A 45,961-nucleotide genomic window follows, 5' to 3' on the forward strand; every position below is an offset into this window, starting at 1 on the left:
ATGGTGATTTGAGTCCTTATAGGTTTCTTTTCCTTGCTTTAAGATTTTATCGACAAAATCCAAATAACATTGATTGATAGTTAACATAAAAAAACTCCGTTTCTAAATTAGTTAAAAATATGTTTTGTAAAGTATTTAATATTATCAATTTTAATAGAAATTTGGTTTTGTTAGTTACCTCACCTATATTTAGCCATTTTAATTTATTGTTTTCAAGACCGCTTTTTAAAATATTGATGTTAGCTATTAGTATTTTGATTATTTTTGAGTAACATTTCATTTAATTATACTTCTATTTGATTATTCGATAGGTAATTTCGAAGTCAGATGTGGGATGGGATTTTCATTGCAAATTGCTCCCACACGGTAAAATTGTTGTGAGTGTGTAAAATTGTCGTCACATTGTAAAATTGTTGTGAGCGTGTAAAATTGCTTTGGAATGATAATTATTATTTTAATTCTTATTTTAGAAATTTTCAGATAAGTATTTATAATTTAAGTCAAATATTACATTAACATTGGTGATTTGATGATTTTCAGGACATTTGAAGAATATGATAAAGAGTTGAAAGAAATTGAATCTACATTGGATTCAATGGAGAAACGATTGGATGAAGAACCATATAGTTCAATTAGGAAAGGAAATTATCGTGGTTTTCAAGAGTTATACAAAATATTTCGTCAAGATAGGGATGATTTTCTTGAAATGTTGCATGAAAATGTGGTTTTACACCTTTGCAAAGGGGAGGTAAAGTGCCATAATATTTCTTTATTAGTTTTTAGGTGTTTATTTGATAATTTTATTGATTTGATAATTTTCATTTCTGATTTTGTTAAAAAGGAATTGGAGTATGTTGGTGAATATCATGATTTGATGTTGAAAGATTTTTGCAAAGAATCTATTCAAATTGTCTTTTCTATGGATACTGATATAAGTGAGTTAATGGAAGTTTATCTTAATCATGAGGTTTTCAGCAGACTGCTTGACTTGATTGACTGTGATGTTGAAGATTTGGAAAAACAAAAAGAGGTTATAGGAACAGACAGCATGTCTGCCTATAAAAAATTCTTAAAAATCATCATTGATAATGAATTGGATTTCACTCTTGAAAACAAATCCCGCAAAGTTGGATTGACATGCAAAGAAGCAAGAAAAATATATGATAAACTTTAGATGTAGTTCATCAGTAAATCAAACAGCTCTTTTGCCTTGTCAGTTGAATCCTGTTCGGTAATGTCTTCAGGTATTTCGTATACGAATGTAGGATAACCCGCTTGTGCAATAGGTTTGGATACCAATACTGCTGAAGTTGACTTGTAGGTTTCCCCTCCTGTTACAGGATAGTAATTGAAATCACTTGTTTCATTTATCTTTTCGGCTATTTCAACTGATGCGTTGTCCATCTCAGGTGTTGCAAGGTAGAATCCCTGGCCGTACTCCGGAATGTGGGAGTGGCTTATGATTACGCAATTCGCATCTGATTTTGTAACGTCGGGATTTACATAGTCATGAACAAGGCCTTCACCATGTGCCCTTCCGTTTTCATAATCCTGAGGGTCTTTTGTCACGTTGACCTGATAATGTATTATTTTCGCATCGCTGTGTGCATCCGCCCATTCCTTTGCAGCCTTGATTTCAGGATCAATTGATAAAGGCTCCCTTGGATGGATTCCAGTAATTAAAGCTATTGTCTTGTTTGCGCTTGGATTTCCATAAATGAACTTTTCAACGGTTCCATTTTCAGTATCTCCCAATACTGTGGACTGTGCTGTTTGCTTTGTTACATTATTTCCCATGAAATATAGTCCTGCAAGAATCAGCAAACAGACAACTATTAGAATAATTTTAGTTTTCTTTTGCAAATTTTTCACCTTGGATTGATATTTATAGAAGTTAATTTTTATACTTTTTCCACAGTTCAGTTTGAAGAACGCTCTTTTCGCTTATCTCTTCCAGCTTCAAAAACAGTTTCCATGGCATTGACAGTGTAAGGTACTCGCTAGGTATGAAGTGCTTCATCTTGTACTTGCCTGCAAAGTCAACAGGACCCAGTATAGGTTTTGGGTCATCGCTTTCTGCCTGTTGGAATGTGAAGTTTCCGATGGCTTGACACGCTGAAGCCTGCGGTGTCAAAACATATGAATCCCTTGTTCTGAAGCTTGAGTTTATCTGAATCAGTGCTGTCAGCTCAACTGCATTGACGGTGAAGATTACTGATTCGGGAGTCTCTTCCTCTTCAAGGTTCTCCATTCCTTTGAAAACAACATAATCCTCGCTGTCATATATCGGACGGCTTTTGATGTTTTCCTTTGCGGTTTTAAAATCCGTAAATATTCTCTCACCTTCCTTGAACATTTTACGGGTATTTTTTTTGAAATATTCCAGTTTCTTTTCGTATTCTTCCCTGTCCGGTGCCGATTCGACTCCGCATGAGAGAAACGTTGCTTGGAAATCCAATGCTTCCTCATCTTTGAATCCTGTTCCCCAGCCGAAACCTGAAGATATTCCTCCGCAGGTGATGTTTTCACGTCCAAAGCAGGTCGTTTCTCTTTTGGCGATTGTCCGTGCAACAAATGCCATCACACAGCCTCCCTTACCGGGTTTAGGGCTTACCGCATCGTCAGGTTTTGTGTCGGTTTTTATTAGTGCTATTGGCGGAAATCTGAAATTCATTTCCTTTGTAATATTGCTGTTCATGTTATCAACCTCAATACTTATTCTTTTCTATTTTTTTTGGTAATGTAATTTTCTGATTTGTATTAAATGTTGAAGCAAATAATCTTAAAGAATATATATTGGGATTCCACTAAAACTGGTTTTTGACCTACAGCCAATTTGGTGATATTGTCTTTTAGGATGGCGATGCATTAAAATGGTTTTTGGAATGAAATTATTTAAATACGTTTTAGAAAATTTTGAAAAATGTAATGTTTGGTTGCCAAAAGATGGCCAATGGATTTGTTTTATTTTAGTTATTCTTTTAATTGAACAATTTTTAGAATATGCATTTGTATCACTGTTTATTTTTTACATATCTTTTTCTATATGAAAATCATTGAAATATTTTTAAAAAAACTGAAACATTTAAATACTACTTTGGATAATCTAAGATAAGAATTTAAAATGAGGTGATAAAAATGCGTAAGATTACTATAGCACTATTGGCACTAATCCTTGTGGGCATGCTGATTCCTGCAGGATTTTCAACTGATTCAAATGTTGTAATAACTTATGGAGAAACTACCTATCAAAATTCAGAATACAAATCAATTGTGGACAGCTTCTTTCAAAGCCAGTCCAACATCAACGTAGGAAATGCAGAATCCAAAATAATCACTGCAAGTCAGGTTAACGAAATATCCGGTGGAATAACAGGCAAAACCTACAACTCAAATCAGATATTGTCCTCCGCCCTTGTGGACCTGAACGACAATGATAATCTTCAGGTGAGCGTTGACAAATCAAAGATCACAACAATAACAGGCAACATGTACATTTCAGCCCTCAAATCCGCTGGAATCACTGCAGGCCATGTTTATGTAACCAGTCCGGTATCTGCTACAGGTGAATCAGCCCTTGCAGGTATAATGAACTCATATGAGGAAGCGACAAATGTTGAAATTCCGGAAAGTGTCAAAGAGGCCGCAACAGATGAGATTCAAACCCAAGCGGAAGTAATTGACAATTCAGGTGTAAATGCAGATGACCTCTCAAAACTCGTGGATGATGTAAAGCAGGAGGTTTCAAAGGACAACGTAACCGACCATGCGACAATCGTCAACATCATCAACAACTATGTCGAGAACAACAACATCAACATAACAAACGTTGATATAGAAAACCTTGCTAACACAATCGAGCAAGTCCAAAACGTGCAAGGGGACGTTAACAACTACCAAAGTCAAGTAAGTGACTTTATGGGCAATGCCACCGGCAGCGGATTTTCCCTGGATGGTCTGTTTGACTGGATTAGATCCTTTGTAAACGGGATTTAATCCCAAATTTCTTTTTTTCAAAAAAAGAGTTCAATAAAATTAAAATAAGTGGAGTAATTATACTCCACTTGATGTTGTTATTGTTATGTTCTCGGAATATAATGGAACATCGTCATTTGCTGAATCAACAACATAAAGTTTCGCTTTTGCTGGCGGATTTGTTTCCCAATACCAACTAGAAATCTTATATGTGTTTCCACTTTGTGGATTTGAGCCATACCATCCAATACTAGAGTCAATTATTTTATCTTCACTGTCATAATAGTCTACTTTAACTGATAAATAGTCAAAATTAGAATCCACATGAATGTCTCCAGTTAAATAACCAGTATAATAACCATATCCATTATCAGTAATGTTTTGGGAAAGATTTCCAACAACAACTGAATTTTCAGCATTCATTTGGTATAATGCTCCACCAGCTATTAATGCCACGAATACTAATACAAATGTTAAAATAGGAATTGCCCATAACTTTTTGTTGTTATTGCGCATTCCCTTAAGGTATAGAACCAATATTCCTGCTATGATGAATAATGCCGCTGAAATTTCACCAAATCTGCCGATGAACATGAAAACTATAATTCCGGTTACAATAAATTCTGCTGCTGCAATTAATGGTTCGTTCATCTTTTCCATTATGAATATTCCAATTAAACCACCTAGAACTCCGATAGCCATTGCAATCAGGATGTTGTTCCAACCCATCAGCATTGGTGTTCCAAGACCTTCGCCAACGGCTGCAACAATACCTATGATGGCTAAAATTAAAGGTAATTTGCTTATAAACTCGTTTTTATTATTTTTAGCTTCAGTTGGTTTACTTTCAGATGTTTTAACTACATTTGATTCTTGTGTAGGGTCAGTGTTAAGATTAAATCCGCATGAATCACAGAATTCAGCATCATCATCAAGTTCCTGACCGCATTTTCTACAATATTGTACCATATTTTTTCCTCCTATGATTGTCATAATTGATGTGTATAATTTATTTATTTTCTGATATAAAATTATTAGTATTCTGATATATAAAATAATTTTAATTTCCTCTATTCAAAGGTCATGGAATCATGTCCAGATTGACACGACAATGCAGTATGCCATGGTAAACCCGAACAATGTGAAAATAGCTCATAGGAAGTTCATAGGTTGACATTAACATTTGCAATTTCCGAAATCGGACTTGAATCTACTGTTGGATATATATCCTACTTAAATTTTCGTCTCAAAAACTTGAAACGCAGTCGTTAATGTTAATGTTGATGAATATTTCAATAACTTATGATTCTAACCATCAATTTAAATGAAGCTATTGTGAGTTTGAGGATAGTTAATGAGGATACTCCAGTGGAAGTTTAACATTAACATTCGCAATTTTCAAAATCAGACTTGAATAGTGTATACAATACTTAAATTATGAACTTAAAACTATAAAATGTGGTCGTTAATGTCTAATGATTAATATTTTGACCTCTTTCACAGTAATAGTTAATTTAATTGGGTGAAATTGTGATTTTAGGGATAACTGTCTTTCAAAGGATTGAAATTCACAATCATTGCTTTGAGGCTGTAAAATTGCTTTCACTTTGAAAAATTGTTTTGAGCTTGTAAAATTGTTTTTTAAGCGTTAACTGATTTTTCAAGTTTTGCTGTTAAAATTCAAGGCATTACAATCATATTTATATATTATGAACTACATAATATTGTTGTACTCAGTTTTTATACGAATTTTAGTAATCTCAATGAGGTGTTGTTATGATTTATAAAGGTTGTAACGGTACTGTAATGCTTTCATCTGAAAGTGAGGTTGTCAAGAATAATCCTGCATATAAAAAGCTTGAAAATTTTCTTATTCCTTTGAGCGCTAAATATGGTTTGGGTGAAATTCTTTTCAGGGAAAAAAATCCTAGAAATAACAATTCAACTGATGCATTCTACATTCGGTCACCTAAGGAATGGTCTCTAGCCAAGGAATTCCAGGTTGGGGATTTAATTGTGGAAGAATCTCAGGCTTTCATTGAAAAGGAAGACATTGAATCTGAGATTGGTCTATGCTGTGTTATTGTTAGTAGCAGATATTGAGGTATTTTCCATGACTCATGCATTTGTTCATGAACATTTGCAAGCATTTGCCAAGTATCTTTACCGACAAGATTTTTCGGATGAAAACTATGACTTACAATGCATATACCGGTCCATTGTGAATAGATCTTATCTTTCAACTTATCTTCACACTCGTGAATGGATTATTGATAATGGTCCATACAGTGATGTTAAAGACTATGCCAATAGGGATATTGGATATCATGCGGCTATTCTTGAAGCTTTAAAATTCTTTAAAAGATATGATGTTCGCAAAAGATACTCTGATTTCATTGATTTAAGAGTAGATGCTGATTATGATATTGTAGGTATTGTCACTCGTGATGATGCTTTACGAGCAATCGAACTCGCCGATGAAATTTGCAGTGCTTTGCAGTAAACTATTTTTTTTAATCTCTAAAAAATTCCATTATCAAATCAATTTTTCCTTCAAAAGTCACTGATTTTTACCATCTAGTATATATACTAATGAATAACATAAATTAATTCATTAATAGATTAAATTTAATTAACGAAAGGTTTGATAATATGGTTAGATTTTCACAGACTCTTGATGATAAGCGGGAAAGGATTGGAGGAAAACCTATAGAACAGCTCAAGGATAATCATCATTATTATTCCCATGAGGAAAGGCAGCCCCATGTAGTCCATATGCCGGCTGATGACAGGTTATACTCCCAGGCTCCAAAACCGGTTTATCAGGGTGCACCTGCATATCAAAAGCAGGAGAACATCTACAGGCAGGCTCCAACCGAAGAGCTTGAAGAGATTATCTATGAAAGGCCTGTAATCGAGAGGGAATCCATAAAACCTGATATGTCAAAACCTGAATTGAATTTTCCGGCTGATCAAAACATCCAGTTTGGTGTCGAATACTCTCCAAACTCAAAGCCTCCTGTCATTGGAAAGAACCATACCATAAGGTCAAATTCAATCATCTACAACGATGTGGTAATTGGTGACAATTTCAGGACAGGACACAATGTGGTCATCCGTGAAAACACCAATATCGGTGATGACGTTCTGATTGGAACAAATACTGTCATTGAAGGTGATGTGATTATTGGAAACGATGTCAGCATCCAGTCCAACGTGTACATTCCAACCAATTCAGTAATTGAAGACAACGTGTTCATCGGACCTTGCGCTTGTTTTACAAATGATAAATATCCTGTAAGAATCAACTATGAACTTCAGGGACCTAAGGTAAGGCGTGGTGCTTCCATAGGTGGTAACACAACATTCTTATCCAACGTTGAAATCGGGGAAGGTTCAATCGTTGCCGCTGGAGCAATCGTGATACATTCAGTTCCGCCGTTCTATCTGGCCATCGGAACACCTGCACGTATCAAGCCTCTTCCTGACCATCTGAAGGTTCCAAACAGATTCTAATGTTTTAAAGGAGATTATGTTATGGCAATTTACAAATGCAAAATCTGCGGATACACTTTAGACGAGGACAACTATGAAGAAGGCCTCAACATTCCTGAGGGAACAAAATTTGAGGATTTGCCAACTTCATTCAAATGTCCGAAATGCCGCATGGCAAAGGCTATGTTTGAAAAAATTTAAATAATTTTATATATTACAAATTAGCATAATAATATTAAAAACTATACAATTTATAGGAGATTGTTAACTATGGCAAAATTTAAATGTAAACTTTGTGGATACACAACCGAAGAATTTGATGAATTACCTGAAGACTACAAATGTCCAATGTGCGGCGCTACCGCTGACATGTTCGAAAAAGTCGAATAGGTGTTCTTCATGGCATACGTATGCAAAGTATGTGGTTTTGTTTTAGAAGAAGACGAATTACCTGAAGACTACACCTGCCCTGTGTGCGGTGTACCTGCAGCAAACTTTGAAGAACAGTAAGGTTCTTCACTTTTTTTATTTTTTTTCCAAAAATTGCTTATTTTTAAAGACGGCTTTCATTTTGCCCGAGTACTTTTCAAATATTTTCACGATGTCTCTGCTGTCTCTGGATACGACATCATAGCTTACCTTATCTGAATAGACCTTATCAATGACATCCAAATTATTGTTTCTAACTTCACTGTCAGCCGTCTTGATGTCTGAATATTCGAATGTTATTGTGAAAACCTCATACTCCTCGATTTCAAGGATTTCCGCATTTCCGACGGCATCCATCACTGATTTTGAATATGCTCTCACAAGCCCTCCAGCACCTAATTTGATTCCTCCGAAGTATCTGGTGACGATTGCAGTCACGTTGTGGAGCTCGTTTTTTCTTAAAACGTTTATCATCGGCTTGCCTGCGGTTCCGCCAGGTTCGCCATCATCGTCAAATCCTTCCCCATCGCTTACGATATATGCAGTGCAGTTATGGGTGGCATCTGAATACTGCCTGTTGATTTCCTGAATTATCTTTTTGGACTCTGCCTTTGTCCTTGTCGGGAACAGGGAACATATGAACTGTGACTTTTTCACATTGATTTCGCTTTGGATAGGTTCTTTGATTGTTTTCATTCTTATCAATATCTTTATATATCTAATCAAATATATTATTGTTAGTAAATTTTTAGAAGGTGTTTATATTGTCAAGTCGATCTGCTACAGTATTGGTGATATTCATAGTTGCATGCGTTGCTTTCTGTTTTGCGACTGTTTTTGCATCAATGACTGGTCCGATTTCAATTTTGCCTAATGAAAGTAGTGGTGGAGTTTTGGATAATCTTTCAGCCATTACTGATTCAGATGATAATTATAATACTTACGGTTATGATGATTCCAATGATCAATCATCATACAATTACGATGATTCAAGTGATGATAAACAAGTGGAGACCACTACGGAGGATTCACCATCAGAGTCTCAGAAAAATCAAGAGGATTCTAATGTGGAAAAAACTACAGAACCATCCCAAAGTTCCTCTTCAGGGTCTTGGAGTTCTTCTAATGTGGAAACTACTTCAGTTCCGAGTGATAAATAAATCACTTCCTTTTTTTATTTTTAAAAATCCATCAATTTTTCAATATCCAATATAACAGTATTTATGGATAAGTTGAACAGCCTTTCACCGTATTCCTCATCAATGTAAACTCCGTTTTCTTCAACGTCCCTTGCGCCTTCGTCAATGTTAGGGTCATCCTTTCTTGCCTGTGCAAATCCATGAAGTCCGACCTCTTCGTATTCATGGACATTTGCCTGATTTTCTACTTCATCCTCGTTGACGATGCCCAACACCTTTGCCATTGAAAGCTCTCCGCTTCCGCCATGCGGGCCTTCAGAGGAGATTACCTTGTTGTTGAAGACTATTGCCATATCTGTCTTGTCTTCAATGTCCCATAGTTCTGTAACAAGAGGTATGTTTCCGCCGTGTGCGTTTACAATGACGACTCTATCAACATTCAAGTATTTTTTAGCGGAATTTAGGGTGTTTATGACGTTTTCCTTAAGCTCTTCAAGGGAAACATGCACTCCATGGTCGATTGTGTCCAGCTCATATGCTGGAAATATTATTCCCAAAAACTTGGCTCCGGTCATGAGTGATGCCTGAAATGCGATATGTGCTGCTATTTTGGCATCGGTGTCGATTGGAAGTGCAGGGCCATGGTTTTCAAGGTGTGAGCCCAGCGCTATCACTCCGACGTTGTGTACTTGGGGATTTTTTATGTTTCCTGCTCTAAGACGTAGCTCTGCCATTTTATCGCCTCACAGTTCAAAGTTCCAGATGTCGTCTCCGACATAGTGTTTTGTTGCAACGGCCTTTCCTGATTCGTTTGCAACCATTTCCTCACCGCTGATTAGGCTCACTCCGATTGCCAGTGGTTTTCCGTGTGTTTCATCGATGATGAGCACGATGTCTCCTGCTTCAACGCCTTTGGATGCGGCCACAATTCCCGGGCTCATGATGTCTGCACCGTTGCTTACGAATCTGATGGCTCCCATGTCGACGGTCACTGTCTTTGCGTCAATCTCGTTTGCAAGCGCTGCCTTGAGTGTCGGGAAAGGTTTTCCGTCAATCATTATGATGTATGGTTCGCCATCCACAAGAATGAATGAATTTGGTTCTGCTTCAAGTATCTCGACATTTTTCTTACCCTGAAGCAAGTCCTCATATTCGCCCAATTGGGATTTTATCTCTTTAATTTTCTTTTTTTTCAGGAAATTTCTTTTTTTAACTTTTATTGCCATGTTTACCCCATATTACATTAATGAATAATATTTTGTATTCAAAAGTTATAAACCTATTTGTTGCGATTCCTTAAGAACACGTCGTCATAGTCAATCTCGCAGCCCATCTCAGCATTCCTCAATGGCTTGTCCGCCCATGCATGCCTTGTTATTGTATATGCATTGGCATCGCTTAGCTTTTTGATGCATGAATTGATTACGCTGAGCTCTTCTGGGCTGAACTTTGATGTGGGGATGACTGTTGGATAGTACCTGTGGAGGATCCTGTTGTAGTATGGTTCCTTTCTCAAAAACAGCTGGTTTTTTTCCATCAGGCGTTGGGTGACTTTCCTGAAATGCTTAGGCTTCACTCCCCTTTTGGATTTTATGTAGGTTTCCTTTGTGAGAAACTCGCCGTAAAGCTCGTAGTATCCGAAATCAATGAAGTACATCACAGTGCACAGGACTGTCTTTCCAAGGTTGGGCTTGTTGCCGCATCTAAAGAGTATGTACATGATGAGGTTGACGTATTTTTCTTCATTGATTTTCATTGATATCACGGTGACGGTTGGGTGGTTGTAGTTATGTTGACGTTATCATTTAAGTCAAGCGGGAGAGAGCATCTGCAAAGTATTTTAAATGGTGGTGTACTAATTAATTAGTAACGGGTTTATTTTTCCCCTATTTTGGCCTAAAATAAGTAACATTTATATAGTAGGTTAGTTATATTTAATAGTATTAGTTTTAATTAGGTTTTGTCTTATCTTAACTTGATTATATTATGTCTTTGAGTATGATTTTACTCAATTCAGATTTAAAAACTAAAATTTATGATAATATAAGGTGATATAATGAGCGGACAAAATGTTCAAAGACCACTAGACGCATTAGGAAAATCTGTGGATTCTCCAGTTTTAATAAAACTCAAAGGAGAACGTGAATTTAGAGGCGTACTTAAGAGCTTTGATTTACACATGAACCTGGTTCTTAATGATGCGGAAGAGTTACAAGACGGAGAAGTAACTAGAAGACTCGGTGTTGTACTCATCAGAGGGGACAATATAGTTTATATTTCACCATAATTATTATTCTAAAGTATCTTTCGTGAAAGCTTAAGGAGGTGTATCAATGTCAAAGGGAACTCCATCAATGGGTAAGAAGAATAAAAAGACCCATATCAGATGCAGGAGATGTGGTAGAAACACTTACCACGTACGTAAAAAAGTCTGTGCTTCTTGCGGATTCGGTAAATCCAAAAAACTAAGAAGATACAGCTGGCAAAACAAAAAACCAACCACCAGACAAAGACTGGTATAAGTTGGCAAAACTTTGAAGATTATTAAATTAATCTTCTCTCAAATCTATTTTTCAAGTAACTTTCTAGTCACTACATACTTTATTAACTACTTTTTTTAGATAATACTATTAGGTGTTATAAATGGTTGACTTAAATGATATTGCAAGAGAGAATGACGTCAATTTGGAAAAATGTGTCGTTTTCGTAAGGGGAAAGGATGACATTCTGGCGGTTGACATTTCCAATGCACGAATCAGGCAGAGAAGCGATGATACAATGGGCTTCACATTTTCAATCGCCCCAAAACAGGCACTGGCGCTGGAGGAATACTTCTCCAGATTCACAACCGGTGAGAAATTCTACTTCGACATTTCACAGACCGGCTACAGGCCAGTCTATTACAGGGGACTCTCACCTATGACAAAGGAGGTCAGCAAAGAGTATGAACCTAAGTTCAACATCACTCTGTTTGCCCAGAAGGCAATCGTTGAGCCGGACGATTCCTACTTTGCACCGACATGCTCCTGCTGTGAATTCTGCCACATAGAATAATGGATAATATGAATTTCACAAACAAGATTACAATAACCAAAAAGTCAGGCGAGAGCCTGGAACTTGACCAGAGAAGGGTAAAAATAAGGGAAAACGAGAACGGCCTGATGGCATTGAGCTATGTCGCTCCGGTATTTGAGGCGATGGATCTGGAAATCTTTTTCGAGGATTTGCTCACATCAGAAAAGATAATGGTGGACATCAGCGGAACAGGCGGTTTCAAGGTAAGCTTCAGGGGAATAGTTGAAGGGAAAAACAAGAATTTCCCTCAAAACCTTGACCACAAGATAATCCTGCTTCAGGAGCCTACCTGTCTTGATCCGCGTGAAAACATTCAACTGACAGGTTTTTCAAAGTTTAAAATCAGAGGCAAAATCTCTGATTAAAACTCATCCTCAACGGCATCCCACAAATCGACTGCCCAGCCCTGCCCAGCATCGATTACCATATCGAGCAGTCGTACCTTGCCGTCTCTGAATCTGAACAGCCTGTAGTCCTGCTGAGGCTTTTTTGAGGTTCCTTCCTTGTTGCAGTCAAGATAGATTCCTTCGCTGTATTCGGCTTCGAAGTTTCCGGCCTGAACGAAGTCTCCAACAAGAGAGTATCCGTTTCTCACGCTTTTGTCCAGTTCTTCTACAGTCTTAAGCCATCCGCCTTGCGCCCTGAACTTTATGTCAGGGTCTATTTTTGTAATTTCTTCTTGCCAATTTATTATCATGAGCACCAAACTCCTTTTTTAATAGTAGTTTGACTGTGCCCATATATAAGCAAAGAGATAGAGCATTTGAAAAGTATTATTTTTTTATAACAATAGTTATATTTATTAATAATAAAATATTATATATAATCAGATTTCATAATTAATATCATATCAATTGATTATGGGCTTTAGTATGGATATTCTTAAAAAATTTGGCATTGAAACTGATGATGAAAGCATATATCTCATGGCATTTACGCATGGTTCCTATGGTGCAAAATACGATTTGGACTATAATTACGAGAGACTGGAATTTCTAGGAGATTCCGTATTGAGCGTAATAGTATCGGAATATTTATACAATAAATACCCTGAATTTGAAGAAGGTAAATTAACAAAAATAAGAGCCAATTACGTTTGCCAGAACGCGTTGATATTCTACTCCCACGAATTGGGCCTAATTGAGAACTTGAGATTTTCTGAAGATGAAGGGCATCTGACTGAAAGCGAAGTGCTCTCAATTACCGCAGACATATTCGAATCATTTTTAGGAGCGGTATTCATTGACCAGGGAATGGATTTCGCCAAGAAGTTCGTCTCAGACAACATCTTCAAGTTCATTGATGAGGAAAGAGTGTTCTTCAGGGATTATAAATCAGCAATCAAGGAATACGGAGATGCCAATGAAGTGGAAATCGAATATAAGATACTGCAGGAATTGGGAGTCCCTCATGATAAGCTGTTTGTTATTTCAATTTGGATTGACGGCAAAGAGATGGGTGTTGGAAAAGGTAAGAACAAGAAAGAAGCTGAACAGGCTGCCGCTAAGATTGCTAGCGATAGATTGAAGTTGGTGTTTTAAATGTATGAAGAATCTGTAGGTATTGTTGAGACAAAATATTTTGATATTGAAGAGCCTGTCGAATTGGACAGCGGCCAGAGTCTGGATAACGTCACTGTTGCTTATGAAACTTATGGCGAGCTTAACAAGGAAAAGTCCAATGCCATTCTAATCTGCCATGCATTGACAGGCGATGCTCATGCCGCCGGCTGGCACGAAGGAGACAAGAAACCTGGATGGTGGGAAATAGTAATAGGTCCCGGAAAGGCAATTGACAGCGAAAAGTACTTCATCATATGTTCAAACGTATTGGGAGGATGCAAAGGAACCACAGGTCCTGCTTCAATCAATCCAAAAACCGGAAAGCAGTACGGTCTTGAATTTCCAGTAATCACAATCAGGGACATGGTTAAAGTCCAGAAGAAACTTGTTGATTCATTCGGAATAAATCAGCTTGCAGCCATCATCGGAGGATCAATGGGCGGAATGCAGGTTCTCCAGTGGATGATAACCTATCCGAAAATGATGAAAAAGGCAATCTCAATTGCAACATCCGCAATGTCCTATCCTCAGCAGATTGCATTCAATGCAGTAGGCCGTCAGGCAATCTTTTCAGATCCCAACTGGAACAACGGAAACTACTATGAAACAGGCAAAAAGCCTGAAAACGGATTGTCATTGGCCCGTATGATAGCCCACATTACCTATCTGAGTGATGAATCCATGGACATAAAATTCGGACGTGGACTTCAGGACAAGGATGAAATAAGCTACGACTTTACAATCGATTTCCAGGTTGAAAGCTACTTGAGACACCAGGGAAAGACATTCGTAAAGCGTTTTGACGCTAACAGTTACTTATACATCACAAAGGCGGTTGACCTGTTCGACCTTACTGTAAACAACTCCTTAAGTGACGGATTCAAGGATGTCGAAGCAAAAGTTGAAATAATTGCAGTTGATTCAGATTGGCTGTATCCGACAGAACAGAACAAGGAGATTTTAACAGCGCTCAACGCCAATGATGTTGAAGTGACATATTCAGAAATCAAGTCCAATTATGGTCATGACGCATTTCTGCTTGAAAAGGGACAGTTAAACTTCATCTTTTCAAAATTCCTCTCAGACAACATCGTTGAAGACATAATGATGGAAGAAATTGCAACAATCAAGGATGATGCTGACGTTAAGGATGCTGCAAAACTGATGTTGGACAAGCATGTGACTCATATTCCTGTTGTAACCGATGATTATAAACTCATTGGTATTGTCACAAGCTGGGATTTGTCCAAATCAATTGCAACCAACTCAAATCACCTGAAGGACATCATGACAACAACAGTCAAGTACTGTCATGCTCATGAAAGCATTGAGGACATTGCAAGGAAAATGCGTGACTTTGACATTTCCTGTCTTCCTGTCGTTGACGAGGACATGAAAGTGCTTGGTCTTATCACAACTGACCAAATCAGTAATTTGCTCAGCTAAATTACTTTTCTTTTTTTTTTATTATAATTTTTTTGGAGTCGTTACTATTTCTAGAAAAGCAAAGTTCATTGATGGTGCTAAAAAGGGTATTCCAATCACATTCGGCTATGTTCCTATGGGAATTGGCTATGCGGCAATAGCCCTAAAGGCAGGATTCACTCCTATTCAGACAATATCAATGTCTTTTCTGGTATATGCCGGCGCTGGACAGATCATTGCTGCATCGATGGCTCTTTCAGGTGCAACAGCAATAGCAATCATATTGACAAACTTCGTCGTCAATCTGAGATATTTCGTGATGTCAACCTGCGTCTTAAACCAGGTCGAGGAATCAAACACTCCATTGAACATCATGGCAGCGCATGTCACTGTTGACGAATCCTTTGCAATGTTCTCGCTTTCAGATGACTCTTCAATATGGATATATCTTGGAATAGCAATAACCGCATGGCTGAGCTGGTGTCTGGGGGCGGCAATTGGTGTTGTTCTGCTTGACATTCTTCCGGTAATCGTTACAAACAGTTTCAACATTTCCCTGTATGCTCTCTTTGTTGCCATTTTGGTTCCGTCCGTTAAGGAATCAAAGCAGATTGCACTTTTGGTTTTGATAACTGCCGTTTTAAATATCGTGCTGTCCCAAGTATTGGGAAACTGGGCTCTGATTGCATCGACCCTTATAGGAGCGGTAATAGGAATGAACATAGTCGATGATGAATATCTTCTTTCAGGTGATGCCTGATGGATTACATTAGCTTGGCAATTCTAGGATGTGCAGTCGTGACATTCATCCCAAGGCTGATTCCTGCACTGTTCATCGACAGGCTTAATTTCTCACCCAAATTTGAGAAGTTCCTTAATCTGATTCCGTACACTGCCCTTGCGGCCCTGATATGTCCTGGAGTTTTGACAGTTGACAGTCAGCTGTGGTATATCGGTTTAATAGGTGCGGTTGTTGCGGCAGGACTTGCATGGAAGAAAGCCCCATTGGGTGCCATTGTAATAATAACTGTAGTGGTATTGATTACAGTCTATTCTATTGTTCCTTTCTTTTAATTTTTTATTTTATAATATTTTTAATCAATATTGCATTTCTAACTTTATATTTCTTTTAAATTCTTTTTTTAGTCGTTTTTAAAGATCAGAATATTATAAAATTAGTTTTTTAGTCCCAAGCAGATATTTTTAGAGGAAAATGGGTTGCATATTATGGGTTCGTTAAACTTGATTTTTCTGCTTGGAACTGTTGATGCAACATCAAATGTGTTAATGTAATGTTACATATGTTAAAGATGTATTCCCTAATATATAAATGTTTCGTTTTTTATTTTTTCATTAAATATTAATTTATATTCTATTATTTTCTAATAAAAGATTAATTTAACATTAAAAATATTATATTTTTATTTTACATTATTTTAAATAATATTAAAATAATATTAAATCTTTTTTATTGAATTAACTGATTATAATTAATTTTATTCTAAACCGTTAAGTTTATATATTATGTCATATAACATTAACATAAGTAATTAGATTTTAACATAATTACTTGCAGTACTTAAATACTTTTTGCAAAAATGAATTAATTTGTGGGAAAACTATGAGAACCATGATTAAATATTTAAGACAGGAGCTCAAAATGAGCCAAAAGGAACTGGGGGATAAAGTTGGCGTTACCAGGCAAACGATAAACGCGTTGGAAAACGGCCGGTACAATCCATCTTTATTTTTAGCTTATGAGATAACCCAGGTCTTTAATAAAATGTTATTCAAAGGAGATCGAGAACAATATTTCGTCATGGAAGATATTTTCATTTTCGATGATGATTACTATTAGGAGTTGAAAAAATGATATTAGATATTTATAAGGACGCACTAGAATATTCAGCAAAGGACTGGAAAACACTAGTGATTTTAGGAGTAATTTGTTTATTTAGTTTCTTGTTGCTTCCGGTATTCTTGCTCACCGGATACAATTACAGGGTCATCAACACAGCGGTTCACGGTGTAATCAACGGAAGAGACCCAATGCCTGGCTTTGACGATATAATCAGAATGTTCGTTGACGGTGTCAAAGTAGTAATAGTTCAGATAGCTTATATGCTTGTGCCTTTCATCGTATTCATAATCTTTGCAGTCATTGCAGGACAGCTTTCAGGAATCGCTTCATCAGCATTGATGATTATCGGATGCATAATCACATTCGCCCTTATCGTTGTCGCATGCCTTATGGACCAAATGGGAATTTGTCATATGGCATACAATGACGGTGCATTCACAAAGGCATTCGCAATAAGCGAAATAAAAGAGGTAATTGATGAAATCGGATGGTTCAACTGCATTGCAACCTATCTTGGATTGATCATAATAACAATAGTCATAGCAACTGTTGTCACTGCAATCATCTACGGAATATTCACAGTATTCGGAATTTCAGGTGCCATATTGGGAGCTGATCCAAGTGGAATATTCGTTTTAGGAGTGTTAATCAATTCACTGGTTACAATGTTTATTGTCGGACCGTACCTGAGCATATTCAATGCAAGATCCATCGGATTATTGTACACAATGCAAATCTAAGGTGATTGAATATGGCAAGCATAACCGATTGTGTCGTTGAAGGATTGAAATATCCTTTCAATGACATCAAGAAACTTTTAGGATGCGGAGTTCTCTTTGCTCTTATAAGCGCAATATCCGTATTCATGAGCATGAAGTCATTTGAGATTTTCAGAACCACTGTGCATCTGGTTGAAAATAGTACTCAAAGCTTATCACAAATGCCTTTTTCACAGCTGCCGACAGGTGACATTTACCTGGTGGTCGCTTTAGGAATAATCAGCTTTATAATATCTCTGTTCATATTGGGATACCAATATGACATCGTGAAGTTTTCAATCGAGAAGAAAGCGGAGCTTCCTGGATTCAGCGACATATTGGGGATGTTTGTAAAAGGAATCAAATACTTCCTTGTGGTTGTAGCTTACAATATAATTCCCTCCATCGTATTAATCTGTGGAGTAGTATTGGTGGGTGATTCATCAGCATTGCTCATCATATCCATGATTGCAGCCGTACTATTCATAATCGCATATTTCCTGTTGGTTATGGCATTGAACAACATGGTTGCACACGACAGTCTTAAAAAGGCATTTGACTTCAATGAGATAATCGCAAACATTTCCAATCTCGGATGGGGAAAATACATTGGAATTATCATCTTCACAATAATCGTATACATGATTATCATGGTTGCAGTAAGCTTCATATTGAGTCTCATAACCGGAGTATTCATTGCAACAATCTCAAATCAGGCTTTGGCAGTATCATTTTTCGTTGCAATAATAGAAGGACTGTTCGTGGACTCTTACGGAGCAATATTCTACAACAGGGTTTGCGGATCAATATACATGGAATCAATCAAATAATTCTGGTGATAACGTGAAAGTGGATTCAAAAGTGTTAGGTGTTCTCTTGGCATTGCTTGCAGTTTGTGCGACAATTGCAGCGACAGGTGCAGCAGATTTGGGAAGCAATTTCAAGGATGATGACTTTTCAGTGAAAATTCCAAAAGGGGATAATTTCATTGAAATCGTGAAGGTTTCCACTGATGACATTGATATGACAATCTATGAAAATTCAGACCATGATGCAACTGATGTCAATTCCATAATCTGCTTTAAGGATTTAACCGCAGATAAAAAGGAAATGAAAGGATTCATTAATGATTTGGAGAAAAGCGCAAACAAGGTTGAAGAAACCGACAAGTATGTAGTGTTGAAGAATACTAAGCAGTCCGATGACTTTGACATTTCAAAAGGTTTTGACAGCATCTTTAACTTTTTTGGCAGTGCATTTTCGCCAGAAGGTTTGAACGTTTCTTCTGAAGGCAATTCAATTTCTCTTTCAAGTGAAGGTCTGAAGATTTCTGATGCTGGCGGTGAAAACGTGTCCATTACCTCTGAAGGCATATCAGTTTCCGGCGAATCATCTTCACAAGCATCATCAGGCAATGCAAGCGTAAACATTTCAAGTGATGTCAATTCAAACATCATGGATTGTGATTATTCACTTTATTTGAAAAATCAGGACAATGGTAATGTCATTGTCATATCTGGAAATGATTTGGAACTATTGAAATCAATGGCTGAATCAGTCAAGTTTAAAGAGAATTAAATCTTAATTCTCATTCATTTTTTTTAATTTTTATAGGGGAGTTTTTATCATGGCAGACTACGTCATCGAAACAAACAATTTGTCAAAAATATATTCTAAAAACAAGGTTGTAAATTCAGTAAACATGCATGTCGAAAGGGGTAAGATCTATGGTCTTTTAGGCAAGAACGGAGCCGGAAAGACCACTACCATGTGCATGCTCTTAAATTTAACTTATCCAAGCAGCGGAGACATTTATCTTTTCGGTAAAAATCCCAAAGTAGATTCCGGTGAAAGTTACTCAAAGATAGGTTCAATCATCGAAACTCCAGGATTTTACGAGAATCTCACAGCTTATGAAAATTTAAAAATCATTGCAAAGATAAGAGGGGATTATGACCCGTATCACATCAATTCAGTTCTAAAGATGGTCAATTTGGAAGATGCAAAATCCAAAAAATACAGGGATTTCTCACTGGGTATGAAGCAGCGTCTGGGAATAGCCGCTGCAATAATGCACAGTCCCGAACTTCTGATACTTGATGAGCCGATAAACGGCCTTGACCCCTTCGGAATCAAGGAAATCCGGGCACTGCTTAAGAGGCTCGCCCATGAATTCGGAATCACAATCCTGATTTCATCACATATCCTAAGCGAAATAGAAAACATCGCTGATGTAATAGGATTCATGGATAACGGCGTTCTGATTGAAGAAATCTCAAAGGATGATTTGTACAGCAGGTTGAACAAGTTTGTTGAGTTTGAAGTGGCCAATGTGGATTTGGCAGTTAACATTTTCAGGGAACTGGAACTTAAGGAAAATGAGGATTTCACAGTTTCCGGAAATACGATTTGCCTATATACTCATCTGGAATTAAGGGACAAATTCAATGAGCTGTTTGTTAAGGCAGGTATCGACGTGAGAAAGCTAAACCTCTGTGAAGAGAATCTTGAGGAATTCTTCACAAGATTCGTATCCAATAATTAGGTGATAAAATGTTGACTTTTATTGAAATTGAATTTTTAAAACTTAAAAGATCAAAAATATTTCTGTTAAGCCTGATGGGGGCTATTCTTCCACCTCTTTTGATGTTCATTGCAGTAACATCATTTGATGAGGGACAGACATTCGAGGCACTGTTCAGCAACGTGAACATGTATATGTCTGCCATGTTTGCGGTTCTCATCTTTGCAATAATCATATCATACTTGTTTGGACGTGAATACAACGAACATACATTAAAGACAATGCTGACAATTCCAATATCAAGAGGAAAATTTCTAATGAGCAAATACGTCATGTTTCTTGTTTGGATTTTAATGTTGACAGTGGTTACAAGTGTATCAACACTCATATTCGGTTTTGCAGCAGGTCTTGAAGGATTTAGCGTGAATCTGTTCATTGACAGCTTTGCCCAACTTCTCTATGCAAATGTCCTGCTGTTTTTAACATTCTCTCCGTTTGTATTTCTCTCATTATTCATCACAAACATGGTTCCTGCAATGGTTGGGGGAGCTGCATTGAGCCTGGTGAATTTAATGGTTTATGGTCAGAACTGGGCGCCGTTCGTGCCTTGGGTATGTCCTTATCTGATTGCATCAGGTGAAATAGCGCAATACGCTACAAGCATCAGTGTCAGTTATGGTGTTATTTTGGCCACTTTTGTCATTGGACTGGCCGTTTCATATATTTACTTTACAAAAAAAGATGTGGCGTTATAGGTTTTAAGCACTGGACGGGGTTAGACATCCAGTGCTTCATGTTTTGTACTTATGTTTAGATTTGCCATGCCAGTTGTAGCGGTGGCATGAACAACTCGAGGCTGAAAATGAAAAACTTTGATAATCTATACCAACTTATTCATAGGGTGGAAATCGACAGGTTCGGTTCCCATAGGTTTTACAGCTTCACAAATGAACATGTCAGTTTGTGCTACTGCAGGGAATGCGATTTTAGCGTTTTCAATAGGTCCAAATAAAACGAAATCTCCACCACACATTACCTGAACGATATTTGCACCAATATCACAAACGGTAAATGCGGTTTTGTTTCCTGCTTTTTTATAATCCCTTAGCCAGTCCCATGCTGATGGAACGTTGTGGATACCTGATCCAACTGGATATCCCCATTTTGCCTTTTCGGCAAAGGAGGTTCTTGCTGCAATACCTGCTCCTTGACCTAAAGGAGTTACTGCAGTGTCCATCATGAATTTTTCAATACCACATTCTTCGGCAACTTCAAGCAAACCTTTTTCGTATGCGCCGTCGTCTCCGTCTTCCCACATTGCCATTTTACCTTCAATGGTAGCGTTCATTGGATTGAATCCAAGAATGATGGAAGCTGAGATGTCAGTTTCGGCAAGTGCATCGAGTTCTGATTTGTCTGCTGCCATGTTGATTGAGTTATAAATTGCTCTTTCTGTTAATCCGGTTTCATCCGCATATTGTGCACCGGCAACTCTTGCGTCCCCGGATGTTGAATCGATAAGGAATGGTGCATCGCAAATTTCTCCGATGTATTCGATGTATTTCGGAAGAGCTTCAACGGTCTGTCCAAATACTTGCACAATGTATGGATTACCGGTCACATCTGAAATTGATGCCATATCATTGACCAGTTGTTCTGCTCGATCTTTATCGAAATCACCGGTCAATTCATCGTTAAGAATATTGTGTCCGCCGTAGAAAATGGTTCCTGCTAAAACGGTAGGATATTCTCCAGGCTGTCCACCCATTTTGACTCCTGCGAAGTCAAAAACTGTTTGTTCTTTATCAAATTTAAACATTTAAATTAACCTCTTTTTGTTTCGACCTAACTATATTCAAATTAACTTTATAAAAATTAAATTTAGGTCTAACAATATATTTTATTTAGTCATATATAAGTTAGTATTATAAATTTTATAATATAAATTGAAATTTTTTAATCACTGTTTAATATTTTTTATATTATTTTATAAAATGTTAAATCAAAAAATAATAAAGTATATTTGATATCAAACAAAAAGAGTTAATATTTGGTTTTATTTGGTCATTTACTTTTAAAAAACATAAAATAGATGATTGTTAATGATTAATCATGATTAAGAAAATCAATTGTAAATTATGAGCGGTATTATAAAAAAATTAAGTTTAAATTAATATTAATAAAAATTATGGGCAATAATATGGAATTGTATCTTTTAAGAAGAGAATATTTGGTTATTTGAAAAAAAAGCTGTAAAAAATCTATGACATGAATTTATAAAAATTAGTATGATTGGCTTAAAATTAAATATCTTTTTAGATTATTATTTTTTTAAAATTTAAAAGCTTATCTTAAATTTTTTTCAAGATTATACTAAATTTTATAATATTGCTTTATATATAATTTTAATTAAAGTTTATAATTAAGTCAATTACATTTGTATAATTGATTACATGCTTTTATTTTTAATTCATATTCTTGGGCGCTGTTATGGAAAATTCAAATCAATCAATTCAAAAAAATTATGTTGAAATTATCTCCAACAATGCGATAATAAAGCATTATGTTAATGGAATGTCTCGTTTTTTGATATTGTGGATTCTTAGATATAAAGGTCCGATTCATGGTTATGCAATCCTAAAGGAATTGGATGCGTTTTTTGAAATATTGATTGAAGAGGGATCGTTGAAAACATCAAATCCCAGCAACATATATCCTATTTTGAATAAGATGGAGGAGTTAAATCTCATCATCAGTGAATTTAAAATTAAAAACAACAAGAAACTGAAGTATTTCAAAATTACCGATGATGGGGAGCATGTATTGGAATATATGTATTCCCGTTTTGACTTGATTCACAACAATGACCAGTGGAAGCTATTGTTTGAAGACATGAATTAGTTTTTATACTCTATTCGCCAATATATGAATACAAGTAGGTAAGGGAGAAAATGTATAAAAAAATTTTATTCTTTTCAATATTGCTGATTTTATCTATGGGGTTGGTATCAGCTTCAAACAGTGATGGTGCTGATTTGAATTCAACTGGAGATGCATTGAATCTCAACATTGATGAAAACGATTTTGATGAGATTTCACAAACCAATATTGGGGAAAATCAAAGCAAAATCGAATCAAAAGACATCACAACTTATTATATGGAAAAATGCGAACTGGTCGGATATCTGAAGGACAGTGGCAGTCAGCCTATTTCAAACAGAACAGTTTCTATTTTTATCTGCGATAAGGTTTACAACAAGACTACTGACAATTTGGGAAAAGTGGCTTTGAAAATCAATCTGAAGCCTGATTCTTACCTGGCAACACTTAAGTTTGACGGTGATGAAAATTACACTTCCTGCAGTGCGGATGTCATTGTCAATGTCAAAAAGGCTTCACTGGCCATTGAGGCCAAGGACTATAAAACCTATTGGCATTCAGATTTGTTCTTCAAGGCTAAAGTCATAAATAAGAACACCAAAAATCCTGTTGGAGGAATCAAAGTCGCATTTGAAGTCATCACAAATCAGAATAAGCATAAGATCTACTATGCAACTACTGATTCCAAAGGGGTTGCGTATCTCAAAAGGAATCTGAAAGTGGGTTCCTATAAGGTCGTAACAAGCATTAAAGATAAGAAGAACATCAATTCCAAAAAAGCCAAGGCAACCATGACAGTCAAGCCGACAGCAGAAACTGGATGCTGCTCATTTTATCTGCAGGTCAGTGGCACTGAAGCTGTGGCAGGCTTCAGGCGTGATGCCACAAACGCTTTAAACATTTACATCAAGGCAGTGAAATGGCACGGCAGAACCGCTGTAAAACAGTATAAGCTGGGCAATTCATACTTCTTCCATTTAATCACCACTTCAGACGGATGGATGGTCGGAACAGGAGGTATTGACAATCCAGGCATCAACAGAGCCATCGAGAATCTTGCAGGAAAGATGGTCAGCTCAGGTAAAATCAAATCATCCTACCTGAAAAAGATTATGGCCTATGAGCAAAGGCTGGGATTGGGTCATTTCTCAATCAAGGCTCCGAACGGAAAATTTGCAGTTGTATGGGGAAGCGGAATATATAACGGCAAATTGAAACCTGGCGAATATTTCAGCTCTCCTAATGGAAGATACTGCTACAGGCATGGTGATTGGACAAAATTCAGCGACAGCCCTACAAAAGCCGCAATCAAGGTGGGAGCTACAGATTCATATGGTGTAAACAGACGTGACATAACCATATTCCACTGGAAAGCGACAACAAAGGACGGCAAAACAACTTCACTGGTAAATGCTTACGGAGCAAACGACAACGGGCGCTCTGTAGGAAGATCCACAGCATACCTTAAGGATGACATCTACTTCAAAAACAAGTTCATCTCCAAAAACAAGCTTCCGAAATCACCGTCCAAGATTCTGCTTGGAACCCATAAGTTCGGAAGCATCGACAAGCTGATTAAAACACAAACTACTGTCAAGGCTTCAAAACTGGTCAGGCTTCAAAACGAATCAAAAACATTCGACATTACCGTAAAGGATAAGAAGACCAAAAAGGTCATCAAAAACCTTAAGCTTAAAATAAGAATAGGCAAGAAGACCTATTCGGTAAAGACCAATTCAAAAGGCATTGCCAAGTTCAATACCGATGCCCTTATGCTCGGCAGATACAATGTGACAATATTTTCAGACAACATCAAATATTATGTTTCCGCTAAAAGTACAATCACAATCAAATGATTGTACAATCTATTTTTTTAGGCAAATTAACTTTTAAGTATAATAATCTTAAAATATTATATCATGTGTTCAATAGTTGGTTTGCAAGGCAAGTTTAAAGGAAATGATGTAATAAAAATGTTGAAATCCTCTAAAAACAGAGGTCCGGATTCATCAGGCGTTTTTCTTGATAAGATTCACACTGACATTAACATTGACGAATTTGCAGATGATAGGGAATATGAAATGGCTTTCGGCCATAATCTTCTTTCAATCTATGATTCAAACGATAGAGTGTCAAAGGCCCAGCCTGTTGAAAAGGATAACCTTGTTTTGGTCTTCAATGGGGAAATCTACAATTTCTTCACAATGAGAAATTTCCTTGCCAAAGTGGGAGTCGAGGCCGAAATCACATCAGATGCTGAAATCCTGATTTACCTGATTGATTTTTATGCCAAGAAACTGGACCTGTTAAAAGCGGTCGAATCAGCCATCAGATTAATTGACGGAGATTATGCCTTTGCAGTATGGGACGGAGAAAACCTTGCTATTGCACGTGACCCTTTGGGAGTAAAGCCATTGTTTTACGGACAAAACGATAATCTGAAAGGATTTGCATCCACAAGACAGTCCCTAAAAGAGGTTGGAATAACCGACATTGACGCCCTGAAACCTGAACATATCCTATACAACGGTGAGGACATTGCACCTGCACAGCCGATTTATGAAAAGATCTTTGAGGGAGACGTTGCAAAGATAGACAAAATGCTTAGATTGAGCGTCATCAAACGTGTGGAAAGCCTTGCAGAAATCGGAGTCATATTTTCGGGAGGGGTTGACAGCTCATATCTGGCACTGCTTTTAAAGGAAATATCAGACAATGTTGCGTTGAAAATCAAGCTTTATGCGGTTGGAGTTGAGGGTTCACAGGATGTTGAAGCGGCAATCTATGCATCAAAATTCCTTAATCTGGATTTGGAAATAGTTGAGGTCACCGAAGACATGGTGCGTGAAGCGCTGCCGCAGGTTGTAAACGCCATAGGTGATGACAATCTCATGAAGGTCGGAGTCGGACTGACAACATATTTTGCAACCAAGAAAGTGGCAGAGGACGGCATCAGGGTGGCAATTTCAGGCCAGGGTGCAGACGAGCTATTCGGAGGATATAAAAGATATGTCCAAAGCTTCATTGACGGAACACTGAACTATGATTTGAGGGTTGACATGTCGAACATGTACCATGTCAATCTTGAACGTGACGATGCATGTTCAATGCTCAATTCAGTTGAGCTCAGATTGCCTTTTTTAGACAAGAAGCTTGTGGAACTGGTGCTGAACATTCCGGACAACAAAAAAATAGTATCAATGCATGATGACATGAGAAAAAGCATTTTAAGAAAACTTGCCTTTGAAGAAGGCCTTGACTATGAAATAGCATACAGACCCAAAAAGGCGGCGCAGTACGGAACAGGAATCGACAAGATACTTCGCAAAAAAATTGTCAAGGATACTGATTTGAGTTCCTATCTGTAGCTATCAATCTTTAACTATATTAATGGTGAAAAATAAAATATTAATATTATTTATTATTAAGGAGTTTTTAATTCATGACAATCGAAAAAGATGCGGAAGACATTATAGAAAAATTTTCAAAAATATTGGAAGACATTCCAGATTCAGATGAAACCTGGTACATTACCGATAATTTAAACTTAACACGTGAAGACGAATCTCACGGTAAAAACCCGGAAAAGATTTTGAGAAACGCAAGTATTGACAAAGACGGTAATCTCAAAGTTAAAAAAGCTGATTGGACTGCTTAGTGAGGGATTTTAATGAAAATGAATTTAGTTTTAGAACTTTTGGATGTTCCGGGCCAACTGGTTTCCGTACTTGAACCTATCGGAAACTTAGGTGCAAACCTGGTTACAGTCATCCACAAAAGGGAATTTAAAAATGAGAAAGGTATGGTTCCCGTTCATCTGACAATTGAAGGAGAACGTGAAAACCTATTCAATGTCATTCAAAAATTTGATGATTTGGGATTTTCTATCGTTGAAATGGACGGTGTTGTCAAAAAGGAAATGATTAGTACCATATTATACGGACACATTGTTGACAAGGACGTAAGGGACACCATGGACAGAATCAATGCACTTAAAGGAGTTAGCGTAGCAGGATTTGACATAAGACTCGATGGCGAAAGGGAATCCACTGCACTGGTTACTGTTGAAACAGATTACGGTAAAAAGCAATTTGTGTTTGATAAGATTAAAGAAATTGCTGAGGAAAAAGATTTACTAATGATTAATGAAGTTTAGGGATTATTATGGATGAATGTAAAGTCATTATAATGGGATTTGGTGCAGTAGGTCAAGGCGTGGCCAATGCAATTTCCCTTAAAAAGGATTTGATTAGTCAAAAGACAGGAGTGGCCGTAAAGGTTGTGGCTGCTGCAGATTCATCTTCATCTGCAATATGTGCCGATGGGCTTGATGAAAAACTGCTTGTAGAGACTAAAAACAATGAAGGAAAATTATCTGCTTATCCTGAATTCGGAAGCGATAAGTGCGGTGAAGAGGTATTGGATGCTGTTGAATATGATTGTCTTATTGAAGCTACTCCTACCAATATCGTTGATGCGGAACCTGCATTCTCACTAACACTCAAAGCTTTCAGCCAGGGAAAGGATGTAGTGACATCAAACAAAGGGCATTTGGCATTGAAATTCAAAGAAGTGGTCGGTGCAGCACAAAAAGCAGGTGTAGAATTTAAATACGAAGCAAGTGTTGGTGGAGCAATGCCAATCATCAACTTCACAAAAGAAACACTTGCATCATGTGAAATAAAATCAATCATAGGTATTCTCAACGGTACCACAAATTACATCCTGTCAAGAATGACAACAGAAGGAACAGATTACGAATCCACATTAATTGAATCACAGGAATTGGGAATTGCCGAAACAGACCCTACACAGGATGTTGAAGGTATTGATGCAGCATGCAAAACAGTAATACTTGCAAATTCCCTTTTAGGAATTGACGCAACATACAGTGACGTGACAGTCTCAGGTATTTCAAACATCAATTCAGATGCAATCGAACTTGCCAAAAAGGACGATTACCTGATTAAACTGATAGCTGAAGTATCCCATGATAATCTGCGTGTATCTCCACGTCTGGTTAAGAAAGGAAGCTCTTATGATGTGGGAGGAACCCTCAATATGGCTACAATCCACACTGATTTGGCCGGAGACATCACTGTAATGGGGCTTGGAGCAGGATCACTTGAAACTGCTTCTGCGATGTTGACTGACTTAATTAGTATTTTAAAAAATAAAAACTAATTAACTTTCTTTTTTTATTTTTATCTGATAATATGAAATATGTAATTTTTATCCCTGACGGGTCAAGCGACTATCCGATTGATGAATTAGATGGAAAAACTCCTTTGATGGTGGCAAAAACACCAAATATAGACAAACTGGCAAAAGGAGGATTTGGAGGATTTACAAACAACGTTCCCGACCAGTACACTCCGGGCTCTGACGTTGCCAACATGAGCATTTTCGGATATAATCCTGCTGATTACTATACTGGCCGTGGACCACTTGAAGCGGGTAGCGAAGGCATTCCTACAACACCTAAGGACGTTATCTTCAGATGCAATACAATATTTTCTGAAACAGACTTGATGGATGACTTCAATGCAGGCCACATTTCCACTGAAGAGGCCGATGAGCTGATGAAAGGATTGAACGAATACTTCACAGAGAAGTATCCTGATTTCAAAGGCAAATTCTACACAGGCGTAAGCTACAGGCATTTGTTCATCTACTCATGTGACAGCGTTGAAGATGCTGAAAAATTGTCTTCAATCAAAACAATGCCTCCTCATGACATTGTCGGCGAAAAGTTGATCGATAATCTCTTTGGAGACTGTGAATTGGCTCAGGAAATCCAGGAGATAATGTTTGAGTCAAGGGAATTTCTTAAAAACGCTGATGTTAATGCAAAACGTGAAATCCCTGCAAACATGGTATGGCTATGGGGGCAAGGGGTGACACCAAGCCTTCCTAACTTCGAGGAAACCTACGGAATAACAGCATCAGTAATCACAGGTGTTGATTTGCTTAAGGGAATCGGAAACTTCGCAGGAATGAACATCGTCAATGTTCCTGGAGCAACAGGTTACTTCGATACAGACTACAAACAGAAAGGTGAATACGGTATTGAAGCATTGAAGGAAACTGATTTGTTGTTGATTCATATCGAAGCTCCTGACGAAGCGGGACATGCTCAAAACATCGAGGAAAAGGTCAAGGCCATTGAAAGGATTGACGAGTTTATCGTAGGTCCAATCATTGAAAGTCTTGAAGGCGAAGACTTCAGGGCGGCAATACTTCCTGACCATCCAACCCCAATTGATGTGGGAACCCACACACGTGACGATGTGCCTTTGATAATATATGATCCAAATCAGGAAGGGGATGAATGCGAATCATTTGATGAGGAAGGGGTCAAGAAAGGTTCACTTGAAAACAGACCTGGACATTTCTTGGTTCAAAGATTGATTTTAGGAGATTTTTAAATGAAAGTATTATTGGTTAATGGAAGTCCCCACAAGGATGGCTGCACATATACAGCACTTACAGAAGTTGAAAAGACATTGAACGAAGCAGGCATAGAAACCGAGATATTCTGGATTAAGACAAAACCTATTATAGGATGTACAGCATGCCTCAAATGCCGTGAAAAGGGAGAGTGCACATTCGACAATGATGTCGTCAACGAGTTCGTCAAAAAGGCTTACGATGCAGACGGATTCATATTCGGCTCACCGGTCTATTATGCAGGTGCTACTGGAGCAATGACATCATTCATGGACAGGGCATTCTATTCAAATGCACAGTCAACAGGCCTTGAAGCGTTCAAGCACAAACCCGCTTCAGTAATCTGTTCTGCAAGACGTGGAGGAACAACCGCAACATATGAACAATTGATAAAATACCCTGGAATATCCCAGATGCCGATAATTTCATCATATTACTGGAACATGGTTCACGGAAACACTCCCGAAGAGGTCAGACAGGACCTGGAAGGCCTTGCCACCATGAGGCAGCTTGGACGAAACATGGCATTTTTCCTTAAATGCATTGAAGCGGGTAAGAATGAAGGTTTGACTCCTGAAGAGGAACCTAAAATAGCTACAAACTTTATAAGATAATATTATGAACATTTTTAAAACTCCTGAAGGCTACATTTACTCAAATCGAGCATTGCTTGCACTGTTCATACCATTGCTGATAGAATACGGTTTGGAATTCTTTGTAGGTTTGGCAGATTCCATCATGGTTGCTTCATTGGGTGAAGCTGCAATTTCGGGAGTTTCTTTGGTTGACTTTTTAGTTCAACTGCTTATTTTTTCTTTTTCAGCTCTTGCAACGGGCGGTGCCGTTGTAGCGGGACAGTACCTTGGTGACAATCAGATTGAAAAGGCACAGAACTCCGCAACACAGCTGGTATGGTTTTCAACAATACTTTCCACAGTTTTAATGATTTGCGTAATCATTTTGAGGCAGTTTCTGATTGGAACTCTCTTCGGTCAGATTGAAGCTGACGTCTGGCACAATGCCGAAATGTATCTCTACATAGTTGCATTGTCAATTCCGTTCATTGCAATCTACAATGCAGGTGCGGCAATATTCAGAACAACCAACAATGCGGATTTGCCGATGAAAATACTTCTTGTCTGTGACATATTGAATGTTGTGGGAAATGCAATATGCATATTCTATCTCGGATGGGACGTAAGGGGAGTGGCCATTCCAACGGTAATATCAAGGGCGCTGGCTGCGGTTTTAATAATGTATTTTGCAGTCGATGAGGACTACAAGCTCCATATCAAAAGGACATTGAGGCACAAGTTCGACTTCTATATTCTGCGAAAGGTGCTGCAGGTGGGCATTCCATACGGCGTTGAAAACGGACTTTTCCAGTTGGGCCGTGTTCTTGTATTGAGCATAGTCTCAACATTCGGAACAATGGCGATTGCCGCAAACTCAGTGGGTTATGCGATAGGCATATTTTCAGTGCTTCCTGGCTTTGCAATCAATCTGGGTTTGACTGCTGTCATTTCAAATTGCGTCGGGGCAAACGACTACGAACAGGCAAGATACTACAACAAAAAATGTTTAATCATTGTCATAATTTCCCATATTGTCATTAACGTTGCAATTTTCGCATTGCTTCCGTTGATCCTGGGCATATACAATCTCTCAGCCCAAACCGCAGCAATGACGACTGAAATGGTAATCTGGCATGGAATCTTTGCAATCATAATCTGGCCGATATCATTTACATTGCCGTCCACATTCAGGGGTGCGGGGGATTCAAAATCTGTGATGTACATAAGCCTTGCGGTAATGTTTGCATGCAGAATAGGTCTCTCATATGTCATTGCAGACTGGATGGGAATTGGAGTCTTCGGAACATGGATTGCAATGTTCATCGACTGGTATGTAAGGGCAGGAATTTACGTTTACAGATATTTTTCAAACAAATGGACACATTATAGGGTGGTATAATGGCAGAAATTGAATACAAGGAAATACATGAATTCAAAAAGGATGATTTGCAGGATCTCTTCCTGTCAGTCGGATGGTCTTCAGGCCATTTCCCGGATAAGCTGCAGGTTGCAATGAGAAACTTCGAAACGGTAATCTCAGCATGGGACGGCGACAAACTGGTAGGTTTGATATGTGCAATGGATGACGGCATCATGAATGCATACGTCCACTATCTTCTGGTGAGGCCTGAATATCAGGATGGGGGAATAGGAAAACATTTAGTCAAGAAGGTTAAAGATATCTATAAGGATTATCTGAGAATAGTCGTTGTCGGATATGATGATGAAGTTGGATTTTACGAAAACTGCGGATTTGAAAAGGCGGAAGACGCCAGTCCGCTTTTCATTACAGACTTATGGACATGAGGTGTTAATATGATAGAAAATGAAGACATATTCAACAAATTAGTGAGTTTGGTAAACTTGAATGATGCGCATTTTAAAGTTATGCTCGACAATCAGACCCTGATTTTAAAAAATCAGGAAGTTCTGTTTAAGGAAATCGACAAACTCAATGAAAGATTGGATAAACTTGAAAAGGAATAGGTGCTTTAATGGTATTGTTCAGAGGAGATGTCAAGTGCAAGAGCCTTCAGAGAAGAACATCCATCAGCGTGATACTGCCGTCGGACAATATTCACTTCCTGCAGGATGCTGAGGAAATAGTCCCTCAACCGTACCGGACATTGTACCTGCTTCACGGACTGTACGGAAGCGACGACATATTCCTTGCAAACACATCCATCCAGAAATTCGCAGAAGACCATGGGATAGCTATTGTCATACCATGCGGCGAAAACAGTTTCTATGTCGATAATGTCGCCTCCCATGCCTATTACGGGGAATATGTCGGCAGCGAACTTCTTGACATTACCAGAAACATTTTCCCATTGTCAGACAAACGTGAAGACACATTCATCGCAGGTTTTTCAATGGGAGGATACGGTGCCGTCAGAAACGGTCTCAAGTACTCTCAAAACTTCTCGAAAATCGGAATGATATCCTCAGCGCTAATCACTGATGATATTGTCAGCTACACCTCCGATGATAATGTGCTGCGGTCAAGAGAGTTTTATGAATCAATCTTCGGCAATCTGGATGAACTTGAAGGTTCAGACATGGACCCAAAGGCACTGATTGATGACTGCGATGAAATTCCGGATATTTTCATGGCCTGCGGATATGATGATTTTTTACATAACAAAAACGTTGATTATTATGAGTTTCTCAAATCAAGGGATGTTAATGTCGATTTCATTGAAGCTCCAGGCGAACATACATGGGAATTCTGCGACACTTACATCAAGGAATTCATTAAGACGTTGGTGAGGTGAGATTATGAAATGTCCAAGATGCGGAAATCAATTAGACATAGACAAGTTTTGCTTTGAGTGCATGGAATTTTTTTATGATGCTGAAGAAGACGATGACTATCAGGATGACGGATTTGACAACATTAACGATGATGATTACGACTCTATGGTAAACAATGGAGATGAAATATGTCTGAACTGCACATACTGGTCTGTAAGTCCCTATGGCTCAGCCCACGGAATGGTGTGCAGAAGAGGATATATGACAGAGGGTCCCGGAGATTCCTGCGGGGATTTTGCGCCTGAAATGCATTTTGCAAGCTACGGTGACAGCGGCCAATACCAGTTCAATGAAACTGGTAGGGCTATTTCAAACAAATTGTACCATTGGAAAAACAATCGATAATCAATATTTTTACCATCTACTTTTAAATGAGAAATTAAATTTTTATACCATGATGGAGTAAAATTATAAATGTAGTTTTAAATTTTAAGGAGAGGATTTATCTGACAAAATATATTATTATAACTGGTGGGGTTGTAAGTTCCATAGGTAAAGGTATAACATCTGCATCTATGGGTAGAATTTTAAGATCATACGGCTTAAACGTTTCAGCTATTAAGATAGACCCATATTTAAACTGGGATTCAGGAACACTCAATCCGTATCAGCACGGAGAGGTATTCGTAACTCATGATGGTATGGAAACAGATTTGGATTTGGGCCACTATGAAAGATTTTTGGATGTTGAGCTTGACGGTATTGCAAACATCACTACCGGAAAAGTTTACGAATCAGTAATCGCCAAGGAAAGGGAAGGAGGATACCTGGGAGAATGTGTACAGGTAATTCCGCACATTACCAACCGTATCAAAGAAATGATTAGGCAAAATTCAGAAAGTGCCGATTATGATGTGGTTTTGGTTGAACTTGGTGGTACAGTAGGAGACATTGAAAGTCAGCCTTTCCTCGAAGCTTTAAGACAACTCAGAAATGAAGAAGGACGCGAAAACGTCATGTTCGTCCATGTTACATTCATTCCCTACCTGAATGCAGCAGGCGAATTTAAAACCAAACCAACCCAACACTCCACAAAAGAATTGCGAAGTGTCGGTATAAATCCTGATGTAATTGTATGCAGATCTCAAGAGCCAATCGACGATGCGTTAAGAGGCAAAATTGCTCACTTCTGTGACGTTGACGTAAAAGCTGTCGTCAACACTCCTGATGCAGGCACAATCTATGAAGTGCCATTGGTTCTGGATGAGAAACACATTGGAGAATTCATCGTCAAAAGAATCGGACTTGACATTGAACCTGACTCCTCCAAGTTGGACGAATGGAGAGAAGTAGTAAAATCCCTTAAAATCACAGAACCTGAAGTCACAATAGGTATTGTGGGCAAGTATGTAGAACTTGAGGATTCATATATCAGTATCAGGGAATCCCTGCTTCATGCAGCCGCAAGCATTGGCGTCAAAGCCAACATCAAATACCTGAGTTCCGATGTCGAGGAACTTGACAAGGAAGCATTGGCAGGATTTGACGGAATTCTGATTCCTGGAGGATTCGGTGAACGTGGATTTGAAGGAAAACTCGATGCAGTTGACTATGCAATTGAAAACAATGTCCCTCTATTCGGAATCTGTCTTGGAATGCAGTCAATGGTAACCCAGTTTGCAAGAAGAAACGGTTATGAAGATGCAAACAGCTCTGAATTCGATGACAATCTTAAATATCCTGTCATTGACATGATGGAAGAGCAGAAGAAAATCAAGAACATGGGAGGAACCATGCGTTTGGGCTCATATGACTGTAAAATCATTGAAGGTACAAAAACCTTTGAAGCTTATGGTGAAATCGACATCGAAGAACGTCACAGGCACAGATATGAATTCAACAATGACTACAGACAAGACTTGCAGGAAAAAGGAATTATCATTTCCGGAACCAGTCCTGATGACTTTTTAGTGGAAATTGTTGAGCTTCCGGATCACCCTTGGGCTATTGGTTGTCAATTCCACCCTGAATTCAAGTCAAGACCTAATAGGCCTCATCCATTATTCAAAGCATTTTTAGAAGCCATATATGAGTTTTCTAAAAATTAATTTTTTCATTTTTCCACAATATTACAAACAAAAAACAATTTAATGAGATGATTTTCTAGCTAATTAATATAATAGTTAGTAAAATCTATACTCATGATTATTAGTACCGTATTTTTAATTCAAATTATAGTTACAATCCTTTTTGCCATTTTGGCGTCAATTTTTGATGTTAAGAAGGGTTTTGTTCCGGACTGGTTAAATGATTTGCTGATATATTTTGGCCTCACCTCGAATCTGATTTTATCATTTATTTCAGGTAATCTTAAATACTTTTTAGCTTCATTTATTTCGATGGTTATCACTTATGTTGTATCTTATATGCTATGGAAATTGCATATGTGGGGAGGTGGTGATGTAAAGCTATTTACTTCCATCGCTACAGTTATACCATTTGGTTGGAATATTGAATTTTTCAATGTTTTTCCCGTGCTGTCAATATATCCCTTTGCATTCAGCGTAATTTTCAACAGCATACTTGTGTCATTTCCATTTCTGGTTGTCTTCACAACACATCTCATCGTCAAGAAGAACATGTTCAGCCGGAATGTCGATTTCCTCTTCAATATCCTCAACTATCAAAGCATGAGGCTGTTGATCAACAACACCCTAAACAAGAATGTCCATGTCAGCGACCTGAAGGAGGGCATGATTGTAAACGACTACTACTTCAACGACGACCACGTATGCAATCTCATAACTGATCTGGACAAGAATCTGAAAGTCTATAAAAGCAAGGACGACAAGTACAAGTATTATTTCAAGTCCCAAAGTGCAGGGGGAATCACCGTCCAGGACATGTATCTGCTCAAGATAATGTCTGCACAGAACTTCGTTTCGGACACATTTTCAATCAAGATTTCATTTCCATTCACTCCCGCAATCCTATTCGGTCTGATAATCGCCTTGAGCTATGGGGATTTGATGATGCTGATAACTAAAAATCTGGTTCTGGTGATTTGATGAGGGAAAACAGAGGCCAGGTGTCCCTGGAATATCTTCTCATATTCTCCATATCACTTATTATCTTGATAGCTTTCACCATGCCTCTTCTGGTGCAGAGCATGGACAATACATTTGACGTGTCAGATTCGCTTAAGGCAAAATCAGATTTGTCCAAAATAGCCGATTGCGTGAAGAGGGTTTACGGTGAAGGCCAGGGCTCCAGGCAAAGCGTAAGCATTGATGTCGGGGTGCCTGTCAAGATTGACACTGCCAGCAACCATGTCACATCAAAGATAAAACTTAAAAATGGAGAATATAAGACAGAAAAGATAAACGTCAAGTCCAAACTGAAAACCAACACATTTAAATTAAATAAGGGCATGCATACTCTTGTAGTCGAATGGCCGGTCGGCAGTGAACACATGATGATTTATGAAAAATAAGTGATTTTTTATACAAAGCTTTTTAACTACTTAATTTAAAATATTTAAATAATAGTTAAATGGCTGTGTGAATTTATGGAAATAGTTATTGCAATAATTTATGTCATTTTATTCATAATAATGATGGTATTTGTTTTTTCAATTGGAATGCTAAGAAATTACATGCCCAAAAAGGAAATAGTTTTAGTGCTTGTTGTAGCCTTTTTAATTGGAGCAATAGGAGGAGCATTCTTTTTAGAGCCAATTTATGAGGAATTACCCTCTGTAATGAGTATGGTTGAAAAAAACGTACCTGGTAATGAAGAGACTTTATATCTCGACTTGTCCTCTTCAATCAACATGAATGAATTAAGAGAGGGTCTGGAAAAGACTGAGGGTTTTAAATCTTTTAAGGAGACTGGAATTACGATACCGCTGTGGAAGTTCAATGACAGGGAAGTGGAATATTTCAATTACGTTTTAGGAAATATTGACTCTCACTACAAGCATTACAACGTCACAAAGGACGGCAGACTTGAAATAGAGCTTGAAAACTACACTTCCTATGAAGCTTTGAAATCATTTTCCGACTGGTATAAACTGGTTTACGGAGGATCAATTTCCTATGCTCAGGTACATGCCGAGCTGGTAGTGGATTCCGCTTCAGTAGACAAGTTTGACCAATATCTCCTGGATAAAGGGGTTGTGGCAAGCAACAGGTCAGGGCCTGTTCAGGACACTATGGCTGCCACCAATGAATCCATGATTCCAAATACATACTTTGTCGCATTGACAGGTGCAGTTGGTGTGGTCGTGGCTATATTTGGAATTTATTATGAATCATTCGGTGTATCCGTCAGAAGGTTTAGAAAATTCATACATGAAAAGCGAAAAAGGTAGGAAATATGAATGCTGCCGTTTTGTTTTCGGGAGGAAAGGACAGTACAATGGCATTGCACTATGCCTTGAGTAATGGAGAGGATGTCAAATATCTTCTTTCCATGAAATCCCGTAATGCTGAATCATACATGTTCCATGTTCCAAACATTCACATCACCGACTTGCTTGCAGAGGCGGTCGATATTCCGATAATGTCAGTTGAAACTGATGGGATTAAGGAAGAGGAACTTGAAGATTTAGGGCATGCATTCGAAAAACTCAAAACTTCAGGCGTCGAGTGCATATACACAGGTGCACTTTACTCGGTCTATCAGAAATCCAGGATTGAAAAACTTGGAGAGGAGGTGGGCCTTGAAATAATCTCTCCATACTGGCATGTTGATGAACTGGAATACATGAGGAAAATCGTATCCCTCGGCTTTAAAATCATCATCAGTGGAGTTGCCGCATGGGGTTTGGATGAATCATGGCTTGGAAGGGTTATCGATGACGATGCTATTGACGAGCTTGTCAAAATTCATGAAAAGTATTATATCGATTTGGCATTTGAAGGCGGTGAAGCCGAAACGCTGGCCATTGACGGACCTATTTTTAAAAAGAAACTTAAAATACTAAAAGATAAAAAAGAGTGGCATCACGATAGTGGTGTTTACATTATCGAAGATGCAATATTGGAAGAAAAGTGATTTAGAAACCGATTTCATCGAAAAATTCATTCAGTTCCTGCTCATAGCTTTCCAGGTCGCTTTCGTTTACTATGAGTCTGTCTGAAAGTGAAATGACATTCCCGATTCCAAAGCCGAGTTCCTGGAAATCTCTTTTTTCAAATTCCTTATATTCTGTGGAATCATCTTCCCTTTGTCTGATCAGCAATCTTTCAAAACGTGTTTGAGGATTTGTGAATATTGAAAGAATGAAAAAGTTCTCGAAGTTTTCCTTAAACATTTCCACTTCATGGTGGCTTCTGATTCCCTCAACGATAATGAGTTTTGCGCTGTCATCTTCGCTGATTTTTTTGATTTTCTCAATGGTCAGTTCGGAAATGATGTATTGGCCAAATTCCTCTCTCAATTTTCTGGCAGTTTCCTTGCTGGATTCCCCTCTTTTTTTAGCTTCTTCTCTTACAATATCGCCCATGCTGACGATTATTGCTCCTCTTTCTGATCCAATTTCTGAAACTGATGCTTTTCCAGAACCTGGCATTCCTGATATTCCCATTACTTGCATTATATTCCTCTTATTTTAATTTGTTCTATAGATTCTTTAAGATTTTCTTCATTGTCAAAGTCATTCACCATGTCCATCAGGACCTTTTTGTCCTGAGTCTTCAAATCCTTGGCTATTTTGGTCATGAATGGAATCGCCCTTACGATATTGTCCATTATTGAAACGTCAGACATCTTTGAAGTCCTTGACAGAGGATTCAAATCGATTGTGATAATGTTCTTGCCGCTTTTTTTAAGTATTTCAGCTCTGTCGCCATCTTCAAGTGGAATCAGTATTGTGTCTGCGGTGTAGATTCCGCTTTTGCTTGCAGATGACCTGCTGTTTTTGATGTCTGTGAAATATTCGATGTCATCATCAAGGGTTCCGAGGATTTCCTTGTATCCTCTGTCCCTGAAAAGGCTTGTGATAATCTGAACCCTTTCGTCTGTTCTGTAAAATAGGTTTATCTCAATTTTGGCGTTGATTTCCCTTGCCAGCTCGATGATTTCATCGATGGCAAGTGCTGTAGCGTTTCCGTTTACTGAAATAACCGGATTATCTGATAAAAGTAATGCTGCAACCGCAACGTACATCGCTCTTTTTGCAGGATAAGTTGTTTTTTCTCCAATTAAATAATCGAAGGCTTCTCCCCTTCCATGGGCAATCATCGCTGAGTCGGCAAGATATCCCTTTTCGGAAGCCTTTACAATTTTTTCCCTTAAAAGCAGGGATTCATATCTTGGATGAGTCTTTGGTATCATGTATGGTTCACCTATTTTAAATCAATAGTCATTTGGGCCAAATAGCCAACAAATGTTGTAATCAGTAATGTCAAAATGATCATTGAGAAGAAATGCAGAGTGTAATCGCTGAACATGAGTGTGCTTGCATTTGGATTGAGGAAAAATATGTAGTCTAGAATTATGTCAATTATTACGAATATCATTCCCACTGCCAGACCTTCAATGACCTCATTTTCATTGATGTTTCTAATGTATAGTATTGCAAAAAATCCAGTCACGACAATTACGATTGCCGGAACGAGTATGTTAATGTCAGGCAGGCTAAATGCAAATATTGGAGTAAATATTTCCGTTAGAATATATGTGAAAATCCAAATCAAAATTCCGAATATAATTGCTAATTTTATTTTCATATTCAAACCTTAGTATTAACTTTGATTTGAAAATATTAAAGTTTTTCTAAAATAAGTTTTTGGGATGGTTAGGTAGTATTTATTATAACTACCTAACAACTTGTTTTTCACAAGCTTTTTAGAGAAATGAATTTATAAAATTTGGCTGTTTAATCTATCTCTAATTGACTACAATGTAGTCAATTAATATGTTATGATGTTATAGTATATAAACTTATTTATAATTTATAAAAATTCAAGTGTACTTTATTAAAAAACTATATATTCCATAAATTAATAAAGTTTAATTGAATGACGCATTATGATGAACATGAAGAATACTTGAGAAAAGTCTTGTCCAATTCAATAGGCTCACAAAATCCATCAGAAAATGCAAAGAAAAAAGCACGTAGTCTTTCAAGTTCATATTTTCAAGATTATAAATATCAACTGTTAAATGACTATGAAGGGAAGCAATTAAAGGATATTGACAATGCAAAAGTTGTTTCAACCTCTTTCGGCGACACATTAAAGATTACCGAAAAGGAGAAAATCAGCTTCGACATATGGGACAACGACTTCACAAGCCAGATTAACCATAACCTCAAGCTCCTTCCGAAAATCGGAATCAGGACAGAACAGAATCTCAAAAGCAGAGGTTACGGAACTATCGAATCCTTAAAAGCCCATGACAGATACGGAGATAGTGCAGCAAAATTCATGGACAGAATCGATGAAATGTCTTTTTGTGAACTGATTGAAATACTTGATGCCAACAGATACACCAAAAGGTGCCGTGACAACATCATAAAGGCAATCAGCATGTGCGATAAGGAAAACTTCAAGTTCATGGATATAGAAACATTAGGCCTTTCCAATGTTCCGATAATACTGATAGGCGTTGCAGAGATAAAAGCAGACAAGATCATATCTTCACAGTACTTCTTAAGGGACATCCATGAAGAGCCTTCTGTCATTGAAGCATATCTTTCACATCTCGATGAGGACTCAGTCCATGTGACCTTCAACGGAAAAAGCTTTGACGTGCCATTCATCAAAAACAGGTGCCTGTCAAACAGGATTGATGCCGATTTGAATCTGCCTCACCTGGATTTGATGTATTTTGCAAAAAGCCTATGGGGCGAAAGGCTTCCTAATTGCCAGCTTCAGACAATAGAAAAGGAACTCTTTGGAATTGAACGTGAAGGAGATGTTCCGGGCGCATACATCCCGGATTACTACAATACTTATCTGGCCGAAAAAAATATAGGTCCAATCGTTCCAATTATAGAACATAATCGTCAAGATATTGTTTCACTTGCCAGTTTTCTAGAGAAAATGTATGAGGATGTAAATTAAAATGGGATTTTTAGACAGATTTAAAAGCAAAGACACCAAAAAGGAAAAAAAGCCTCTTCCGGATAATGTTGAAATAGATGAAGACCAGCTGGTGCTTAAGGAAATTGCAATAAACGGCAAGGACAGAACCGAAAGGGCGGTAGCTGCAGATAACATTACCGACCAGTTCGTTGCACTTGACATTGCAAAGAATGTGAAGGACCGTGCAATCAGACTGATAGCCGCAAACAAGCTCAAGGATGAACGGCTGCTTTGGGATGCGGCTGAAAACTCACAGTTCTTTGATGTGAGAAGCTTCGCTTACGAAAGGCTTGGCGAAAACAACAAATCAATATCCGAAATAGTCAAGAACACCAAGAAAAACAAAAACGTCGATGAAATATTCGAAAAGATTGTTGATGAAGAGACATTAACCGACATAGCCATCAACGCCATCGACAGAAACTACAGAAGACTTTCTCTAGAAAAGATAGAAGGCGAAGAATTTTTGCGTGAAATTGTTTTCAATGCAAAGGACTCATCAATCAGAAAATCTGCAGTCAACAAGGAAAATTTCACAGATGAAGATACTCTTTTTAAAGTAGCCAGTGAAGACAAGGACGAATCTGTTAAAATAGCTGCAGTCAACAAGATTGAAAACGAGGAAATCCTGGCAAAAATCGCCAAAAATGAGGATAACGCAAAAATCAGGTCAATCATTTTCGCCAAGATTACTGACAGTGAAATATTAAAGAATATCGCAATCGAGTCAGAAAAAGCTGATGTTCGCCTTGATATTGTAAATCAGCTTGACGACGAGGAACTGCTTGAGGAAATCGCATTAAACGACAGCGACAATGTCGTCAGGACAGAAGCCGTTAAAAAGGTCACCTCACAGGACACCTTGCTTAAAGTCATATCAACAGAAAAAGATCCGTTCGTAAGGCAGATTGCGGTCAAGAACCTGGATGACCGTGAGGAACTGATAAGAATAGCATTGGATGATGATGACCAGTTCGTAAGAAATCATGCCATTTCAAATCCTGCATTGAGCGATGAAGCTGATTTCACTTATATCGCAATCAACACAACCCATGAGGAAGTTGCATTCGAAGCGATGAGCCACATCACCAGTGAAGAGAACTACATTGACATATTGAAAAATGCAAAGCTAGATAACGTCAGAAAATCAACATTAGACCACATTGACGATTTGGAAACCTTAATCAGGATTGTGCTTGCAAACGAGGATGAGGAATTCTCCCTAAAGGCACTAAACAAGATTAAAGTTGAAAAGTGCCTGATAAAAATATACGAACAGGGCATAAGCGAAGCAATATCCGTAAGGGCAGTTTCACTGGTTAGAAATCAGGAATTTTTAACAAAGGTAGTTAAAAACGACGAATCATGGAGAGTCCGTGAAGTCGCATGTAAAAAAATAGTAAGTAAAAAAGTCCTAAAGGAAATTTCAATGTCTGATGAAAACGAATATGTAAGAAATGTGGCCAAAAAAAGAATGAGTTTATAAGAAAAACTCAATTTCTTTTCGCTCACTGTTGGCACTTTCAAATTCCGGTTTTTTAGCTTCAAAAGCATCTCCTGAAAACTTACGGGCATCTTCAGGACAGATATTGATGCATGCGGTGCATCTTGAGCACAAATCAAGGTCTGTAGAAATCGGATCATCATCGGGAATTGCCTTTTCAGGACAGATTGAAACGCAGTCATAGCAGAATGCACAGATGCTTTCATCACAGCTGATTTCAAACGGAAGCTGCTTATAATCCACGTATGGCTTGTTTCCGGGAATTTCAGATTCCAAACTTTCACCGGATTCTATTTTTCCAATGCATTTTTTGGCGAATTCATTTATCTTTTCAATATCATCTGAATCAGGCCTTCCGACTGCAACCCCGTCAAAGATTGAATGATGGCTTACTGTAGTAGCTGCTGCAAGCACATCAAAGCCGTTTTCCCGAAGAATTTCTACCAGCTCAAGCAGCGCATCACTGACATGTGCATTTCCATAGTTTGCAATTGCAATTGCTTTGGTATTGTTTCCTTTTATCTTTTCCAGTCTAGCACGGCCGCTTTTAGGAATTCTTCCTGCAAAGACAGGCATTCCGACAATTGCTATGTCCGTACCTGAAAATTCCTTTGAATCATTGAAATTCAACAAATCATAAGTTTCCTTATTTCCATCAAAATTGCTTGAAACCTGTTCTACAACCTTCTTGGTTGTACTTGAAGGGCTGAAAAAAACTTCTATAACATTTGACATACTCTCACCTATTTATTATATTGGGGACATGATTGATTTAAAAATTTCGAAAAGCTTCTTTTAATTTAGTTTTATAGAAATTCTTTAATATAATTAAATTATAAATTAATATTTGGTGATAAGATGGAATTAATGAGAGAGCTATCCTTGGCACCAGGTGTTTCTGGAAGCGAAGAGGAAATAGCTAAAATTATTACACGTGAATTAAAGGATGTAGCTGACAAAATTGAAACTGACAGTATGGGAAACCTGATTGCAACCAAAAAAGGTGAAAAGAAGGCTCCTACTGTAATGCTTGCAGCTCACATGGATGAAATAGGATTAATGGTAAGATACATTGACGATAACGGTTTTATTAAATTCTCAAACATTGGCGGAATCAATGATCAGATGCTGATGAACCAGACTGTAACCGTACACTCCTCCGTTGGAGAGGACATTGTAGGGGTAATCGGTTCAAAACCGCCACACGTAACCAAAGCCGAAGAAAAAAACAAGGTCGTTAAGGCTGACGACATGTTCATAGACATAGGTGCAAAAGACAAGGAAGACGCCGAAAAGATGGTCAGAATCGGAGACAAGATGACCTTCAATTCACTCTTTGTCGAATATCCGAACAACCTTATCATGGGAAAGGCCTTGGACAACCGTGTTGGATGTTACGTAATGATGGAAGTCTTAAAAAGAGTCAACACCAGAGCTACCGTTTACGGTGTTGGAACCGTGCAGGAAGAAGTGGGCCTTAAAGGAGCTAAAACCTCCTCATTCAAACTGAACCCTGATTTGGCAATTGCACTTGACGTGACACTATCAGGAGACCATCCTGGAATCAAGCCTGAAGAGGCACCTGTCGTAATGGGCAAAGGTCCTGCAATCATCTTGGCAGACGCCAGCGGAAGAGGAATCCTAACCCAGCAATCTGTAAAGGACATGCTCATCAAAGCAGGGGATGAAAACGACATCGACTATCAGCTTGAAGTCAGTGACGGCGGAACCACAGACGGAACTGCAATTCACCTGACCCGTGAAGGTATTCCAACAGGTGTTTTATCAGTGCCTACCCGTTACATACACACTCCGGTAAGCGTGTGCAGTATGGACGATATAGAATCAACCATACAATTGATTACAGCAGCTATAAACAACTTATAGCTACTTATTTTTTTATTTTAAGTAAAGGAGAAATCATGCTGAACGGCATAACAATAATGATTGTAAGCACAATCCCGGATATGTTTGCGGAACATTATTACTTTGTTAAACATGTTTTTCCACAACTAAAAGACATTTGCAGTGAATATGACATTTCTCTGGATTATGTTGATCTGTTTTTTTCCATGTCTGAAGATGAACTCAATAACGGCAGAACACTTCGCAAATATTTACAGTCAATTGATTTTGACAGGACTTTTTTTGTTTGCTTTAGAGGCCAGAAATTAGGAAGGGCTCCAACATACAAAAGAATCGATAAGAAGACATTGGATGAATACCCTGAACTTGTTGACTATATTGGGGATATTTCATTTACTGAATTGATTATCATGCATGCCCTGCAGCCATTTGAAAAGAATAACGATGGAGAACATAAGAATTTACCTCCCGTAAAACATGCTCTTTTCTATTTTAGGGACAGCAAATTCCTGGATAATTTGGATAGTTCTCAAAAGGAATTTTACACTTCAAACGGCATTTCCGAAGATTCATTCGTGCGTGATTTAAAGCTCGCAATGGCCAAGGATTTGATTTTCAATGAAAAAGAAGAATCCGAAAATAATGAGAACGGGCCTCATATCAACATTCACAAATACGAAGGAATTTGGGATGATGATTTAAGTTTAATGGAAGTGCTGGACAATTATATCCATGAATATGCAAGTATGAACAATTTTTCCTATGATTTTCTAAGTAAATTGGGTTCCAGAATTGATTTTGATGATTTAAAAGGGTCTTTCAGTGATTTTAAATGTGAAGGGAAAGATTTAAAAGAAGTGATGGCTGAAGACTTTTTCAATGAACTGAAATTGGAATTTCCAGATTTATTTGAATCTGTCGTCTGATTTTTGGGATTTGGCCTTTTTGTGTTTTGTTTCAAACCATCCGATTTTTAGCTCGTCAATGGTATCCTCATATAATTGGGGCACGTACGGTTTGATGTCAAGCAGCGGTGTTCCGTCCAGAACGTCAATGTTTTCAACGCAGACCTTGTTGTCCTTGACATCGATTACTTTAACGACGCTCATTCCAATCCTGTTTGGCCTTTTGGGAGATCTTGTTGCAAACACTCCATGAGTGTTGTCGTCCATAAAAGGTTTGACTTCAAGCATGTATCCGTCCACTTTGTGAAGCAAATATATTATGTGAATATGTGAGAAGTCTTTAAGGTCTTTTAGCCCATCTGCATATTTGTCTTTAATTTCTATTGTTCCCTTGACTCCTTTTGCACCAGTTGGTTGAATTGGCATGCCTTCTATTTCTTTGAATTCTGTATGAATTGTGCCTATTGATTCCATTTCGATTTTCATGATTATATTTATCAAGCTGTTTTTTAATAAAATTTTCTAGATGCTTTATATGCTACATGGTGAAAAATTATGAATTTCGATAAATTTTTCTATAAATTAATTATTGTAATTTAAATTAAATAATACTAATTATGTAATTTATTTTTTTAATTTAAAATATTATTTGATTAATATATTAATTTTAATTTTTTTATATTTGTTTTTT

At 37.8% G+C, this 45,961-nt stretch carries 59 protein-coding genes and 1 pseudogene; 45 read left to right on the top strand and 15 right to left on the bottom strand.

The window, feature by feature from the left end; all coding sequences use genetic code 11:
* Positions 1-87, bottom strand: a pseudogene (locus tag Q0W26_RS02370) (thymidylate synthase); the annotation flags it as partial.
* Positions 88-529: 442 nt separating this feature from the next.
* Here Q0W26_RS02370 and Q0W26_RS02375 point away from each other — a divergent pair.
* Positions 530-1,174, top strand: a complete 645-nt coding sequence (locus tag Q0W26_RS02375; protein ID WP_298521961.1) for a hypothetical protein — start codon at positions 530-532, stop codon at positions 1,172-1,174.
* Here the strand turns inward: Q0W26_RS02375 and Q0W26_RS02380 are convergent.
* The gene (locus tag Q0W26_RS02380; RefSeq protein ID WP_298521963.1) at positions 1,171-1,863 is read right to left on the bottom strand and encodes a hypothetical protein; all 693 of its coding nucleotides are present in this window, start codon (positions 1,861-1,863) and stop codon (positions 1,171-1,173) included. The genes Q0W26_RS02375 and Q0W26_RS02380 overlap by 4 nt on opposite strands.
* A gap of 31 nt (positions 1,864-1,894) precedes the next feature.
* The gene (locus Q0W26_RS02385; RefSeq protein WP_298521965.1) at positions 1,895-2,698 is read right to left on the bottom strand and encodes a DUF169 domain-containing protein; all 804 of its coding nucleotides are present in this window, start codon (positions 2,696-2,698) and stop codon (positions 1,895-1,897) included.
* A 440-nt stretch (positions 2,699-3,138) separates the two neighbouring features.
* Here Q0W26_RS02385 and Q0W26_RS02390 point away from each other — a divergent pair, with 440 nt between their 5' ends.
* The gene (locus Q0W26_RS02390; RefSeq protein ID WP_298521967.1) at positions 3,139-3,996 is read left to right on the top strand and encodes a DUF1002 domain-containing protein; all 858 of its coding nucleotides are present in this window, start codon (positions 3,139-3,141) and stop codon (positions 3,994-3,996) included.
* 57 nt (positions 3,997-4,053) lie between these two features.
* Here Q0W26_RS02390 and Q0W26_RS02395 read toward each other — a convergent pair whose 3' ends face one another.
* A complete protein-coding gene (locus tag Q0W26_RS02395) occupies positions 4,054-4,944 on the bottom strand; it encodes a zinc-ribbon domain-containing protein (protein ID WP_298521969.1) in 891 nt (296 codons plus the stop codon).
* A gap of 807 nt (positions 4,945-5,751) precedes the next feature.
* Between Q0W26_RS02395 and Q0W26_RS02400 the strand changes: the two genes are divergently transcribed.
* From Q0W26_RS02400 to Q0W26_RS02425, 6 genes are all read left to right on the top strand, one after another.
* Positions 5,752-6,078, top strand: coding sequence for a hypothetical protein (locus tag Q0W26_RS02400; protein ID WP_298521972.1), 327 nt, complete (start codon positions 5,752-5,754; stop codon positions 6,076-6,078).
* Positions 6,059-6,478, top strand: a complete 420-nt coding sequence (locus tag Q0W26_RS02405; RefSeq protein WP_298521975.1) for a hypothetical protein — start codon at positions 6,059-6,061, stop codon at positions 6,476-6,478. Before Q0W26_RS02400 ends, Q0W26_RS02405 begins: the two co-directional genes overlap by 20 nt.
* A gap of 437 nt (positions 6,479-6,915) precedes the next feature.
* Entirely contained in the window at positions 6,916-7,491 is a 576-nt protein-coding gene (locus Q0W26_RS02410; RefSeq protein ID WP_298522090.1) for an acyltransferase, read from the top strand.
* A gap of 21 nt (positions 7,492-7,512) precedes the next feature.
* Positions 7,513-7,671, top strand: a complete 159-nt coding sequence (locus Q0W26_RS02415) for a rubredoxin (protein WP_298521978.1) — start codon at positions 7,513-7,515, stop codon at positions 7,669-7,671.
* Positions 7,672-7,740: 69 nt separating this feature from the next.
* Positions 7,741-7,860: a rubredoxin-like domain-containing protein gene (locus Q0W26_RS02420; protein ID WP_287412284.1), complete on the top strand. Its 120-nt coding sequence runs from the start codon at positions 7,741-7,743 to the stop codon at positions 7,858-7,860.
* A gap of 9 nt (positions 7,861-7,869) precedes the next feature.
* Entirely contained in the window at positions 7,870-7,980 is a 111-nt protein-coding gene (locus Q0W26_RS02425) for a rubredoxin-like domain-containing protein (protein WP_292783789.1), read from the top strand.
* A 15-nt stretch (positions 7,981-7,995) separates the two neighbouring features.
* Here the strand turns inward: Q0W26_RS02425 and Q0W26_RS02430 are convergent, their stop codons facing one another.
* Entirely contained in the window at positions 7,996-8,595 is a 600-nt protein-coding gene (locus tag Q0W26_RS02430) for a YigZ family protein (RefSeq protein WP_298521980.1), read from the bottom strand.
* Between the two features lie 68 nt (positions 8,596-8,663).
* Here Q0W26_RS02430 and Q0W26_RS02435 point away from each other — a divergent pair, with 68 nt between their 5' ends.
* Entirely contained in the window at positions 8,664-9,059 is a 396-nt protein-coding gene (locus tag Q0W26_RS02435) for a hypothetical protein (protein WP_298521982.1), read from the top strand.
* A gap of 20 nt (positions 9,060-9,079) precedes the next feature.
* Here the strand turns inward: Q0W26_RS02435 and arfB are convergent, their stop codons facing one another.
* The 3 genes from arfB to Q0W26_RS02450 are packed head-to-tail and all read right to left on the bottom strand — an operon-like array spanning position 9,080 to position 10,794.
* Positions 9,080-9,772, bottom strand: a complete 693-nt coding sequence (gene arfB, locus Q0W26_RS02440) for a 2-amino-5-formylamino-6-ribosylaminopyrimidin-4(3H)-one 5'-monophosphate deformylase (protein WP_298521985.1) — start codon at positions 9,770-9,772, stop codon at positions 9,080-9,082.
* 9 nt (positions 9,773-9,781) lie between these two features.
* Positions 9,782-10,264 carry an RNA-binding protein gene (locus tag Q0W26_RS02445; RefSeq protein ID WP_298521989.1) on the bottom strand — a complete coding sequence of 161 codons (483 nt, stop codon included), beginning with the start codon at positions 10,262-10,264 and terminating at the stop codon, positions 9,782-9,784.
* Positions 10,265-10,317: 53 nt separating this feature from the next.
* Positions 10,318-10,794: a type II toxin-antitoxin system antitoxin SocA domain-containing protein gene (locus Q0W26_RS02450; RefSeq protein ID WP_298521992.1), complete on the bottom strand. Its 477-nt coding sequence runs from the start codon at positions 10,792-10,794 to the stop codon at positions 10,318-10,320.
* Positions 10,795-11,094: 300 nt separating this feature from the next.
* On the opposite strand from Q0W26_RS02450, the gene Q0W26_RS02455 reads away from it, so the two are divergent.
* From Q0W26_RS02455 to Q0W26_RS02470, 4 genes are all read left to right on the top strand, one after another.
* The gene (locus Q0W26_RS02455; RefSeq protein ID WP_298521994.1) at positions 11,095-11,325 is read left to right on the top strand and encodes an LSm family protein; all 231 of its coding nucleotides are present in this window, start codon (positions 11,095-11,097) and stop codon (positions 11,323-11,325) included.
* Between the two features lie 46 nt (positions 11,326-11,371).
* Complete coding sequence (locus Q0W26_RS02460) at positions 11,372-11,560, top strand: 50S ribosomal protein L37e (protein ID WP_298521997.1); 189 nt, start codon at positions 11,372-11,374, stop codon at positions 11,558-11,560.
* Between the two features lie 121 nt (positions 11,561-11,681).
* Entirely contained in the window at positions 11,682-12,092 is a 411-nt protein-coding gene (locus Q0W26_RS02465; RefSeq protein ID WP_298521999.1) for a hypothetical protein, read from the top strand.
* Positions 12,093-12,100: 8 nt separating this feature from the next.
* Positions 12,101-12,478: a hypothetical protein gene (locus Q0W26_RS02470; protein ID WP_298522002.1), complete on the top strand. Its 378-nt coding sequence runs from the start codon at positions 12,101-12,103 to the stop codon at positions 12,476-12,478.
* On the opposite strand, the gene Q0W26_RS02475 is transcribed toward Q0W26_RS02470, so the two are convergent.
* Positions 12,475-12,810: a hypothetical protein gene (locus Q0W26_RS02475; protein ID WP_298522005.1), complete on the bottom strand. Its 336-nt coding sequence runs from the start codon at positions 12,808-12,810 to the stop codon at positions 12,475-12,477. The genes Q0W26_RS02470 and Q0W26_RS02475 overlap by 4 nt on opposite strands.
* A 175-nt stretch (positions 12,811-12,985) precedes the next feature.
* Here Q0W26_RS02475 and rnc point away from each other — a divergent pair, with 175 nt between their 5' ends.
* From rnc to Q0W26_RS02525, 10 genes are all read left to right on the top strand, one after another.
* A complete protein-coding gene (gene rnc / locus Q0W26_RS02480; protein ID WP_298522008.1) occupies positions 12,986-13,654 on the top strand; it encodes a ribonuclease III in 669 nt (222 codons plus the stop codon).
* Positions 13,655-15,121, top strand: coding sequence for a homoserine O-acetyltransferase (locus Q0W26_RS02485; RefSeq protein ID WP_298522011.1), 1,467 nt, complete (start codon positions 13,655-13,657; stop codon positions 15,119-15,121). It begins immediately after the preceding gene.
* Entirely contained in the window at positions 15,078-15,860 is a 783-nt protein-coding gene (locus Q0W26_RS02490; protein WP_298522013.1) for an AzlC family ABC transporter permease, read from the top strand. The genes Q0W26_RS02485 and Q0W26_RS02490 overlap by 44 nt, the downstream gene beginning before the upstream one ends.
* On the top strand, positions 15,860-16,174 hold the full coding sequence (locus Q0W26_RS02495; protein ID WP_298522016.1) for an AzlD domain-containing protein: 315 nt from the start codon (positions 15,860-15,862) through the stop codon (positions 16,172-16,174). The genes Q0W26_RS02490 and Q0W26_RS02495 overlap by 1 nt, the downstream gene beginning before the upstream one ends.
* Before the next feature lie 547 nt (positions 16,175-16,721).
* Positions 16,722-16,958: a helix-turn-helix transcriptional regulator gene (locus Q0W26_RS02500; protein ID WP_292744395.1), complete on the top strand. Its 237-nt coding sequence runs from the start codon at positions 16,722-16,724 to the stop codon at positions 16,956-16,958.
* An 11-nt stretch (positions 16,959-16,969) separates the two neighbouring features.
* The gene (locus tag Q0W26_RS02505; protein ID WP_298522020.1) at positions 16,970-17,701 is read left to right on the top strand and encodes a DUF4013 domain-containing protein; all 732 of its coding nucleotides are present in this window, start codon (positions 16,970-16,972) and stop codon (positions 17,699-17,701) included.
* Between the two features lie 11 nt (positions 17,702-17,712).
* On the top strand, positions 17,713-18,549 hold the full coding sequence (locus Q0W26_RS02510; RefSeq protein ID WP_298522023.1) for a DUF4013 domain-containing protein: 837 nt from the start codon (positions 17,713-17,715) through the stop codon (positions 18,547-18,549).
* A 13-nt stretch (positions 18,550-18,562) separates the two neighbouring features.
* Positions 18,563-19,297 (top strand): hypothetical protein, encoded by a 735-nt coding sequence (locus Q0W26_RS02515; RefSeq protein ID WP_298522026.1) that lies wholly within the window; start codon positions 18,563-18,565, stop codon positions 19,295-19,297.
* Between the two features lie 49 nt (positions 19,298-19,346).
* Positions 19,347-20,264, top strand: coding sequence for an ABC transporter ATP-binding protein (locus tag Q0W26_RS02520; protein WP_298522029.1), 918 nt, complete (start codon positions 19,347-19,349; stop codon positions 20,262-20,264).
* An 8-nt stretch (positions 20,265-20,272) separates the two neighbouring features.
* A complete protein-coding gene (locus Q0W26_RS02525; RefSeq protein ID WP_298522032.1) occupies positions 20,273-20,998 on the top strand; it encodes an ABC transporter permease in 726 nt (241 codons plus the stop codon).
* Between the two features lie 125 nt (positions 20,999-21,123).
* Here the strand turns inward: Q0W26_RS02525 and mtrH are convergent, their stop codons facing one another.
* Positions 21,124-22,062, bottom strand: coding sequence for a tetrahydromethanopterin S-methyltransferase subunit H (gene mtrH, locus Q0W26_RS02530; protein ID WP_298522033.1), 939 nt, complete (start codon positions 22,060-22,062; stop codon positions 21,124-21,126).
* A 671-nt stretch (positions 22,063-22,733) separates the two neighbouring features.
* Between mtrH and Q0W26_RS02535 the strand changes: the two genes are divergently transcribed.
* The 18 genes from Q0W26_RS02535 (at position 22,734) to Q0W26_RS02620 (ending at position 37,960) form a co-directional block, all read left to right on the top strand.
* On the top strand, positions 22,734-23,144 hold the full coding sequence (locus Q0W26_RS02535; protein WP_298522036.1) for a PadR family transcriptional regulator: 411 nt from the start codon (positions 22,734-22,736) through the stop codon (positions 23,142-23,144).
* Between the two features lie 50 nt (positions 23,145-23,194).
* Entirely contained in the window at positions 23,195-24,979 is a 1,785-nt protein-coding gene (locus tag Q0W26_RS02540) for a carboxypeptidase-like regulatory domain-containing protein (RefSeq protein ID WP_298522038.1), read from the top strand.
* 63 nt (positions 24,980-25,042) lie between these two features.
* A complete protein-coding gene (locus Q0W26_RS02545) occupies positions 25,043-26,491 on the top strand; it encodes an asparagine synthase-related protein (RefSeq protein ID WP_298522041.1) in 1,449 nt (482 codons plus the stop codon).
* Positions 26,492-26,565: 74 nt separating this feature from the next.
* Positions 26,566-26,781 carry an Asp-tRNA(Asn) amidotransferase subunit GatC gene (gene gatC / locus Q0W26_RS02550; protein ID WP_298522044.1) on the top strand — a complete coding sequence of 72 codons (216 nt, stop codon included), beginning with the start codon at positions 26,566-26,568 and terminating at the stop codon, positions 26,779-26,781.
* 12 nt (positions 26,782-26,793) lie between these two features.
* Entirely contained in the window at positions 26,794-27,279 is a 486-nt protein-coding gene (locus Q0W26_RS02555) for an amino acid-binding protein (RefSeq protein WP_298522046.1), read from the top strand.
* Positions 27,280-27,287: 8 nt separating this feature from the next.
* Complete coding sequence (locus Q0W26_RS02560) at positions 27,288-28,307, top strand: homoserine dehydrogenase (RefSeq protein WP_298522048.1); 1,020 nt, start codon at positions 27,288-27,290, stop codon at positions 28,305-28,307.
* A gap of 32 nt (positions 28,308-28,339) precedes the next feature.
* The gene (locus Q0W26_RS02565; RefSeq protein WP_298522049.1) at positions 28,340-29,551 is read left to right on the top strand and encodes a cofactor-independent phosphoglycerate mutase; all 1,212 of its coding nucleotides are present in this window, start codon (positions 28,340-28,342) and stop codon (positions 29,549-29,551) included.
* Positions 29,552-30,187, top strand: coding sequence for a flavodoxin family protein (locus Q0W26_RS02570; protein WP_298522051.1), 636 nt, complete (start codon positions 29,552-29,554; stop codon positions 30,185-30,187).
* Between the two features lies 1 nt (position 30,188).
* Positions 30,189-31,547: an MATE family efflux transporter gene (locus Q0W26_RS02575; RefSeq protein ID WP_342765328.1), complete on the top strand. Its 1,359-nt coding sequence runs from the start codon at positions 30,189-30,191 to the stop codon at positions 31,545-31,547.
* Positions 31,547-31,954 carry a GNAT family N-acetyltransferase gene (locus Q0W26_RS02580; protein WP_298522055.1) on the top strand — a complete coding sequence of 136 codons (408 nt, stop codon included), beginning with the start codon at positions 31,547-31,549 and terminating at the stop codon, positions 31,952-31,954. The genes Q0W26_RS02575 and Q0W26_RS02580 overlap by 1 nt, the downstream gene beginning before the upstream one ends.
* A 9-nt stretch (positions 31,955-31,963) precedes the next feature.
* A complete protein-coding gene (locus Q0W26_RS02585) occupies positions 31,964-32,134 on the top strand; it encodes a hypothetical protein (protein ID WP_298522057.1) in 171 nt (56 codons plus the stop codon).
* A gap of 8 nt (positions 32,135-32,142) precedes the next feature.
* Positions 32,143-32,922, top strand: a complete 780-nt coding sequence (locus tag Q0W26_RS02590) for an alpha/beta hydrolase family protein (protein WP_298522059.1) — start codon at positions 32,143-32,145, stop codon at positions 32,920-32,922.
* Positions 32,923-32,926: 4 nt separating this feature from the next.
* Positions 32,927-33,307: a hypothetical protein gene (locus Q0W26_RS02595; RefSeq protein ID WP_298522061.1), complete on the top strand. Its 381-nt coding sequence runs from the start codon at positions 32,927-32,929 to the stop codon at positions 33,305-33,307.
* A gap of 65 nt (positions 33,308-33,372) precedes the next feature.
* Entirely contained in the window at positions 33,373-35,010 is a 1,638-nt protein-coding gene (locus tag Q0W26_RS02600; protein ID WP_298522092.1) for a CTP synthase, read from the top strand.
* A gap of 93 nt (positions 35,011-35,103) precedes the next feature.
* Positions 35,104-35,970, top strand: coding sequence for a prepilin peptidase (locus Q0W26_RS02605; RefSeq protein WP_298522064.1), 867 nt, complete (start codon positions 35,104-35,106; stop codon positions 35,968-35,970).
* Entirely contained in the window at positions 35,970-36,395 is a 426-nt protein-coding gene (locus Q0W26_RS02610) for a class III signal peptide-containing protein (RefSeq protein ID WP_298522066.1), read from the top strand. Before Q0W26_RS02605 ends, Q0W26_RS02610 begins: the two co-directional genes overlap by 1 nt.
* Before the next feature lie 75 nt (positions 36,396-36,470).
* Entirely contained in the window at positions 36,471-37,274 is an 804-nt protein-coding gene (locus tag Q0W26_RS02615) for a hypothetical protein (protein WP_298522068.1), read from the top strand.
* 5 nt (positions 37,275-37,279) lie between these two features.
* The gene (locus Q0W26_RS02620) at positions 37,280-37,960 is read left to right on the top strand and encodes a diphthine--ammonia ligase (RefSeq protein ID WP_298522069.1); all 681 of its coding nucleotides are present in this window, start codon (positions 37,280-37,282) and stop codon (positions 37,958-37,960) included.
* Position 37,961: 1 nt separating this feature from the next.
* Here the strand turns inward: Q0W26_RS02620 and Q0W26_RS02625 are convergent, their stop codons facing one another.
* From Q0W26_RS02625 to Q0W26_RS02635, 3 genes are read right to left on the bottom strand one after another with little or no spacing between them, the layout of a single operon-like run.
* Positions 37,962-38,501: an AAA family ATPase gene (locus Q0W26_RS02625; RefSeq protein ID WP_298522071.1), complete on the bottom strand. Its 540-nt coding sequence runs from the start codon at positions 38,499-38,501 to the stop codon at positions 37,962-37,964.
* Positions 38,501-39,241, bottom strand: coding sequence for a 4-phosphopantoate--beta-alanine ligase (locus Q0W26_RS02630; RefSeq protein WP_298522073.1), 741 nt, complete (start codon positions 39,239-39,241; stop codon positions 38,501-38,503). The genes Q0W26_RS02625 and Q0W26_RS02630 overlap by 1 nt, the downstream gene beginning before the upstream one ends.
* Positions 39,242-39,252: 11 nt before the next feature.
* Positions 39,253-39,636 (bottom strand): hypothetical protein, encoded by a 384-nt coding sequence (locus Q0W26_RS02635; RefSeq protein WP_298522075.1) that lies wholly within the window; start codon positions 39,634-39,636, stop codon positions 39,253-39,255.
* 291 nt (positions 39,637-39,927) lie between these two features.
* Between Q0W26_RS02635 and Q0W26_RS02640 the strand changes: the two genes are divergently transcribed.
* Positions 39,928-40,974 carry a ribonuclease H-like domain-containing protein gene (locus tag Q0W26_RS02640; protein WP_298522077.1) on the top strand — a complete coding sequence of 349 codons (1,047 nt, stop codon included), beginning with the start codon at positions 39,928-39,930 and terminating at the stop codon, positions 40,972-40,974.
* A gap of 1 nt (position 40,975) precedes the next feature.
* The gene (locus Q0W26_RS02645; protein WP_298522080.1) at positions 40,976-42,481 is read left to right on the top strand and encodes a HEAT repeat domain-containing protein; all 1,506 of its coding nucleotides are present in this window, start codon (positions 40,976-40,978) and stop codon (positions 42,479-42,481) included.
* Here Q0W26_RS02645 and Q0W26_RS02650 read toward each other — a convergent pair.
* The gene (locus Q0W26_RS02650; RefSeq protein ID WP_298522083.1) at positions 42,476-43,234 is read right to left on the bottom strand and encodes a 4Fe-4S binding protein; all 759 of its coding nucleotides are present in this window, start codon (positions 43,232-43,234) and stop codon (positions 42,476-42,478) included. The genes Q0W26_RS02645 and Q0W26_RS02650 overlap by 6 nt on opposite strands.
* A gap of 123 nt (positions 43,235-43,357) precedes the next feature.
* On the opposite strand from Q0W26_RS02650, the gene Q0W26_RS02655 reads away from it, so the two are divergent.
* Positions 43,358-44,386: a M42 family metallopeptidase gene (locus Q0W26_RS02655; protein ID WP_298522085.1), complete on the top strand. Its 1,029-nt coding sequence runs from the start codon at positions 43,358-43,360 to the stop codon at positions 44,384-44,386.
* A gap of 35 nt (positions 44,387-44,421) precedes the next feature.
* Positions 44,422-45,291: a hypothetical protein gene (locus tag Q0W26_RS02660; protein WP_298522087.1), complete on the top strand. Its 870-nt coding sequence runs from the start codon at positions 44,422-44,424 to the stop codon at positions 45,289-45,291.
* Here Q0W26_RS02660 and tsaA read toward each other — a convergent pair.
* Complete coding sequence (tsaA, locus tag Q0W26_RS02665; protein WP_298522088.1) at positions 45,271-45,756, bottom strand: tRNA (N6-threonylcarbamoyladenosine(37)-N6)-methyltransferase TrmO; 486 nt, start codon at positions 45,754-45,756, stop codon at positions 45,271-45,273. The two genes, Q0W26_RS02660 and tsaA, sit on opposite strands and share 21 nt — an antisense overlap.
* Between the last annotated feature and the right edge of the window lie 205 nt (positions 45,757-45,961).

Source organism: uncultured Methanobrevibacter sp. (assembly GCF_947169325.1).
In the GTDB taxonomy this organism is placed as follows: Archaea; Methanobacteriota; Methanobacteria; order Methanobacteriales; family Methanobacteriaceae; genus Methanocatella.

Bases quoted from the DNA above. Each gene is read 5' to 3' on its own strand.
- Q0W26_RS02375 (WP_298521961.1), top strand. From the start codon at position 530: ATGATTTTCAGGACATTTGAAGAATATGATAAAGAGTTGAAAGAAATT.
- Q0W26_RS02385 (WP_298521965.1), bottom strand. From the start codon at position 2,698: ATGAACAGCAATATTACAAAGGAAATGAATTTCAGATTTCCGCCAATA.
- Q0W26_RS02390 (WP_298521967.1), top strand. From the start codon at position 3,139: ATGCGTAAGATTACTATAGCACTATTGGCACTAATCCTTGTGGGCATG.
- Q0W26_RS02395 (WP_298521969.1), bottom strand. From the start codon at position 4,944: ATGGTACAATATTGTAGAAAATGCGGTCAGGAACTTGATGATGATGCT.
- Q0W26_RS02400 (WP_298521972.1), top strand. From the start codon at position 5,752: ATGATTTATAAAGGTTGTAACGGTACTGTAATGCTTTCATCTGAAAGT.
- Q0W26_RS02410 (WP_298522090.1), top strand. From the start codon at position 6,916: ATGTCAAAACCTGAATTGAATTTTCCGGCTGATCAAAACATCCAGTTT.
- Q0W26_RS02415 (WP_298521978.1), top strand. From the start codon at position 7,513: ATGGCAATTTACAAATGCAAAATCTGCGGATACACTTTAGACGAGGAC.
- Q0W26_RS02420 (WP_287412284.1), top strand. From the start codon at position 7,741: ATGGCAAAATTTAAATGTAAACTTTGTGGATACACAACCGAAGAATTT.
- Q0W26_RS02425 (WP_292783789.1), top strand. From the start codon at position 7,870: ATGGCATACGTATGCAAAGTATGTGGTTTTGTTTTAGAAGAAGACGAA.
- Q0W26_RS02430 (WP_298521980.1), bottom strand. From the start codon at position 8,595: ATGAAAACAATCAAAGAACCTATCCAAAGCGAAATCAATGTGAAAAAG.
- arfB (WP_298521985.1), bottom strand. From the start codon at position 9,772: ATGGCAGAGCTACGTCTTAGAGCAGGAAACATAAAAAATCCCCAAGTA.
- Q0W26_RS02445 (WP_298521989.1), bottom strand. From the start codon at position 10,264: ATGGCAATAAAAGTTAAAAAAAGAAATTTCCTGAAAAAAAAGAAAATT.
- Q0W26_RS02450 (WP_298521992.1), bottom strand. From the start codon at position 10,794: ATGAAAATCAATGAAGAAAAATACGTCAACCTCATCATGTACATACTC.
- Q0W26_RS02455 (WP_298521994.1), top strand. From the start codon at position 11,095: ATGAGCGGACAAAATGTTCAAAGACCACTAGACGCATTAGGAAAATCT.
- Q0W26_RS02460 (WP_298521997.1), top strand. From the start codon at position 11,372: ATGTCAAAGGGAACTCCATCAATGGGTAAGAAGAATAAAAAGACCCAT.
- Q0W26_RS02465 (WP_298521999.1), top strand. From the start codon at position 11,682: ATGGTTGACTTAAATGATATTGCAAGAGAGAATGACGTCAATTTGGAA.
- Q0W26_RS02470 (WP_298522002.1), top strand. From the start codon at position 12,101: ATGAATTTCACAAACAAGATTACAATAACCAAAAAGTCAGGCGAGAGC.
- Q0W26_RS02475 (WP_298522005.1), bottom strand. From the start codon at position 12,810: ATGATAATAAATTGGCAAGAAGAAATTACAAAAATAGACCCTGACATA.
- rnc (WP_298522008.1), top strand. From the start codon at position 12,986: ATGGATATTCTTAAAAAATTTGGCATTGAAACTGATGATGAAAGCATA.
- Q0W26_RS02485 (WP_298522011.1), top strand. From the start codon at position 13,655: ATGTATGAAGAATCTGTAGGTATTGTTGAGACAAAATATTTTGATATT.
- Q0W26_RS02495 (WP_298522016.1), top strand. From the start codon at position 15,860: ATGGATTACATTAGCTTGGCAATTCTAGGATGTGCAGTCGTGACATTC.
- Q0W26_RS02500 (WP_292744395.1), top strand. From the start codon at position 16,722: ATGAGAACCATGATTAAATATTTAAGACAGGAGCTCAAAATGAGCCAA.
- Q0W26_RS02505 (WP_298522020.1), top strand. From the start codon at position 16,970: ATGATATTAGATATTTATAAGGACGCACTAGAATATTCAGCAAAGGAC.
- Q0W26_RS02510 (WP_298522023.1), top strand. From the start codon at position 17,713: ATGGCAAGCATAACCGATTGTGTCGTTGAAGGATTGAAATATCCTTTC.
- Q0W26_RS02520 (WP_298522029.1), top strand. From the start codon at position 19,347: ATGGCAGACTACGTCATCGAAACAAACAATTTGTCAAAAATATATTCT.
- Q0W26_RS02525 (WP_298522032.1), top strand. From the start codon at position 20,273: ATGTTGACTTTTATTGAAATTGAATTTTTAAAACTTAAAAGATCAAAA.
- mtrH (WP_298522033.1), bottom strand. From the start codon at position 22,062: ATGTTTAAATTTGATAAAGAACAAACAGTTTTTGACTTCGCAGGAGTC.
- Q0W26_RS02535 (WP_298522036.1), top strand. From the start codon at position 22,734: ATGGAAAATTCAAATCAATCAATTCAAAAAAATTATGTTGAAATTATC.
- Q0W26_RS02540 (WP_298522038.1), top strand. From the start codon at position 23,195: ATGTATAAAAAAATTTTATTCTTTTCAATATTGCTGATTTTATCTATG.
- Q0W26_RS02545 (WP_298522041.1), top strand. From the start codon at position 25,043: ATGTGTTCAATAGTTGGTTTGCAAGGCAAGTTTAAAGGAAATGATGTA.
- gatC (WP_298522044.1), top strand. From the start codon at position 26,566: ATGACAATCGAAAAAGATGCGGAAGACATTATAGAAAAATTTTCAAAA.
- Q0W26_RS02555 (WP_298522046.1), top strand. From the start codon at position 26,794: ATGAAAATGAATTTAGTTTTAGAACTTTTGGATGTTCCGGGCCAACTG.
- Q0W26_RS02560 (WP_298522048.1), top strand. From the start codon at position 27,288: ATGGATGAATGTAAAGTCATTATAATGGGATTTGGTGCAGTAGGTCAA.
- Q0W26_RS02565 (WP_298522049.1), top strand. From the start codon at position 28,340: ATGAAATATGTAATTTTTATCCCTGACGGGTCAAGCGACTATCCGATT.
- Q0W26_RS02570 (WP_298522051.1), top strand. From the start codon at position 29,552: ATGAAAGTATTATTGGTTAATGGAAGTCCCCACAAGGATGGCTGCACA.
- Q0W26_RS02580 (WP_298522055.1), top strand. From the start codon at position 31,547: ATGGCAGAAATTGAATACAAGGAAATACATGAATTCAAAAAGGATGAT.
- Q0W26_RS02585 (WP_298522057.1), top strand. From the start codon at position 31,964: ATGATAGAAAATGAAGACATATTCAACAAATTAGTGAGTTTGGTAAAC.
- Q0W26_RS02590 (WP_298522059.1), top strand. From the start codon at position 32,143: ATGGTATTGTTCAGAGGAGATGTCAAGTGCAAGAGCCTTCAGAGAAGA.
- Q0W26_RS02595 (WP_298522061.1), top strand. From the start codon at position 32,927: ATGAAATGTCCAAGATGCGGAAATCAATTAGACATAGACAAGTTTTGC.
- Q0W26_RS02605 (WP_298522064.1), top strand. From the start codon at position 35,104: ATGATTATTAGTACCGTATTTTTAATTCAAATTATAGTTACAATCCTT.
- Q0W26_RS02610 (WP_298522066.1), top strand. From the start codon at position 35,970: ATGAGGGAAAACAGAGGCCAGGTGTCCCTGGAATATCTTCTCATATTC.
- Q0W26_RS02615 (WP_298522068.1), top strand. From the start codon at position 36,471: ATGGAAATAGTTATTGCAATAATTTATGTCATTTTATTCATAATAATG.
- Q0W26_RS02620 (WP_298522069.1), top strand. From the start codon at position 37,280: ATGAATGCTGCCGTTTTGTTTTCGGGAGGAAAGGACAGTACAATGGCA.
- Q0W26_RS02625 (WP_298522071.1), bottom strand. From the start codon at position 38,501: ATGCAAGTAATGGGAATATCAGGAATGCCAGGTTCTGGAAAAGCATCA.
- Q0W26_RS02630 (WP_298522073.1), bottom strand. From the start codon at position 39,241: ATGATACCAAAGACTCATCCAAGATATGAATCCCTGCTTTTAAGGGAA.
- Q0W26_RS02635 (WP_298522075.1), bottom strand. From the start codon at position 39,636: ATGAAAATAAAATTAGCAATTATATTCGGAATTTTGATTTGGATTTTC.
- Q0W26_RS02640 (WP_298522077.1), top strand. From the start codon at position 39,928: ATGACGCATTATGATGAACATGAAGAATACTTGAGAAAAGTCTTGTCC.
- Q0W26_RS02645 (WP_298522080.1), top strand. From the start codon at position 40,976: ATGGGATTTTTAGACAGATTTAAAAGCAAAGACACCAAAAAGGAAAAA.
- Q0W26_RS02650 (WP_298522083.1), bottom strand. From the start codon at position 43,234: ATGTCAAATGTTATAGAAGTTTTTTTCAGCCCTTCAAGTACAACCAAG.
- Q0W26_RS02655 (WP_298522085.1), top strand. From the start codon at position 43,358: ATGGAATTAATGAGAGAGCTATCCTTGGCACCAGGTGTTTCTGGAAGC.
- Q0W26_RS02660 (WP_298522087.1), top strand. From the start codon at position 44,422: ATGCTGAACGGCATAACAATAATGATTGTAAGCACAATCCCGGATATG.
- tsaA (WP_298522088.1), bottom strand. From the start codon at position 45,756: ATGAAAATCGAAATGGAATCAATAGGCACAATTCATACAGAATTCAAA.